Annotated in this window: 46 protein-coding genes (1 of these 46 only partly in view); 30 read left to right on the top strand and 16 right to left on the bottom strand. The window is 65.8% G+C overall.

What is annotated here, in order from left to right; genetic code table 11:
• Positions 1-45: 45 nt before the first annotated feature.
• Both CEJ42_RS21495 and CEJ42_RS21500 read right to left on the bottom strand, forming a co-directional pair.
• Positions 46-348 (bottom strand): 2Fe-2S iron-sulfur cluster-binding protein, encoded by a 303-nt coding sequence (locus CEJ42_RS21495; RefSeq protein WP_079217410.1) that lies wholly within the window; start codon positions 346-348, stop codon positions 46-48.
• A gap of 487 nt (positions 349-835) precedes the next feature.
• Positions 836-1,720, bottom strand: coding sequence for a LysR family transcriptional regulator (locus CEJ42_RS21500; RefSeq protein WP_088752483.1), 885 nt, complete (start codon positions 1,718-1,720; stop codon positions 836-838).
• 323 nt (positions 1,721-2,043) lie between these two features.
• On the opposite strand from CEJ42_RS21500, the gene CEJ42_RS21505 reads away from it, so the two are divergent.
• From CEJ42_RS21505 to CEJ42_RS21570, 14 genes are all read left to right on the top strand, one after another.
• Complete coding sequence (locus CEJ42_RS21505) at positions 2,044-3,555, top strand: CoA-acylating methylmalonate-semialdehyde dehydrogenase (protein ID WP_088752484.1); 1,512 nt, start codon at positions 2,044-2,046, stop codon at positions 3,553-3,555.
• Between the two features lie 166 nt (positions 3,556-3,721).
• Positions 3,722-5,344, top strand: a complete 1,623-nt coding sequence (locus tag CEJ42_RS21510) for a GMC family oxidoreductase (protein ID WP_088752529.1) — start codon at positions 3,722-3,724, stop codon at positions 5,342-5,344.
• Positions 5,345-5,556: 212 nt separating this feature from the next.
• The gene (locus CEJ42_RS21515) at positions 5,557-6,327 is read left to right on the top strand and encodes an ABC transporter ATP-binding protein (RefSeq protein ID WP_079217414.1); all 771 of its coding nucleotides are present in this window, start codon (positions 5,557-5,559) and stop codon (positions 6,325-6,327) included.
• Complete coding sequence (locus CEJ42_RS21520) at positions 6,327-7,082, top strand: ABC transporter ATP-binding protein (protein ID WP_088752485.1); 756 nt, start codon at positions 6,327-6,329, stop codon at positions 7,080-7,082. The genes CEJ42_RS21515 and CEJ42_RS21520 overlap by 1 nt, the downstream gene beginning before the upstream one ends.
• 196 nt (positions 7,083-7,278) lie before the next feature.
• The gene (locus CEJ42_RS21525) at positions 7,279-8,487 is read left to right on the top strand and encodes an ABC transporter substrate-binding protein (protein ID WP_079217416.1); all 1,209 of its coding nucleotides are present in this window, start codon (positions 7,279-7,281) and stop codon (positions 8,485-8,487) included.
• 145 nt (positions 8,488-8,632) lie between these two features.
• Positions 8,633-9,517, top strand: a complete 885-nt coding sequence (locus CEJ42_RS21530; RefSeq protein WP_079217417.1) for a branched-chain amino acid ABC transporter permease — start codon at positions 8,633-8,635, stop codon at positions 9,515-9,517.
• A 13-nt stretch (positions 9,518-9,530) separates the two neighbouring features.
• Positions 9,531-10,511: a branched-chain amino acid ABC transporter permease gene (locus CEJ42_RS21535; RefSeq protein WP_088752486.1), complete on the top strand. Its 981-nt coding sequence runs from the start codon at positions 9,531-9,533 to the stop codon at positions 10,509-10,511.
• Positions 10,512-10,786: 275 nt separating this feature from the next.
• Positions 10,787-11,548, top strand: a complete 762-nt coding sequence (locus tag CEJ42_RS21540) for a sulfite exporter TauE/SafE family protein (protein ID WP_088752487.1) — start codon at positions 10,787-10,789, stop codon at positions 11,546-11,548.
• Between the two features lie 387 nt (positions 11,549-11,935).
• Complete coding sequence (mnmG, locus tag CEJ42_RS21545) at positions 11,936-13,867, top strand: tRNA uridine-5-carboxymethylaminomethyl(34) synthesis enzyme MnmG (RefSeq protein WP_088752488.1); 1,932 nt, start codon at positions 11,936-11,938, stop codon at positions 13,865-13,867.
• Positions 13,868-13,902: 35 nt separating this feature from the next.
• Positions 13,903-14,565, top strand: coding sequence for a 16S rRNA (guanine(527)-N(7))-methyltransferase RsmG (gene rsmG / locus CEJ42_RS21550; RefSeq protein WP_088752489.1), 663 nt, complete (start codon positions 13,903-13,905; stop codon positions 14,563-14,565).
• On the top strand, positions 14,565-15,101 hold the full coding sequence (locus CEJ42_RS21555) for a lipocalin family protein (RefSeq protein WP_079217422.1): 537 nt from the start codon (positions 14,565-14,567) through the stop codon (positions 15,099-15,101). Before rsmG ends, CEJ42_RS21555 begins: the two co-directional genes overlap by 1 nt.
• A 94-nt stretch (positions 15,102-15,195) precedes the next feature.
• On the top strand, positions 15,196-15,828 hold the full coding sequence (leuE, locus tag CEJ42_RS21560; RefSeq protein ID WP_088752490.1) for a leucine efflux protein LeuE: 633 nt from the start codon (positions 15,196-15,198) through the stop codon (positions 15,826-15,828).
• Between the two features lie 18 nt (positions 15,829-15,846).
• Positions 15,847-16,617 (top strand): ParA family protein, encoded by a 771-nt coding sequence (locus CEJ42_RS21565; protein WP_079217424.1) that lies wholly within the window; start codon positions 15,847-15,849, stop codon positions 16,615-16,617.
• Between the two features lie 35 nt (positions 16,618-16,652).
• Positions 16,653-17,570: a ParB/RepB/Spo0J family partition protein gene (locus CEJ42_RS21570; RefSeq protein ID WP_079217425.1), complete on the top strand. Its 918-nt coding sequence runs from the start codon at positions 16,653-16,655 to the stop codon at positions 17,568-17,570.
• A 243-nt stretch (positions 17,571-17,813) separates the two neighbouring features.
• Here the strand turns inward: CEJ42_RS21570 and CEJ42_RS21575 are convergent, their stop codons facing one another.
• Positions 17,814-19,373, bottom strand: a complete 1,560-nt coding sequence (locus tag CEJ42_RS21575; protein WP_079219249.1) for a glucan biosynthesis protein G — start codon at positions 19,371-19,373, stop codon at positions 17,814-17,816.
• A 244-nt stretch (positions 19,374-19,617) separates the two neighbouring features.
• Here CEJ42_RS21575 and bglX point away from each other — a divergent pair, with 244 nt between their 5' ends.
• Complete coding sequence (gene bglX, locus CEJ42_RS21580; protein ID WP_088752491.1) at positions 19,618-21,969, top strand: beta-glucosidase BglX; 2,352 nt, start codon at positions 19,618-19,620, stop codon at positions 21,967-21,969.
• A gap of 129 nt (positions 21,970-22,098) precedes the next feature.
• On the opposite strand, the gene CEJ42_RS21585 is transcribed toward bglX, so the two are convergent.
• From CEJ42_RS21585 to CEJ42_RS21605, 5 genes are all read right to left on the bottom strand, one after another.
• The gene (locus CEJ42_RS21585; protein WP_088752492.1) at positions 22,099-23,430 is read right to left on the bottom strand and encodes an MFS transporter; all 1,332 of its coding nucleotides are present in this window, start codon (positions 23,428-23,430) and stop codon (positions 22,099-22,101) included.
• A gap of 100 nt (positions 23,431-23,530) precedes the next feature.
• Positions 23,531-24,472, bottom strand: coding sequence for a hydroxymethylglutaryl-CoA lyase (locus CEJ42_RS21590; protein ID WP_088752493.1), 942 nt, complete (start codon positions 24,470-24,472; stop codon positions 23,531-23,533).
• Positions 24,469-25,662 carry a CaiB/BaiF CoA transferase family protein gene (locus CEJ42_RS21595; protein ID WP_088752494.1) on the bottom strand — a complete coding sequence of 398 codons (1,194 nt, stop codon included), beginning with the start codon at positions 25,660-25,662 and terminating at the stop codon, positions 24,469-24,471. Before CEJ42_RS21595 ends, CEJ42_RS21590 begins: the two co-directional genes overlap by 4 nt.
• Positions 25,663-25,770: 108 nt before the next feature.
• The gene (locus tag CEJ42_RS21600) at positions 25,771-26,724 is read right to left on the bottom strand and encodes a LysR substrate-binding domain-containing protein (RefSeq protein WP_079217433.1); all 954 of its coding nucleotides are present in this window, start codon (positions 26,722-26,724) and stop codon (positions 25,771-25,773) included.
• 37 nt (positions 26,725-26,761) lie between these two features.
• The gene (locus CEJ42_RS21605; RefSeq protein WP_088752495.1) at positions 26,762-27,751 is read right to left on the bottom strand and encodes a GlxA family transcriptional regulator; all 990 of its coding nucleotides are present in this window, start codon (positions 27,749-27,751) and stop codon (positions 26,762-26,764) included.
• A 178-nt stretch (positions 27,752-27,929) separates the two neighbouring features.
• Here CEJ42_RS21605 and CEJ42_RS21610 point away from each other — a divergent pair, with 178 nt between their 5' ends.
• Positions 27,930-28,634: a M24 family metallopeptidase gene (locus CEJ42_RS21610; RefSeq protein ID WP_088752531.1), complete on the top strand. Its 705-nt coding sequence runs from the start codon at positions 27,930-27,932 to the stop codon at positions 28,632-28,634.
• A 775-nt stretch (positions 28,635-29,409) separates the two neighbouring features.
• Here CEJ42_RS21610 and CEJ42_RS21615 read toward each other — a convergent pair.
• A complete protein-coding gene (locus CEJ42_RS21615) occupies positions 29,410-31,269 on the bottom strand; it encodes an ABC transporter ATP-binding protein (protein WP_079217435.1) in 1,860 nt (619 codons plus the stop codon).
• Positions 31,270-31,734: 465 nt separating this feature from the next.
• Between CEJ42_RS21615 and CEJ42_RS21620 the strand changes: the two genes are divergently transcribed.
• Both CEJ42_RS21620 and CEJ42_RS21625 read left to right on the top strand, forming a co-directional pair.
• Positions 31,735-32,391: an HD domain-containing protein gene (locus CEJ42_RS21620; protein ID WP_088752496.1), complete on the top strand. Its 657-nt coding sequence runs from the start codon at positions 31,735-31,737 to the stop codon at positions 32,389-32,391.
• A gap of 170 nt (positions 32,392-32,561) precedes the next feature.
• Positions 32,562-33,260 (top strand): outer membrane protein, encoded by a 699-nt coding sequence (locus CEJ42_RS21625; protein ID WP_088752497.1) that lies wholly within the window; start codon positions 32,562-32,564, stop codon positions 33,258-33,260.
• 6 nt (positions 33,261-33,266) lie between these two features.
• Here the strand turns inward: CEJ42_RS21625 and CEJ42_RS21630 are convergent, their stop codons facing one another.
• Together CEJ42_RS21630 and CEJ42_RS21635 are read right to left on the bottom strand one after the other, a co-directional pair.
• Positions 33,267-35,090, bottom strand: a complete 1,824-nt coding sequence (locus CEJ42_RS21630) for a sensor domain-containing phosphodiesterase (protein ID WP_088752498.1) — start codon at positions 35,088-35,090, stop codon at positions 33,267-33,269.
• On the bottom strand, positions 35,083-36,795 hold the full coding sequence (locus tag CEJ42_RS21635; RefSeq protein ID WP_088752499.1) for a methyl-accepting chemotaxis protein: 1,713 nt from the start codon (positions 36,793-36,795) through the stop codon (positions 35,083-35,085). The genes CEJ42_RS21630 and CEJ42_RS21635 overlap by 8 nt, the downstream gene beginning before the upstream one ends.
• A gap of 376 nt (positions 36,796-37,171) precedes the next feature.
• Here CEJ42_RS21635 and CEJ42_RS21640 point away from each other — a divergent pair, with 376 nt between their 5' ends.
• The 3 genes from CEJ42_RS21640 to CEJ42_RS21650 all read left to right on the top strand — a co-directional run bounded on the left by CEJ42_RS21640 (position 37,172) and on the right by CEJ42_RS21650 (position 40,466).
• On the top strand, positions 37,172-38,953 hold the full coding sequence (locus CEJ42_RS21640) for an ABC transporter ATP-binding protein/permease (RefSeq protein ID WP_088752500.1): 1,782 nt from the start codon (positions 37,172-37,174) through the stop codon (positions 38,951-38,953).
• A gap of 177 nt (positions 38,954-39,130) precedes the next feature.
• Positions 39,131-39,979 (top strand): D-amino acid aminotransferase, encoded by an 849-nt coding sequence (locus CEJ42_RS21645; RefSeq protein WP_088752501.1) that lies wholly within the window; start codon positions 39,131-39,133, stop codon positions 39,977-39,979.
• 205 nt (positions 39,980-40,184) lie between these two features.
• Positions 40,185-40,466, top strand: a complete 282-nt coding sequence (locus CEJ42_RS21650; RefSeq protein WP_088752502.1) for an HP0495 family protein — start codon at positions 40,185-40,187, stop codon at positions 40,464-40,466.
• An 86-nt stretch (positions 40,467-40,552) separates the two neighbouring features.
• Here CEJ42_RS21650 and gcvA read toward each other — a convergent pair whose 3' ends face one another.
• Entirely contained in the window at positions 40,553-41,473 is a 921-nt protein-coding gene (gene gcvA / locus CEJ42_RS21655) for a transcriptional regulator GcvA (protein WP_079217443.1), read from the bottom strand.
• Between the two features lie 185 nt (positions 41,474-41,658).
• Here gcvA and CEJ42_RS21660 point away from each other — a divergent pair, with 185 nt between their 5' ends.
• From CEJ42_RS21660 to CEJ42_RS21690, 7 genes are all read left to right on the top strand, one after another.
• A complete protein-coding gene (locus tag CEJ42_RS21660; RefSeq protein ID WP_088752503.1) occupies positions 41,659-42,060 on the top strand; it encodes a DUF2917 domain-containing protein in 402 nt (133 codons plus the stop codon).
• A gap of 121 nt (positions 42,061-42,181) precedes the next feature.
• The gene (gene lipB, locus CEJ42_RS21665) at positions 42,182-42,910 is read left to right on the top strand and encodes a lipoyl(octanoyl) transferase LipB (protein WP_420840791.1); all 729 of its coding nucleotides are present in this window, start codon (positions 42,182-42,184) and stop codon (positions 42,908-42,910) included.
• A 32-nt stretch (positions 42,911-42,942) separates the two neighbouring features.
• Positions 42,943-43,935: a lipoyl synthase gene (lipA, locus tag CEJ42_RS21670; protein WP_088752504.1), complete on the top strand. Its 993-nt coding sequence runs from the start codon at positions 42,943-42,945 to the stop codon at positions 43,933-43,935.
• 199 nt (positions 43,936-44,134) lie between these two features.
• Positions 44,135-44,818 carry a GTP cyclohydrolase II gene (gene ribA, locus CEJ42_RS21675; protein ID WP_088752505.1) on the top strand — a complete coding sequence of 228 codons (684 nt, stop codon included), beginning with the start codon at positions 44,135-44,137 and terminating at the stop codon, positions 44,816-44,818.
• Positions 44,819-44,943: 125 nt separating this feature from the next.
• The gene (locus CEJ42_RS21680; RefSeq protein WP_088752533.1) at positions 44,944-46,107 is read left to right on the top strand and encodes a CobW family GTP-binding protein; all 1,164 of its coding nucleotides are present in this window, start codon (positions 44,944-44,946) and stop codon (positions 46,105-46,107) included.
• A gap of 184 nt (positions 46,108-46,291) precedes the next feature.
• Positions 46,292-49,132: a bifunctional diguanylate cyclase/phosphodiesterase gene (locus CEJ42_RS21685; RefSeq protein WP_088752506.1), complete on the top strand. Its 2,841-nt coding sequence runs from the start codon at positions 46,292-46,294 to the stop codon at positions 49,130-49,132.
• A 211-nt stretch (positions 49,133-49,343) separates the two neighbouring features.
• A complete protein-coding gene (locus tag CEJ42_RS21690; RefSeq protein WP_129587815.1) occupies positions 49,344-50,930 on the top strand; it encodes an EAL domain-containing protein in 1,587 nt (528 codons plus the stop codon).
• On the opposite strand, the gene CEJ42_RS21695 is transcribed toward CEJ42_RS21690, so the two are convergent.
• The gene (locus CEJ42_RS21695) at positions 50,917-51,852 is read right to left on the bottom strand and encodes an AEC family transporter (RefSeq protein WP_088752508.1); all 936 of its coding nucleotides are present in this window, start codon (positions 51,850-51,852) and stop codon (positions 50,917-50,919) included. The genes CEJ42_RS21690 and CEJ42_RS21695 overlap by 14 nt on opposite strands.
• Positions 51,853-51,945: 93 nt before the next feature.
• On the bottom strand, positions 51,946-52,650 hold the full coding sequence (locus CEJ42_RS21700; protein WP_079217452.1) for a GntR family transcriptional regulator: 705 nt from the start codon (positions 52,648-52,650) through the stop codon (positions 51,946-51,948).
• A 207-nt stretch (positions 52,651-52,857) separates the two neighbouring features.
• Here CEJ42_RS21700 and mnmC1 point away from each other — a divergent pair, with 207 nt between their 5' ends.
• Positions 52,858-54,831: an FAD-dependent 5-carboxymethylaminomethyl-2-thiouridine(34) oxidoreductase MnmC1 gene (gene mnmC1 / locus CEJ42_RS21705; RefSeq protein WP_088752509.1), complete on the top strand. Its 1,974-nt coding sequence runs from the start codon at positions 52,858-52,860 to the stop codon at positions 54,829-54,831.
• A 395-nt stretch (positions 54,832-55,226) separates the two neighbouring features.
• Here the strand turns inward: mnmC1 and CEJ42_RS21710 are convergent, their stop codons facing one another.
• On the bottom strand, positions 55,227-55,568 hold the full coding sequence (locus CEJ42_RS21710) for a YXWGXW repeat-containing protein (protein ID WP_079217454.1): 342 nt from the start codon (positions 55,566-55,568) through the stop codon (positions 55,227-55,229).
• A 379-nt stretch (positions 55,569-55,947) separates the two neighbouring features.
• Here CEJ42_RS21710 and CEJ42_RS21715 point away from each other — a divergent pair, with 379 nt between their 5' ends.
• Positions 55,948-57,165, top strand: coding sequence for a low temperature requirement protein A (locus tag CEJ42_RS21715; protein WP_079217455.1), 1,218 nt, complete (start codon positions 55,948-55,950; stop codon positions 57,163-57,165).
• A gap of 32 nt (positions 57,166-57,197) precedes the next feature.
• Here the strand turns inward: CEJ42_RS21715 and CEJ42_RS21720 are convergent, their stop codons facing one another.
• Positions 57,198-57,671 carry the end of a fimbrial protein gene (locus CEJ42_RS21720; protein ID WP_088752510.1) on the bottom strand. Its footprint extends 585 nt past the window's final position, so only the last 474 of its 1,059 coding nucleotides appear in the window; the start codon falls outside the window, past its right edge; the stop codon is at positions 57,198-57,200.

Consider the following 57,671-nt stretch of genomic DNA (forward strand, 5'->3'; position numbering starts at 1 on the left):
CACCGCCGATGGCGGCCAAGGCCCGCCAAGGCATCAAAACGGCCCTCAGCCCTTCAAGTCGACGGCGTCCGGGACCTCCAGCACCAGATCCGACTCGGCCTGCGCTACGCAGGGCAGGATCCATCCTTCGGCTTTTTCCTCCCTGGTCAAACCCGGCCATTCGATCTGGTAACTGATTTGTCCACTGCCGAGCTTGCACATGCAGGTCCGGCAGGTGCCGTTGCGGCAGGAATTGGGCAGGCGGATCGACTGCGCCAGCGCCGATTGCAGCAAGGACAGCTTGTTTTGTTGCTCGAATTGCATGCCCGAAGGCTGGAGTTGGATGAGATGCGGTCGATCGGGACTCATGGCGCGTCAACAAGCCTTTTTATTTGGTCTTTTTACCGATTTTTGGGCGGCCTGTGGATAAGTCTTTGCATATCAGGCGCATGGATTGGGTATATCTAGGCAAAGTTATCCAGTGCCGAAATTTTGTCCAAGATCTGTTCCTCGACAATCCCAAAGCTTACCAAGCGTTTATCAAGGACGTAAACGACTGATTCTTTTCATGTAAACCAAGTTATCCACAGAAAAATCCGACGTTAACCATTACTACTATCCTTATATATATCCTTTTAACTTAAAGAACAGAAACCAGGGAACAGCGTGGACAACTCAACTTCCACGTGAAAAACAGGAAACCCGAACCGCTCAAGGCCTTGACCAGCACGGTGTTGCAACGAAGGTCCTTTGGGTTCGGCAACAAAGACGATGAAACCTGGCAAGCAGTCTGCTCCAGCACTGCAGGCTGGATGCGACGTCCCGATGTCCGTCAGATCGAGCTGGGTTGAGCAGTTCAGTGCTTCCAGACTTCCTGCAATACCTGGAACACCGCCTTGACGGTGTCGTTGTTCTTTTGTCTATCCAGGGAAATGAAGCTGAGCTCTGTGGACAATTCAACCGCGTCCGCAATGACCAACCCGTGGGCATGCGCCTGGCTCAGGGCGATCGACTCGCGCGCCAGCGACAGGCCGACCCCGGATTTCACCAGGTCCAGCATCGAAGACTCCTGGTCGACCAGGGCGACGGTGTCGGGTTTGACCTTGTGTTCGGCAAATACCTTGGACAGCAGCCGGTGGTGCGCGGACTCGGGCGGGGTCCAGATCCAGGGCAGGCGCGACAATTCCTTCCAGCCTTTGCCGGCGACCCGGCTTTTCCAGCCGGCCGGGGCGATCACGTTGTAGGTGAAGGGCGTCAAGGTCATGGCGTGAAAGCCCTTGCCCGGATCGCCGAGGAAAAAGCCGACATCGAGCCGGCCTTCGCGGATTTCATTCAAGACCGAACCCGACATGTGGTGCGACAGCTTGGTCGAGAGTTGCGGATGGCGTTCGACCAGCAGTTTGAGGAAGGCGCCCAGCCGGATGAACTCCGGGTCGAGGATGGTGCCGATGGCAAGCGAGCCGGCGATATTGGTCCCGCTTGCCTGCAGTGCCGCCGCGTGGCGGCGCAACTCCTGAAGATCGGCCAGTACCCGCTCTGCCAGCGGCAACAGTTTGTTGCCTTCGACCGTCAACACCATGCCGCCGGCGCTGCGCGTGAACAATTGAAGTCCCAGGTGTTCTTGCAGGGATTTGATCTGCAGGCTGACCGCGGGTTGGGTTACGTGCAGCTTCTCAGCGGCGCGGGTCAGGGTGCCTTCACGTGCGACGCTGATAAATGCACGTAATTGAATGATATCCATCGCTAAGTTCTGCCAATTGCAATAAATAGAGGTTTAACAAGTCTGTGGATAAACAGTGGAAAGTCCATGTATATCTCGTGCATATCCTCTGTATAAGCCCGGTATATCCCGGTGGATAGCATGTGGGCAAGTCGCCGGATCCAGGCAAATCAATTATAAGTATTTTTTATGTTGTTGCTGATAATTACTCATTGGATAGGATGGCGTTGCAGCGCTATTCTTGCTCCGACCGATTGACAGTCATTGCCCGCATCCATCGCCGGGCCACCGGATCAGGAGACGGATCCGGCTCGGTTCTACGGAAAATAACCAAAGGAATACTTATGAGCTTCCCGCACATCGACCATTTCATCAACGGCCAGCTGTCGCGCTCCGAAAGCGGACGCAGCCAGGACGTGTTCAACCCGGCCACCGGCAGCCCGACCGCCAAGGTGTCGCTGGCGTCGGTGGCCGAGGTCAATGCGGCCGTGGCGGCCGCTTCGGCCGCGGCGCCTGCCTGGGCCGAGACCGCGCCTTTGAAGCGCGCCCGCGTGCTGTTCAAGTTCAAGGAGCTGATCGAGCAGAACCACGACGCGCTGGCCAAGGCGATCACGCTGGAGCACGGCAAGGTGTTTTCAGATGCGAAAGGGGAGGTGACGCGCGGGCTGGAGATCGTGGAATTCGCCACCGGCATCCCGCAGCTGCTGAAGACCCAGTTCACCGACAACATCGGCGGCGGCATCGACAACTGGAACCTGCGCCAGCCGCTGGGCGTCACCGCCGGCATCACGCCGTTCAACTTCCCGGTGATGGTGCCGCTGTGGATGGCGCCGGTGGCCATCGCCACCGGCAATACCTTCGTACTGAAGCCCTCCGAGCGCGATCCTTCGCCCTCGCTGATGCTGGCCGAGCTGTTCAAGCGCGCCGGTCTGCCCGACGGCGTATTCAACGTGGTGCAGGGCGACAAGGTGGCGGTCGACGCGCTGCTGGAGCACCCCGAGGTGCAGGCGGTGTCCTTTGTCGGATCCACGCCGATCGCCGAATACATCTATCGCAAATCGACCGAACGCGCCGGCACCTTCCCGCTGCGTGCGCAGGCCCTGGGCGGCGCCAAGAACCACCTGGTGGTGATGCCGGACGCCAACCTCGACCAGGCCGTGGATGCGCTGATCGGCGCGGCCTACGGCTCGGCCGGCGAGCGCTGCATGGCGATCTCGGTGGCGGTGGCCGTGGGCAGCGTGGCCGACAAGCTGGTGGAGGCGCTGATCCCGCGCGTGAAGGCGCTGAAGGTCAAGAACGGCATGGAAGACGACGCCGAGATGGGCCCGCTGGTGACCGGCGCGCACAAGGCCAAGGTCGAAGGCTACATCCAGAGCGGCGTGGACGCCGGCGCCAAGCTGCTGGTCGACGGCCGCGGGCTGAAGGTGCCGGGCCACGAGAACGGTTTCTTCATCGGCGGCACGCTGTTCGACAACGTCACCACCGACATGAAGATCTACCAGGAAGAAATCTTCGGCCCGGTGCTGTGCGTGGTGCGCGTGCCGGACTTCGCCGAGGCTGTGAAGCTGATCAATGCGCACGAGTACGGCAATGGCGTGTCGCTGTTTACCGCCGACGGCAATACCGCGCATGAATTCTCGCGCCGCATCCAGGTCGGCATGGTGGGCATCAACGTGCCGATTCCGGTGCCGATGGCCTGGCATTCCTTCGGCGGCTGGAAGCGCTCGCTGTTCGGCGATACGCATGCGTACGGCGAAGAGGGCGTGCGTTTCTACACGCGCTACAAGTCCATCATGCAGCGCTGGTCGGCGACCATCGGCAAGGGCGCGGAGTTTACGATGCCGGTGGCGAAGTAAGTACAAGGATGTGTCGTCCTGACGAAGGTCAGGGCCCAGTGTCGTTCGTCGTTCGGCAGCCGTCGAGCCACGATGAACGACACTGGATCCCGGCCTGCGCCGGGATGACGATGAATGGATGGCGACCAGCGCCGACAATAACAACGACAATAACACCGGAGACACCATGCAATCGGCAGGGCAATACGACTACATCATCATCGGCGCCGGCACGGCCGGCTGCGTGCTGGCCAACCGGCTTTCCAAACAGCCCGGCGTGAAGGTGCTGCTGCTGGAAGCGGGCGCCAAGGACGACTACATCTGGATCCACATCCCGGTCGGCTATCTCTATTGCATCAACAATCCGCGCACCGACTGGCTGTTCCGCACCGAGGCCGATCCGGGGTTGAACGGACGCAGCCTGATCTACCCGCGCGGCAAGGTGCTGGGCGGCAGCTCCTCGATCAACGGCATGATCTACATGCGCGGCCAGGCGCGCGACTACAACGAGTGGGCGCAGCTGACCGGCGACGACAGCTGGCGCTGGGAGAACGTGCTGCCGCTGTTCAGGAAGAGCGAGGACTACTACGGCGGCAGCGGCGAATTCCACGGCGCCGGCGGCGAATGGCGAGTGGAGAAGCAGCGCCTGCGCTGGGACATCCTCGACGCCTTCCGCGAGGCGGCGGCCGAAACCGGCATTCCCAAGATCGACGACTTCAACCGCGGCGACAACGAGGGTTGCGGCTACTTCGACGTCAACCAGAAACGCGGCGTGCGCTGGAACGCGTCGAAGGCTTTCCTGCGCCCGGCAATGAAGAGCGGCAACCTCGACATCATGACCGGTTCGCACGTGAAGAAGCTGCGCTTCTCCCAGGGCGAGAACGGCCCGGTGTGCACCGGCGTGGAGTTCACCGGCGGCGGCGGCGAGTGGTTCGCCGAATCGAAGAAGGAGACCATCCTCTCGGCCGGCGCGATCGGCTCGCCGCATATCCTGCAGATGTCGGGCATCGGCGCGCCGGAGCTGCTGGCCAGGCACCAGGTGCCGGTGGTGCACGCGCTGGCGGGCGTGGGCGAGAACCTGCAGGATCACCTGCAGATCCGCACCGCCTTCAAGGTCAGCGGCGCCAAGACGCTCAACGCGATGGCGTCCAGCCTGGTGGGCAAGATGATGATCGGGCTTGAATACATGTTCAGGCAGAGCGGACCGATGTCGATGGCGCCGTCGCAGCTGGGCGCCTTCGCCAAGTCCGATCCGTCGCAGGCGACGGCCAACCTCGAGTACCACGTGCAGCCGTTGTCGCTGGAGAAGTTCGGCGATCCGCTGCATGCTTTCCCGGCCTTTACCGCCAGCGTATGCAACCTGCGGCCGACCTCGCGCGGCCATGTGCGGCTCGCATCCGTGGACCATGCGCTGGCGCCGAAGATCACCACCAATTATCTCGCCACGCAGGAAGATCTGAAGGTCGCGGCCGACTCGCTGCGCCTGACGCGACGCATCGCCGCGGCGCCCGCGCTGGCCAGGTACAAACCTGAAGAATTCAAGCCGGGCCTGCATTACGAGACCGAAGAGGATCTGCATCGCGCCGCCGGCGAAGTGGGCACGACGATATTCCATCCCGTGGGCACTTGCCGCATGGGACGGGACGACGACGCGCTGGCCGTGGTGGACTCGCAATGCCGTGTGCGCGGGGTGGCAGGACTGCGTGTGGCAGACGCTTCCGTGATGCCTTCCATCACGTCCGGTAATACCAACTCGCCGACGGTGATGATCGCCGAGAAAGTCGCTTCCCATCTGCTTTCCGGGCGCTGAAACTAAATTTTGCGAGGGCTGACCAATACGGTACTTATACGTATTGTAGGAATGGTACGACTCGGCTACTATGCGCCAAATATTAAAACGAGCTTCTCGAATCGCCAGATAAGAACGGCGGTCCCTTATGCCAAAAGCGTCAGGAGATCCGCGGAAGGGCAGGCCTTGACGACCGGATCACCGGCGCGGGCATCAAAGGGAAAGATGAGACTATGACAGACGTCATTCTGGAGACACGGAACCTGACGAAGGAATTCAAGGGTTTCACGGCAGTAAGCGCGGTCAACCTCAAAATTGAGCGCGGCCACATTCATGCATTGATCGGCCCCAACGGCGCCGGCAAGACTACCTGTTTCAACCTGCTGACCAAGTTCCTGGTGCCGACCTCGGGCCAGATCCTGTTCAACGGCAAAGACATCACCATGGATGCTCCCGCGCAGATCGCGCGCCAGGGCATCATCCGTTCGTTCCAGATCTCGGCGGTGTTCCCGCACATGAGCGTGCTGGAGAACGTGCGTATCGGACTGCAGCGCAAGCTCGGCACTTCCTTCCATTTCTGGAAGAACGGCGAGAGCCTGAAGCAGCTCGACGAGCGCGCGATGGCCTTGCTCGACGAGGTCGACCTGACCAGCTTCGCGCACACCACCACGGTGGACCTTCCCTACGGCCGCAAGCGCGCCCTGGAGATCGCCACCACGCTGGCCATGGAGCCCGAGCTGATGCTGCTGGACGAACCCACCCAGGGCATGGGCCACGAAGACGTGGACCGCGTCACCGCGCTGATCAAGAAGGTCTCGGCCGGCCGCACCATCCTGATGGTGGAGCACAACATGAGCGTGATCGCAGGCATCTGCGACCGCATCAGCGTACTGCAGCGCGGCGCCTTGCTGGCTGAAGGCACCTACGCCGAAGTCTCGCGCAACCCGCAGGTGATGGAAGCCTACATGGGCACCGCCGCCACCGAACTGCAGGGAGCGCACTGATGTCGACCGCAACCATGAATGCCACCGTGAGCACCTCCACTTCCAATGCCCCCCTGGCGCTGCAGATCAGCGACCTGCAATCCTGGTACGGCGAGTCGCACATCCTGCACAACGTCAACCTCAACGTCCACCAGGGCGAAGTGGTGACGCTCCTGGGCCGCAACGGCGCCGGCCGCACCACCACGCTGCGTTCCATCATGGGCCTGGTCGGTACCCGCCGTGGCTCGATCAAGATCAACGGCCAGGAAACCATCAGCCAGGCCACCCACAAGATCGCCCACCACGGCGTGGGCTACTGCCCGGAAGAGCGTGGCATCTTCTCTTCGCTGTCGGCGGAAGAAAACCTGCTGCTGCCGCCTTTCGTCTCCAAGACGGACAAGGGCATGTCGATCGACGAGATCTACGACATGTTCCCCAACCTGAAGGAGCGCCGCAACAGCCAGGGCACACGCCTGTCGGGTGGCGAGCAGCAGATGCTGGCCGTCGCCCGCATCCTGCGCACCGGCGCGCGCCTGCTGCTGCTGGACGAGATCTCCGAAGGCCTGGCGCCGGTCATCGTGCAGGCGCTGGCGCGCATGATCACCACGCTGAAGTCCAAGGGCTACACCATCGTGATGGTGGAGCAGAACTTCCGCTTCGCCGCGCCGCTGGCCGACCGCTTCTACGTGATGGAGCACGGCCAGATCGTCGAGTCCTTCGAGTCTTCGCAGCTGGAAGCGAAGATGCAGACGCTCAACGAACTGCTGGGCGTGTAAGCCCGCCTCGTCAGCGCGGTCGCACCGGCATTTGCGCGCGGTCGCGCAAGAGATCCACACCACAAGAACAGCTGCACCACCATAAGAAGAAGTACATAACCAAAGTACGTCAGCGGGGGAGCGATCCTCTCTCGCCCATAAAAAGTTGTCTCGCATCAAAACCCATTTAGCGGGCTTCATAACTGAGGAGATGAAAATGAAACTTAAGGCAATGGCACTCGCCGTCACCGCTGCAGCTGCAGCATTCTCGATGGCGCCGGCATCGGCGCAGATCTCGGGCGACGTGATCAAGATCGGTTTCATCACCGATATTTCCGGCGTGTATTCGGACATCGACGGCCAGGGCGGCGCCGAGGCCATCAAGATGGCGATCGCCGACATGGGCGGCTCCATCAACGGCAAGAAGATCGAACTGGTCGTGGCCGACCACCAGAACAAGGCTGACGTCGCCGCCAGCAAGGCGCGCGAATGGTTCGACCAGCAGGGCGTGGACATGCTGATCGGCGGCACCAACTCCGGCACCGCGCTGGCTTCGGCCAAGGTCGCGGCGGAGAAGAAGAAGGTCTACATGCAGATCGGCGCCGGCTCCGCGCGCCTGACCAATGAAGAATGCTCGCCTTACACCGTGCACTATGCCTACGACACCGTCGCGCTGGCCAAGGGCACCGGTTCGGCCGTGGTGAAGCAGGGCGGCAAGAGCTGGTTCTTCCTGACCGCCGACTACGCCTTCGGTCACTCGCTGGAAGCCGACACCGCCACCGTCGTGAAGGCCTCGGGCGGCACCGTGGTGGGTTCCGTGAAGCATCCGCTGGGCGCATCCGACTTCTCGTCGTTCCTGCTGCAGGCGCAAAGCTCCAAGGCCCAGATCGTCGGCCTGGCCAACGCCGGCGGCGACTTCATCAATGCGGTGAAGGCGGCCAATGAATTCGGCATCACCAAGACCGCCAAGCTGGCCGGCCTGCTGGTGTTCATCAACGACGTGCACTCGCTGACCCTGAAGACCACCGAAGGCCTGTACCTGACCGACAGCTGGTACTGGGACGCCAACGACGAGACCCGCGCATGGGCCAAGCGTTACTTCGCCGTGCGCAAGAAAATGCCGTCCTCCCTGCAAGCCGCCGACTACTCGGCAGCACTGCAGTACCTGAAGGTGGTCAAGGAAATCGGCACCGACGATTCGGACAAGGTCATGGCCGCGCTGCGCAAGGCCAAGTTCACCGACGTCTATCAGAAGAACGGCTACCTGCGCGCCGACGGCCGCGTGATGCACGACATGTACCTGTACCAGGTCAAGGCGCAGTCCGAGTCGAAGTATCCGTGGGACTACTACAAGCTGGTGCAGACCATCCCGGCCGAGCAGGCATGGACCACCAAGGCAGAGTCCAAGTGCGCGCTGTGGAAGTAAGGATTCAACGGCAGTAAAGGCAATCCGCAAAATCTGTCATTTCTGTGCAACCGGGAATGGCAGATTTTTGCTGTAGGAAGCGGCCCTCGGAGGAGGGCGGTTTCCGGCGATTGCGTTCTTCACCCATCTGGATGAACGGGTTTTTATGGATATATTCGGCATTCCCCTGCAAGCCTTGTTGAGCCAGCTGCTGCTGGGCCTGGTCAACGGCTCCTTCTACGCCATGCTGTCGCTGGGCCTGGCGGTGATCTTCGGCTTGCTTAACGTGATCAACTTTGCGCACGGCACGCTCTACATGCTGGGCGCTTTCCTGGCGTGGATGGGTTTGAGCTATTTCGAGCTCAACTACTGGGTGATGCTGGCCCTGGCGCCCGTCATCGTGGGCATCTTCGGCATCATCATCGAAAAGACCATGCTGCGCTGGCTCTACAAGCTGGACCACCTGTACGGCCTGCTGCTGACCTTCGGCATCACGCTGATGATCGAGGGCATCTTCCGCTCCATCTACGGCGTGTCGGGCCAGCCCTATTCGGTGCCCGACCTGCTGCAAGGCGCGACCAACCTCGGCTTCATGGTGCTGCCTAACTACCGCGCATGGGTGGTGGTGGCCTCGCTGGTGGTCTGCTTCGCCACCTGGTTCGTGATCGAGAAGACCCGCCTGGGCGCCTACCTGCGCGCCGGCACCGAGAACCCGAAACTGGTGGAAGCCTTCGGCATCAACGTGCCGTTGATGGTGACGCTGACCTACGGCTTCGGCGTGGCGCTGGCGGCGTTCGCCGGCGTGCTGGCCGCGCCGGTGATCCAGGTCTCGCCGCTGATGGGTTCCAACCTGATCATCACGGTGTTCGCGGTGGTGGTGATCGGCGGCATGGGCTCCATCCTCGGCTCCATCATCACCGGCCTGGTGCTCGGCCTGATCGAGGGCCTGACCCGCGTGTTCTACCCGGAGCTGTCGGCGACCGTGGTGTTCATCGTCATGGCCATCGTGCTGATGGTTCGTCCGGCCGGCCTGTTCGGCAAAGAGAAATGAGAGTGAGACCGGCATGAACAAGAAACTGATTGTTGTCATTATGTTAATACTGGCGCTGGCTGCCCCGTTCGGCATCTATCCGGTGTTCCTGATGAAGATGCTGTGCTTCGCACTGTTCGCCTGCGCCTTCAACCTGCTGATCGGTTATACCGGCCTGCTGTCCTTCGGCCATGCGGCCTTCCTCGGTTGGGCCGGCTATATGTGCGGCCAGGCGCTGAAGGTATGGGGCCTGCCGACCGAGCTGGGCCTGGTGGTGGGCACGGCGACCGCGGCGCTGATCGGCCTGGTGATGGGCTTGCTGGCGATCCGCCGGCAGGGTATTTACTTCACCATGATCACGCTGGCGTTGGCGCAGATGCTGTACTTCGTGGCCCTGCAGGCGCCGTTCACCGGCGGCGAGGACGGCCTGCAAGGCGTTCCGCGCGGCAAGATCCTGGGCTTCATCGATCTGGGCAACGACCTGACTCTGTACTACGTGGTGCTGGTCATCGCCATCTTCGGCTTCTCGCTGATCGTGCGCACCATCAACTCGCCCTTCGGCCAGGTGCTCAAGGCGATCAAGGAGAACGAGCCGCGCGCCATCTCGCTGGGCTATGACGTCTCCCGCTACAAGCTGCTGGCCTTCGTGCTGTCGGCGGCGTTGTCGGGACTGGCCGGTTCGACCAAGACCCTGGTGCTGGGCTTCGAGACCCTGACCGACGTGCACTGGAGCATGTCCGGCCTGGTGGTGCTGATGACGCTGGTCGGCGGCCTGGGCACCATCGTCGGCCCGATCGTCGGCGCGGTGATCATCATCATGCTGGAGAACAAGCTGGGCGATATCGGCAACTGGCTGGCCAACGTGACCCACATCGACTGGTTCAACACCCTGGGCGATTCGGTCACCATCGTCACCGGCTTCATCTTCATCGTCTGCGTGCTGCTGTTCCGCAAGGGCATCGTCGGCGAGATCCTGGCGCTCACCCGCAAGGGGCAGGCAAGTCAGAGCCACTGAGTTCGACAGAGACCATGCCATCGGCGACGATGGCATCCTGGCCGCCGGCAGGTCACCGCAAGGTGATTTCCCGGCGGTAATTTTTTGTCCACAGCATTTGCCGGCCATAACAGATGGCCCTGTTGCGCAACAGCCTGGCCCGGTCTTGATCTGTTGCCAATGCGCGAAGGGAGGGCGGGGTAGAATATCGCTCCCGCAGCCGGGTGGGACCGGCCGCGTTTCCTAGCGTGAAAGTCTTGTAATGCAATCTCGTTTTTTCGACCGGGTGATCGGCCATGCTTGATTACCTGATCCTGTGCGCCGGCGCCTTTGTCGCCGGACTGATCGATGCAGTGGTGGGCGGGGGAGGGCTGGTGCTGGTGCCGACCTTGTTCTCGGTATTTCCTAATACGGCGCCGGCCACGCTCCTGGGCACCAACAAGGTGGCCGGGGTGATGGGCACCAGCGCCGCGGCGATCAACTTCGCGCGCAAGGTGGCGGTGCGCTGGAGCACGGTGACGCCGGCCGCCATTGCCGCCCTCGCGCTGTCCTTCTTCGGCGCCTATGTCGTGACCCACGTCCCCACCGACCTGATCCGCAAGGCCTTGCCCTTCGTGCTGATCGCGGTGGCGCTGTACACGCTGAAGAAGAAGGACTTCGGCACTACCCATGCGCCCACGCTGAGCGGTACCCGGGAAATGGTCTTCGCCGCGCTGATCGGCGCCGGTGTCGGTTTCTACGACGGCGTGTTCGGCCCGGGGACCGGGAGCTTCCTGGTGTTTCTGTTTGTGCGGGTATTCAGCTACGACTTCCTGTCGGCCTCGGCCGTCTCCAAGTTCGTCAACATCGCGACCAACCTGGCGGCGCTGTGCTGGTTCGGCTACAGCGGCCACGTGATCTGGCAGCTGGGTTTGCTGATGGCGATCTTCAATATCGGCGGCTCGCTGGTCGGTACCCGGCTGGCCATGAAGCACGGCAGTGTGTTCGTCCGCAAACTCTTCCTCGTCGTGGTGAGCGCCTTGATCGTGAAGAGTGCTTACGACGCCTTCCTGAAATAGCGAAATGTCTGGCCGGATGTTTCACGTGAAACATCCGGCCAATATGTCAGTAGTTTGAAAACGGAGCCTCGGCTCCGTTTTTGTTTGTCGAAAATTGAACGTGTTTTTGGCCTATACCCAGGTATAGGCCAAAAACATCGCAAAATTAATCGTCGATGTTTCACGTGAAACAGCTCGTGGGAATGTTTCATTGATCAGCTATGGCTATGGACGAGAGAAACCGATAGCGTCAAACGGGGGGAGGGCAGGGCGGCAGGGTGAGGTAAACCAGCATCATCCGGCCCGATATTTCATCGGATACGACCCGGCTCCCGACCCCCTCCGGCAAAAGACTTTATAATCTCGCCTCTGCTCCCACCTGTATCTACCTCTCTTGAGGCGCGCATCATGCTATTCCCCACACAATTTGACGTCATCGTCGTCGGCGGCGGACACGCCGGCACCGAAGCCGCACTGGCCGCGGCACGCATGGGCCAGAAGACCCTGCTGCTGACGCACAACATCGAAACCCTGGGCCAGATGTCCTGCAATCCGTCCATCGGCGGCATCGGCAAGGGCCACCTGGTCAAGGAAGTCGATGCGATGGGTGGGGCGATGGCGATCGCCACCGACGAAGCCGGCATCCAGTTTCGCATCCTGAACTCCTCCAAAGGCCCGGCCGTGCGCGCTACCCGCGCCCAGGCCGACCGCGTGCTGTACAAGGCGTCAATCCGCTCGCGCCTGGAGAACCAGCCCAACCTGTGGCTGTTCCAGCAGGCCGTGGACGACCTGATGGTCGAAGGCGATCGTGTCATCGGTGCCGTGACCCAGACCGGAATCCGCTTCCAGGGCAGGGCGGTGGTGCTGACCGCCGGCACTTTCCTGGACGGGAAGATCCACGTCGGTCTGAACAACTACTCCGGCGGCCGTGCCGGCGACCCCCCTGCGGTCTCGCTGTCGGCCCGCCTGAAGGAGTTGAAGCTGCCGCAGGGGCGCCTCAAGACCGGCACGCCGCCGCGTATCGACGGCCGCAGCATCAACCTGGCGATCCTCGAAGAGCAGCCGGGCGACCTGGATCCGGTGCCGGTGTTTTCCGTCATGGGCAACGCCGGGATGCATCCGCGCCAGATGCCGTGCTGGATCACCCATACCAACAGCCGCACCCATGACATCATCCGCGGCGGCCTGGACCGCAGCCCGATGTACACCGGCGTGATCGAAGGCGTGGGCCCGCGCTACTGCCCGTCCATCGAAGACAAGATCCATCGCTTCTCGGGCAAGGATTCGCACCAGATCTACCTGGAACCCGAGGGCCTGACCACCCACGAGTTCTACCCCAACGGCATCTCCACCAGCCTGCCGTTCGACGTGCAGCTGGAGCTGGTGCGCTCGATGAAGGGCCTGGAAAACGCCCACATCCTGCGTCCCGGCTATGCCATCGAATACGATTATTTCGACCCGCGCGGCCTGAAGTCCTCGCTGGAAACCCGCCAGATCGCCGGCCTGTTCTTCGCCGGCCAGATCAACGGCACCACCGGCTACGAGGAAGCCGCCGCCCAGGGCATGCTGGCCGGCATCAACGCCGCGCTGCAGACCCAGGGGCGTGAAGCCTGGACGCCGCGCCGCGACGAAGCCTACCTCGGCGTGCTCGTCGACGACCTGGTCACGCAAGGCGTGCAGGAGCCGTACCGCATGTTCACCAGCCGCGCCGAGTACCGCCTGTCGCTGCGCGAAGACAACGCCGACCTGCGCCTGACCGAGATCGGCCGCGAGCTCGGCTGCGTGGGTGACGCCCAGTGGGCCGCCTTCGACAAGAAGCGCGAAGCCGTTGCACGTGAAATGGAACGCCTCAAGACCACCTGGGTGAACCCGCGCATCCTGCAGGCGGCCGAAGCCGAGCGCGTGCTGGGCAAGGCCATCGAGCGCGAATACAACCTGATCGACCTGCTGCGCCGTCCCACCGTCACCTATGACAGCCTGATGAGCCTCACCGGCGCCGAAGGCCAGCCGCTGGCCGGCCCCGGCATCGAAGACGGCCCGGTGCGCGAGCAGGTCGAGATCCAGGTCAAGTACGCCGGCTACATCGCCCGCCAGGCCAGCGAGATCAGCCGCCAGGACCACAATGAAAACCTGAAGCTGCCGGCCGACCTCGACTACATGGACGTCAAGGCCCTGTCCATCGAGGTGCGCCAGAAGCTGAACAAGCACAAGCCCGAAACCCTGGGCCAGGCTTCCCGCATTTCCGGCGTGACGCCGGCGGCGCTGTCGCTGCTGCTGGTGCACCTGAAGAAGGGCGGCCTGAAGAACGCCACGCAGAACGCCGCCAACGAAGCGGCCTGAACAACCCAACAGCACAAGAACAAGACGGACCACGGATGAGCATCACGGCAGACCAAAGCACCCTGACCCAAACGCTGAAGAACGGCGCCGCCGCACTCGGGCTGGACCTCAACGAGCGCCAGCTCGCGCGCCTGATGGCCTACCAGGCCCTGATGCTGAAGTGGAACAAGGTGTACAACCTGACCGCGTTGCGCGACCCGGCCCAGGTCGTGAGCCACCACCTGCTCGACTCGCTGGCCGCGGTGCCGGCCTTCGCCGGCGCGCGGCGCGTGCTCGACGTGGGCGCCGGCGGCGGCTTGCCGGGCATCGTGCTGGCCATCTGGGCGGCCGATGCCGAGCCGGAAATGCAGATCAACCTGGTCGACACGGTGCAGAAGAAGACCGCCTTCCTGACCCAGGTGAAGGCCGAGTTGCAATTAAGCAACGTATCGGTCTTCCACGCCCGGGTGGAAGAGTTGTCCACAGAGCAACTCTACGACGTCATCACCTCGCGCGCCTTCGCGGAACTCAACGACTTCATCGACTGGTCGAACCATCTGTTGCAGCAGGGCGGCAGGTACATCGCCCTCAAAGGCGTCATGCCGCAACAGGAAATCGACCGGTTGCCGCCGGGCTGGAAAGTGCAGAAGGTACAGCCCTTGCATGTGCCGGGACTGGATGCCGAACGGCATCTCATCTTTATCGAAAGAGCGTCCTGATGAAACTCCTCGCCCGGGCCGTCGCGGCCACACTGATGTCGTTTGCCGTCACCGCCGCCGCCTGTGCGCAGGAAGTGAAGACCGTCCCCGCGGTCGACCTGAAGCGGTACGCCGGCAAATGGTATGAGATCGCCAAGATCCCCAACGGCTTCCAGAAGAAGTGCGTCTCCGGCACCACCGCCGAATACCGCGCGCTGGAGGGTGGCGAGATCGGCGTCACCAACCGCTGCAAGACCGCCGACGGCAGCGACGAGGCGCAAGGCGTGGCGCGCGTCGTCCCCGGCAGCAACAACAGCAAGTTGCAGGTGCGCTTCGCGCCGTCCTGGCTGGGCTGGTTGCCGATGGTGTGGGGTGACTACTGGATCATGGCGCTGGACGAGCAGTACACGCTGGCCACCGTCGGCAGCCCCACGCGTGAATATCTCTGGATACTGTCGCGCACGCCCACCATCAGCGACGAGCAATACGAGAACGCCGTCAACGACGCCACCAAGCAGGGCTTCGACACCTCGCGGCTGGTGAAGAGCAAGCAGTAAGAGCAAAGAGTAAGAGCAAGCCAGCACGCAACAGGCAATACGCAACACGTGCGTCACGCACGGCACAGACCAACAACATCAGGGAGGCGGCACCATGCAGGCACTGTTTCATTCCATCGGCATCACCGACGTCTGGCAGCTCATCGCCGCCACCATGGTGTTCCTGCTGCTGCCCGGCCCCGGCACCTTCTGCGTGCTGACCTGCTCGGCCAAGCACGGCGTGCGCGGCGGCTTTGCCGCCATCGCCGGACTGATGCTGGGCGACATCGTGCTGATGTTCCTGGCCGCCATCGGCGTGGCCGCGCTGCTGCACGCCAATCCGCTGCTGTTCCGCGGCCTGCAGTACCTGGGCGCGGTGTATCTGGCCTACCTCGGATTGCGCCTGCTGTTTGCAAGAGGCGAGGGCGGTGGTACAGTCGTACCCTTTTCCAACGCAGCGGATTTCCGGCGCGGCTTTCTGGTGACGCTGATCAACCCGAAAGCCATCGTGTTCTACATGGCGTTCTTCCCGCTGTTCCTGGATCCCGCCACGCAACAGGGCGCGCTCACTTTCGTCACGATGGGCGCGGTGATCTGCTGCTGCACCGCCTTCTACGGCAGCCTCCTGGTCCTGGTCGGCAACATGGCGGCGCGGCGCCTGGCGCGTAACCGCACCATCGCCAACCTGGCTTCGCGCGCGGCAGGCATTTTCCTGATCGGCTTCGGCATCAAGTTGACGACACAATAAGCGAGTAATCAAAACAACATGGCTAAAATTTTTTGCGTCGCCAACCAGAAGGGCGGCGTCGGTAAGACCACTACCGCAGTCAACCTCGCCGCCGGCCTGGCCCAGCACAACCAGCGCGTCCTGCTGGCCGACCTCGATCCGCAGGGCAACGCCACCATGGGCGCCGGCATCAACAAGGCCACGCTGGAAGGCTCGATCTACGAAGTGCTGCTGGGCATGTCCGACATCCGCAGCGTGCGCAAGACGTCCGAGGCCGGCAAGTTCGACGTGCTGCCCGCCAACCGCGAACTGGCCGGCGCCGAAGTCGAGATGGTCGAACTGGAGCAGCGCGAGGCGCGCCTGAAGAACGCCTTCGCCCAGGTCGCCGACGACTACGACTTCATCCTGATCGACTGCCCGCCGGCGCTGTCGATGCTCACGCTCAACGGCCTGTGCTCGGCGCACGGCGTGATCATCCCGATGCAGTGCGAGTACTACGCGCTGGAAGGCCTGTCCGACCTGGTCAACACCATCAAGAAGGTGCACGCCAAGCTGAACCCGGAGCTGAAGGTGATCGGCCTCTTGCGCGTGATGTTCGACCCGCGCATGACGCTGTCGCAGCAGGTCTCCGACCAGCTCGAGCAGCACTTCGGCGACAAGGTCTTCAAGACCGTGATCCCGCGCAACGTGCGCCTGGCCGAAGCGCCGTCCTACGGCGTGCCGGGCGTGAACTTCGATCCCAATTCCAAGGGTGCGCAGGCCTATATCGCGTTCGGCGCGGAAATGGTCGATCGCATCAAGACGCTGTAATTTATCCACAGCGTCGTTTTTCATCAGGCAATCCAATGGCAACATCACTGAAAAAATCCAAGGGCCTGGGACGCGGCTTAGACGCGCTCCTCGGCGGCTCCTCCGACATCACCGAAGAGGCGCAAGCCCAGGCCGCACAGGCCGGCCTGCCCAGCGTGATGGCCGTCACCGAACTGCAGGCCGGCAAGTACCAGCCGCGCAGCCGCATGGACGAGGGCGCGCTGAACGAACTGGCGGCCTCCATCAAGGAGCAGGGTCTCTTGCAGCCCATCCTGATCCGCGCCATCGGCAACAAGAACGGTAAGGACGTCTACGAGATCATCGCCGGCGAACGCCGCTTCCGCGCCGCCAAGATCGCCGGGCTGACCGAGGTGCCGGTGCTGGTCAAGAACGTCGACGACCAGACCACCGCCGCCATGGCGCTGATCGAAAACATGCAGCGCGAGGACCTGAACCCGCTGGAAGAAGCGCAGGGCATCCATCGCCTGATCACCGACTTCGCCTTCACGCACGAACAGGCCGCGGTCGCCGTGGGCCGTTCGCGCAGCGCCGTGTCCAACCTGCTGCGCCTGCTGAACCTGGCCAAGCCGGTGCAGACCATGCTCATGGCCGGCGACATCGACATGGGCCATGCCCGCGCGCTGCTGGTGGTGGACGCCGCCACCCAGATCCAGCTGGCCAACCAGATCGTCGCCAAGCGCATGTCGGTGCGCGACGCCGAGAAGCTGGTCACCCGCGCCTCGGCCGAGCAGGCCGCCGCCAAGCCGCGCGAAGGCCGCGAAAAATCGCGCGACATCGCGCGCCTGGAAGAAGAACTGTCCGACCTGCTGGCCACGCAAGTGAGCATCAAGACCGGCGCCCGCAACAAGGGGCAACTGATCATCAACTTCAGCGACCTCGATGCGCTGGATGGGGTGATCACGCGCTTGCGCGGGGAGTCGGTGGAGTCCTGACGCGGTTCTTTCGCGATCGACAAGAACGCCGTCCGGTTTGCGCCGGACGGCGTTTTTGTTTGTGCGTCGACGGTGCGCGACGCACGACACACAGTGGATGGGCTCGAACCACCGAGGGTTCAAGTTTTCTCCGTCATGTCGTCACGGCGCAGGCCGGGATCCAGCGTCGTTGACCGACCTCAAAAAGAAAGAGGGCCGCCCCACCGGAGCAGCCCTAAAATAATGATATAAATAATTTACGAATCAGAACGAGCGCTGCACATCCGACCTCGGCGGCAGCTGGTAGCTCCAGGTCTCGGTCAGCACCTTGGGGCCGGCAATCAGCGCCGCGCGCAGTTCGGTGGCCTGCGCCACGTTCCTGATCTTCACGCGCAGCGTCAGGCGCCAGCCGTTGATGGCGGGATTGGGCTGCAGCTGGGCGTCGATCAGTTCGCCGTTGTTGGACACGCTCACCTGCGGCTGCACCTGGGTGCCGGCCGGCAGCTTGGCCAGCGCCGGGCCGGTGAAGTCGACCAGCAGGGCGGTGGTGCCGTCGAAGGCGCGGATCAGGTTGGCCTGCGTCAGTTCGCCGTCGGTATGGAAGGTCTGCTTCACCCAGCCCACTTCATCCTTCAGGATCGCCGCTTCATCCATGGTCCAGTGGATGCGATAGTCCACCGACAAGGGCGTGCCCTTGGCCGGCAGTTGCGCCGGCAGCCAGTAGGCCACGATGTTGTCGTTGGTCTCGTCGGCGGTGGGGATCTCCACCAGCTGCACCGAGCCACGGCCCCAGTCTCCCCTGGGCTCGATCCATGCGCTCGGGCGCAGGTCGTAGCGGTCCTTCAGGTCCTGGAAGTTGGCGAACTCGCGGCCGCGCTGCAGCAGGCCGAAGCCCCTGGGATTGGTCACCTCGAAGGAGCTGACTTCCACGTTCTGCGGATCGTTCAGCGGGCGCCACAGCCACTCGCCGTTGCCGGTGTGGATGGCCAGGCCGTTGGAGTCGTGGATCGCCGGACGGAAGTTGCGGCGCGACGATTGCTGGTTGGGGCCGAACAGGAACATGCTGGTCAGCGGCGCCACGCCCAGGCGTCCCACCTCGCCGCGCAGGAACACGCGCGCCTGCACATCCAGCAGCGAATCCTGGCCGGGCGTGAGCGTGAACTTGTAGGCGCCGGTGGCGCGCGGCGAGTCGAGCAGGGCGTAGAAGGTCAGCTGCTTCTCGCCGGGTTTGGGACGCTGGATCCAGAACTCGCGGAAGTTGGGAAACTCCTCGCCGCTCATCATCGCCGTGTCGATCGCCAGCCCGCGCGCCGACAGGCCATAGACCTGGCCTTTGCCGATCACGCGGAAGTAGCTCGCGCCCAGCACGCTCATGACCTCATCTTCCTTGTCGGCGCGGTTGACCGGATACACCACGCGAAAGCCTGCATAACCCAGGCGCGAGGTGCTTTCCTTGTCGAAATGCAGGTCGCCGAAATCGAAGCGGTCGGTGCTGTAGCCGACTTCCTGCACGCGGCCGTCGATGATCTCGTGGATCAGCACCGGCGCGTTGAACTGCATGCCCTGGTGATAGAAGGCCAGCTTGAACGGCGTCTTCTGGTCGCGCCATTCGAACTTCTCGCTCCTGGGCTGGATCTTCATGTAGTCGGCGAACTGCATGCCCGAAAACACCGGCGGCAGGTTGCTGGCCGGCTTCTGGTACGGCTGGTCGGCCAGGGCCTTGGCGCGCGCCGTGGCCTGTTCCAGCGAGAAACTCTGCTGCGCCTGGGCCGATGCCGCCAGCAGGGCGGCCGTCAGCAGCAGGGCGCTGCGCAAAGGGGACATCTTCAGCATGTTGGCAATCACTCATCTCTCCACATAGTCGCGGCGCCCACAGGCGCCGCAAGCCGCTTGCCATGCCGGCAAGCATCAAAACAGAATAATATAGCGAACCGTAAAGGCACCGGCGCGTCATAGAACAAGCATCAATCGCGCCACGCATTGCGCCGCCGCCCACAGGCGCCACCGGCCGCCGCTTTCTTTATGAGGGCGTGCCGCCGCCAAAGTTTAGAAAAAGAGAGGAATTTACGTGTCCAACAAGCCCACCGAAAGGCCGGCCGCCCGCGCGCGCCGCCAACGACCGCGTCATGCCCTGGCCCTGAGCGCGCTGGCGTGCGCCGCCGCCTTGCTGGCGCCGCCCGCGTGGTCACAGGCCAATGCGGCCTTGCTCGGCGACAAGACCGCCTTCATCGACGACCTGATGCGCCAGATGACGGTCGACGAAAAAATCGGCCAGCTGCGCCTGGTCAGCATCGGCCCCGACATGCCGGCCAAGAAGCTGGCCGAGGAGTTCGCCGCCGGCCGCGTCGGCGGCACCTTCAATTCGGTCACCCGCAAGGACAATCGCCCGCTGCAGGAAGGCGCCATGCGCTCGCGCCTGAAGATCCCGGTGTTCTTCGCCTACGACATCATCCACGGCCATCGCACCACCTTCCCGATCGGCCTGGGCCTGGCCTCGAGCTGGGACCTGGACGTGGTCGCCCGGGCCATGCGCGTGTCGGCCAAGGAAGCCGCCGCTGACGGCATCGACATGACCTTCGCGCCGATGGTCGACATCAGCCGCGACCCGCGCTGGGGCCGCACCTCCGAAGGCTTCGGCGAAGATCCCTACCTGGTCTCGCGCATCGCCGAGGTCTCGGTGCGCGCGTTGCAGGGCGAGACCAAGCCGATCGCCGCCGACCGTGTGATGGCCAGCGTCAAGCACTTCGCGCTGTATGGCGCCGTTGAAGGCGGGCGCGACTACAACGTGGTCAACATGGACCCGCAGCGCATGTACAACGACTACCTGCCGCCGTATCGCGCCGCCATCGACGCCGGCGCCGGCGCGGTGATGGTGGCGCTGAACTCCATCAACGGCGCACCCGCCACCTCCAACACCTGGCTGCTGCAGGACCTGTTGCGCAAGGAGTGGGGCTTCAAGGGCCTGACCGTGAGCGACCACGGCGCCATCACCGAGCTGGTGAATCACGGCGTGGCGCAAAACGAAAGCGAAGCCGCACGCCTGTCGATCAAGGCCGGCACCGACATGAGCATGGCCGACCAGGTCTACATCAGCCAGCTGCCCGGGCTGCTGAAGTCGGGCAAGGTCTCGCAGCAGGAACTGGACAACGCGGTGCGCGAGATCCTCGGCGCCAAGTACGACCTGGGCCTGTTCAAGGATCCCTACGCGCGCATCGGCCACGAGTCGGGTGATCCTGCGGATGTGAACGCCGAGAGCCGCCTGCATCGCACCGATGCGCGCGCGGTGGCGCAGCAGTCCATGGTGCTGCTGGAGAACCGCAACGGCGCGCTGCCGCTGAAGAAGAACGCGCGCATCGCGCTGGTCGGTCCGCTGGCCGATTCGCACCTCGACATGCTGGGCAGCTGGTCCGGCGCCGGCGTGAACAAGCAGACCGTCACCGTGAAGCAGGGCCTGGAGCAGGCGCTGCAAGGCGGCAAGCTGAGCTACGCGCGCGGCGCCAACATCACCGAAGACAAGCACATCGTCGACTACCTCAACTTCCTCAACTGGGACGACCCGGAGGTGGTGCAGGACAAGCGCAGCCCGCAAGCCATGATCGACGAGGCGGTCAAGGCCGCGCGCAATGCCGACGTGGTGGTGGCCGCGGTGGGCGAGTCGCGCGGCATGTCGCATGAGTCCTCCAGCCGCACCCAGCTGACGCTGCCTGAGAGCCAGCAGGCGCTGCTGAAGGCCTTGAAGGCCACCGGCAAGCCGCTGGTGCTGGTGCTGATGAACGGTCGTCCGCTGGACCTGAACTGGGCGCGCGAGAACGCTTCCGCGATCCTGGAGACCTGGTACACCGGCACCGAAGGCGGCCATGCGATTGCCGACATCCTGTTCGGCGAGGTCAACCCGTCCGGCAAGCTGCCGATTACCTTCCCGCGTTCGGTGGGGCAGATCCCGGCCTACTACAACCATGCGCGCCTGGGCCGTCCGTTCACCGAAGGCAAGCCCGGCAACTACACCTCGCAGTACTTTGAAGAACCCAACGGCCCGCTGTACCCGTTCGGCTATGGCCTCAGCTACACCGAGTTCAGCCTGTCGGACGTGACGGTCTCGCAGCCGACGATGAAGGCCGACGGCCGCGTCGACGCCACCGTGACGGTGAAGAACACCGGCCGCCGCGCCGGCGCCACCGTAGTGCAGCTTTATATCCGTGACCAGGCCGCTTCCGTCGTGCGTCCGGTCAAGGAACTCAAGGACTTCCGCAAGGTGATGCTGCAGCCGGGCGAGCAGAAGGAAGTGCGCTTCACCATCGACCGCCGCGCACTGAGCTTCTACAACGCCAAGCTGGAGTACGTGGCCGAGCCGGGCGAGTTCCAGGTGCAGGTGGGACTGGATTCCAAGGATGTGAAGACGGCGTCGTTCACGCTGGAGTGAGAGGGGATTGCCGGCGTCGTTCAGCGCGATCCGCCGGAATAAGAAAGGGCGCACCGCACGGTGCGCCCTTTATTTTTATCCACTGCAAAAATTGTATAAACAATTATTCACGCAAGATCTCCCGCGCCTTCACTCCTTCTCGCGCAAGCTCGCCGGCATCGCGAACATCAGCAACAGCATGCACAGGATGGTCATGCCGCCGATCGCATACAACGCCGGCGTGGTGCTGCCGGTGACGTCGCGGATGCGGCCCACCATCACCGGGCTGACGATGCCGCCCAGCTGACCCAGCGTGTTGATCAGCGCGATGCCGGCCGCCGCGCCGGCGCCCGTCACCAGCTTGGGCGGCAGCGCCCAGAACGCCGGGATCGAAGCGACCACGCCCGCGCCCATCACGCCCAGCGCCGCGATCAGCAGCGCGGTCTGCTTCTCGAATATGCCGGCGGCGAAGAAGCCGATGGTGGCCAGCGCCAGCAGGCCGATGACGAAGCGGCGGCGCTCGCCGCGCGCATCCGACAGGCGGCCCACCACGATCATGGCGATGGCACCGCAGATGTAGGGCACCGCGGTCAGCAGGCCGATGATGGTCGGGTTCTGGGTGCCGGCGGTGCGGATCAGGTGCGGCGCCCAGAAGTTCAGCCCGTAGGACGCGACCTGGATCAGGAAGTACACCAGGCCCAGCATCAGGAAGCCTGGCGTTTTGATCGCCGACAGCAGCGAGTGGCCGCGCTCATGGCGCGCCGGCGAAGAGACATGCGCCGACAGCGTCTGCTGCTCGGCCGGCGAAAGCCAGTGCGCGTCCTCGATGCGGTCCTTCAGCTGGCGCAGCACCACCAGGCCCAGCAGGATGCAGGGCAGGCCGCCCAGCATGAACAGCCAGTGCCAGCCGCGGATGCCCATCACACCTTCCAGGTGGCCCAGGATCATGCCCGAGACCGGCGCGCCGATCAGGCCGGCGAAGGCCGAGGCCAGGAACAGCATGGAGGTGATGCGGCCGCGATGGCTGTTGGGGAACCACAGCGTCAGGTAGTACAGCACGCCGGGCGCGAAGCCGGCCTCCATGGCGCCGATGATGAAGCGCAATCCGTAGAACTGCCACTCGCTGGTGACGAACACCATGGCCGCCGTCGCCAGCCCCCAGGAGATCATGATGCGCGCGATCCAGCGGCGCGCGCCGACCTTGTAGAGGAACATGTTGCTGGGCACTTCGAACAGCACATAGCCCACCACGAACAGGCTCGCGCCCAGGCCGTAGGCGGTGTCGGACAGGCCGAGGTCGCCCTGCAGCTGGAACTTGGCGAAGCTGATGTTGATGCGGTCGAAGAAGGCGAACAGGTAGCAGATCATGATCAGCGGCATGATGTGCCAGGTGGCGCGGCGCACGATGGCGCCGACGTCCGAGGACGGCGCTTGTGCGGCGGTGGATTGGCGCGGCAGATCCGCGGCGGCGTGGGTGCTCATCTTGCTTGTCTCCTTGTTGAAATTGACGGCGTAAGGACGGCTTGCCGGCGCGCGCTGGGCGCGGCCGGTGATCTTCTCTTCTTGTTGTGATGCGTGGCTGTCAGGCGGCCTGCAACGCGGCCGGGACGGGATGCAGGTCGCAGTTGCGCCCCGCCTTCGCCACCTGGCCCGGCACTTCATGTCCCAGCAATGCCGGCAGCCGGCGCGACATGGCGATCAGGTGTGGCAGGTCGATGCCGGTGTCGATGCCGACCTCGTCGCACAGGTTCACCAGGTCCTCGGTGCAGATGTTGCCGGAGGCGCCGGGCGCGAACGGGCAGCCGCCCAGTCCGCCCAGCGCGGCGTCGAAGCGGCGCGCGCCGGCCTCATACGCGGCCAGCACGTTGACCAGTCCCAGCCCGCGCGTATTGTGGAAATGCAGCGTGAGGGCACAGGCCGGCAGCAGCGCGAGCGCGCGCGTGACGATGCGCCTGACCTGCACCGGGTTGGCCATGCCGGTGGTGTCGGCCAGCGTCACGTTGGGAATGCCCAGCGCGAGGTAATGCGCGACGATCTCCAGCACGCGGTCTTCATCTATCCTGCCCTCGAACGGACACCCGAAGGTGGTAGCCACCGTGGCATTGAGCGAGACCGGATGCTGCGCGGCGAAGGCGACGATCTCGCCGAAGCCCGCCAGCGAAGCCTCGCAGCTCATGCGCATGTTGGCGCGATTGTGGGTCTGGCTGGCCGACATCACCAGGTTGATCTCATCGGCGCCGGCGGCAATGGCGCGCTGCGCGCCTTTCAGGTTGGGAACCAGCGCGACGTAGGTCACGCCCACGCGGCGGGCGATGCCGCGAAACACGTCCTCGCCGTCGCGCAGCGCCGGGATGGCCTTGGGCGAGACGAAGGAGCCGGCTTCGATGCGCGTGAAGCCGGCTTGCGACAAGCCGTCCACTAGCGCTATCTTGTCGGTCGTCGCGACCCAGGTCGGTTCGATCTGCAGGCCGTCGCGCGGTGCGACCTCCTGCACGATCAGGCGATCGGAATGGCTGGCGTTCATTGCACCACCCCCTGTTCGCGCAGGCGTGCGATCTCGTTGTCGTCAAAGCCCAGTCCGGCCAGGATCTCGCCGGTGTGCTGGCCCAGCGGCGGGCCTTGCCAGCGCACTTCGCCCGGCGTGTCGGAGAGCTTGGGCACGATGCCCGGCATCTTCACTTCCACGCCGTCGGGCAGGCGCGCCGCGAGGATCATGTCGCGCGCCTGGTAGTGCGGATCGGCCACGATGTCGGCCACCGAATAGATGCGACCGGACGGCACGCCGGCCTGCTCCAGCGCATCGAGCACCTCGGCGATGGTGTGCGCCGAGGTCCAGCCGGCAATCGCCGCGTCCAGCAGCGCCACCTGTTGCACGCGGCCGTCGTTGTGCTCCAGCGCCGGATCGTCGGCCAGGTCGGCGCGGCCGATGGTGTGCATCAGGCGCTTGAAGATGGGGTTGCTGTTGCCGGCGATGACGACGAAGCTGCCGTCGCGCGTCGGATAGGTATTGGAGGGCGCGATGCCGGGCAGGGCGCCGCCGCTGCGCTCGCGCACGTGGCCCAGCAGGTCGTATTCGGGCACGGTGCTTTCCATCAGGTTGAACACACTCTCCACCAGCGAAACGTCGACCACCTGGCCTTCGCCCTGGCCGGTCTTCACGCGCAACAGCGACATCAGCGCACCGATCACGCCGTGCAGCGAGGCCAGCGAGTCGCCCAGGCTCACGCCGGCGCGCGCCGGCACGCCGTCGGGCTCGCCGGTGGTGTAGCGCATGCCGCCCATGGCCTCGCCGATGGCGCCAAAGCCGGGTCGATCCTTGTACGGGCCGGTCTGGCCGTAACCCGAGATGCGCACCAGCGTCAGCTTCGGGTTCAGCGCATGCAGCACGTCCCAGCCCAGGCCGATGTTTTCCAGCGCGCCGGGTTTCATGTTCTCGATCAGCACATCGGCTTCGGCCGCGAGGCGGCCGATCAGGGCGATGCCCTCGGCCGACTTCAGGTTCACCGACAGCGATTTCTTGTTGCGCGACTGCAGGTACCACCACAGCGAGGTGCCCTCGTGCAGCTTGCGCCATTTGCGGATGGGATCCCCGTGCACCGGGGCTTCGATCTTGATCACTTCCGCGCCGAACTCGGCCATCATGCGCGCGGCGAACGGCGCGGCGATGAGGGTGCCGATTTCGATGACGCGGATGCCTTTGAGAGGTCCACTCATCTTTGTCTCCTTCTTCCTGTCACGGCAGGATAGAAAAAGACGGCGGAGAACGTCCAACCGCATTTCGGCAAGCAGCGTTCGCGGTTGGCGAACGCTCGCATGCTGCCGCTATTTGCGGGCGCGGGGTTTGCGCGCGGAGGGCGCCGGCGTGGCGCGCTCTTCGGCGCCGCGCAGGAAATCGAACAGCGCGCGCGACACCGGCGAGAGCGCGTCGGCATGGCGCACCACGATGCGCAGCTCGCGGTGCGCCCAGGGCTCGTCGATGGCCACCGCCGCCAGGCCGAGCGGCCGGCCGATCGCCTCGAACACCCCGGCCGGGATCACGCCCAGCCCCATGCCGGCCTGCGCCATGCGGCACACGGCGTCGAAGCCGGGCACGTGGATGCGCATCTTCAGCGGCTTGCCCGAGCTGCGCGCGGCGAGATGGGTGCGCTGGTTGATGGAGCTGTCGGCATGCAGGCCGACGTGGTCGTAATCCAGCGACTCTTCGAAGGACACATGCTTCCTGCGCGCCAGCGGATGCGATGCGCCCATCACCAGCACCACATGGTCGCGCCGGTAGAGTTCGGTCTGCAGGTCGCCGGTGTCGGCCTCGCCGGAGCAGATGCCCAGGTCCGCCCAACCGTCGGCCACGCCCTTGACCACGCTGCCGCTGGGGCGCTCTTCGAGGTCGAGCTTGACCTGCTCGTGCAGGCGCGAGAACAGCATCAGGTCTTCCGGCAGGAACTCCACGATGGCCGACAGGTTGGCCACCATGCGCACGTAGCCGCGCACGCCCTGCGCATGCTCGGCCAGCTCGTGGCCGATCGCATCCACCGACAGCAGCACGCGCCGCGCGTGCGAGAACAGCGTCTCGCCGGCGGCGGTCAGTTCCATGCCGCGCGCGTGGCGCACGAACAGCGGCATGCCGATCGCCTCTTCCAGCTCCACCAGCCGCTTGCTGGCGGCCGAGACCGCGATCGCCTCGCGCGCCGCCGCGCGGGTGAGCGTGCCTTCCTCCTGCACCGCGGCGAACAGGCGCAGCGTGGTCAGGTCGAGCTTGCGGGCGAGGTTGTTGAGCATGGTGATGTATGCCGTGGTGTCGGGTGGGCCTAGCTTATCAGGATGAGGGCTCGGACGGCGCGGCGCAGAAGCTGTCGCGGTATTGCTGCGCGCTGGTACCCAGTCGTTTCTGGAACACCTGGCGCAGGTGGCCGGCGTCGCGAAAACCGCAGCGCATGGCCACGCTCTTGAGCGGCAGCGCGGAGCGTTCCAGCATGGAGCGCGCGGCGTCGACGCGGGCGCGCTCGATGAACTCGGCCGGCGTCATCTGCGCATTGCGGGCGAACACGCGCGCGAAGTTGCGCGGACTGGTCGCCGTCAGCTGCGCCAGCGTGTCCACCGTCAGCCGCTCGTCGAGATGCGCCAGCACGTATTGCTGCACGCGGCCCACCAGCGAGGTCTCTTCCGCGTAGGGTGTGAGGTAGGGGCTGAATTGCGACTGCCCGCCGCTGCGCTGCATGAACACCACCAGCCGCTTGGCCACGTTGAGCGCGACTTCCTGGCCCGCGTCCTGCGCCAGCAGTGCCAGCGACAGGTCGATGCCGGCGGTCACGCCGGCCGAGGTCCAGAGCTTGCCGTCGCGCAGCCAGATGCGGTCGGCCTCCAGCCTGATATGCGGAAATTGCTGCGCCAGCGCGGCGGCGTCATCCCAATGCGTGGTGACGCGCTTGCCGTCCAGCAGCCCCGCGCGCGCCAGCAGGAAGGCGCCGTTGCAGATCGAGCCGAAGCGCACCGAGGCCGCGGCCTGGCGCTGCAGCCACGCGCCCAGCGCAGCGTCCGGCGCCTGCTTGACCAGCACCGGGCCGCCGGCCACCAGCAGCAGGTCGGCCGCGTCTTCGGTTTGGCTGAAATGACGGTGCGCGGTGATGAGCATGCCGTTGGAACAGGCGAGGGCGCCGTTCTCCCCGGGCGCGCCCGCACCGATCACCTGCAGGCGGTAATGCGCCTGCGGCAGCAGGAAGCGGTTGGCTTCGGCGAACACGTCGAGGGGGCCGGACACGTCCAGCGATTGCACGCCGGGAAAGGCCAGCAGAGATACCGTGGGCATGGTGGGCGAGGACTCCGGGAGGCATGCGATGGCGCAGATCATACGCTTCCTGGGCGCGCCTGCCGGGGCTGGCAGGATTCGGCTTCACGCTGGCAGGAATCGTCTCCATGCGGCGCTGGCCGGCGTGCGCGCGGCTTCCGATAATGACGGCATCCCTTCAACGATCCAGGAGCCCGTCATGCAAGGCGCACCCGCCAGCCGGCAACAGCAACTCGAACAGGCCGAACGCGTCGGCCCCGCCTTTTCCGTGGACGGCATGCTGGCCGCACGCAACGGCACGCGCCGCGCGATTGCCGAGATCGCCGCGCGGGTGCGGCCGGGCATGGTGGAAGAAGACGCGGTGGAAATGGCCAAGGGCGTATTGCGCGACGCCGGGCTTGCTCTGTCGTGGCATCCGACGCGGGTGCGCTTCGGGCGCAATACGGTCAAGCCCATGCGCCTGGCGTCGGAGCCCGGGATCGTGCTGGGCGAGAACGATATCTTCTTCATCGACATCGCGCCGCGCATGGATGCGTTCGAAGGCGATGGCGGGGCGTCGTTCGTGGTGGGCAAGCACGATGAGTATGAACGGTGCGCGGCCGATGCCGAGGCCTTGTTCCATGAGTTGCGCGGGATCTGGGCGCGCGACGGCTTGACCGGGCGCCAGCTCTACGAGCATGGCAAGCAGTGGGCGCTGGCGCGGGGCTGGGTGTTGAATTTCGATTTGCCGGGGCATCGGGTTTCTGACTTTCCGCATGCGGCGATTCATACAGGATCGCTGGCTGAGTTTGATGGTGCGCCGTTGCCGGTGCGATGGATATTGGAGATTCATTTGCGGCATCCTTCGGAGGCGTTTGGGGCGTTTTTTGAGGATATGTTGCTGGGGGATTCTTTCTTTGGTTGAGGGGTGATGTTGGTTGTTGTTGGTGGTGGTGGTGGTGGTGGTGGGTAGTCTGGTCTTGCTGCGTGTCGGTGTACCGGCTCTGTGCTTATCTTTCTCCGGTCGGAAGGGAGCGCCGGGGGCGGCCCGGCAGCCGCTCACTTTTCTTGCTCCGCCAAGAAAAGTAAGCAAAAGAAGGCGGCCCCTAAGATCCAGCCCCTGCGGGGTTCCCGCCGGAGCGCGCTGAAAAATGGGCAAGACAGAGTCGCTTCGCTCGACTGTCTTGCTGATCCATTTTTCAGCGCGCTCCGGCGGCTGGCTCCCAAGGGGAAATCGTTACCGGCTCGCCTGCGGCATCGCGGGGCTTGCTGCTCGCCTTCGGCTTCGGGGGCGTGGGGCGCTGTTTTTCGTTTCTTCTTCTTCTTCTTCTTCTTCTTCTTCTTCTCGTCTATTGCACATGGACGCGTACGCACCGTCTTCATCACTCCGCCGATTGCCGATCTCATCCGCGAGGTTGCGCCCCACTGCGATATCGATGCGCAGGCTCGCTATCCAATTTAATCCGTCATCCCGGCGAAGGCCGGGATCCAGTGTCGTTCGTCGCGTCCCACGGAAGCCGTTCGGACTGAGTCGCCGCAACGCGGCGTATCGAAGTCGGCGCGCATGCCGCCGCATCGGACAAATCTGTCCACAGCCCCCGGCAAGACGAACCCCGAAACCTTCTCTTATCCACACCCATTCACGCGCGCAAAAAAAAGCCCCGTCAACCGACGGGGCTCTTCTGCCAACCACTCAACGCTCAGGCCACAGCCTCGGCCGGCTCATCATCTTCCTCGCCCAGGAACCCGCCGCTCTGGTGTGCCCAAAGGCGCGCGTACAGGCCGTTGGCGGCCAGCAGTTCGCTGTGCGTGCCTTGTTCGATGATGCGGCCCTGGTCGAGCACGATCAGGCGGTCCATCGCGGCGATGGTGGAGAGGCGGTGCGCGATGGCCACGACCGTCTTGCCTTCCATCAGCTTGTACAGGCTGGTCTGGATCGCGGCTTCGACTTCCGAGTCCAGCGCGCTGGTGGCTTCGTCCAGCAGCAGGATGGGCGCGTCCTTCAACATCACGCGGGCAATCGCGATGCGCTGGCGCTGGCCGCCGGAGAGCTTCACGCCGCGTTCGCCGACGTGGGCGTCGTAGCCGGTGCGGCCCTTGGCGTCGGCCAGGCTGCCGATGAAGCCGTGCGCTTCGGCGCGTTCGGCGGCGTGGACCATCTCGGCGTCGCCGGCGTCGGGACGGCCGTAGAGGATGTTGTCGCGCACCGAGCGGTGCAGCAGCGACGTGTCCTGCGTGACCATGCCGATCTGCGCGCGCAGGCTGTCCTGCGTGACGTGGGCGATGTCCTGGCCGTCGATCAGGATGCGGCCGCCCTCGATGTCGTAGAAGCGCAGCAGCAGGTTGACGATGGTCGACTTGCCGGCGCCGGAGCGGCCCACCAGGCCGATCTTCTCGCCGGGACGCATCACCAGGTTCAACTTGTCCACCACCGGGCGCGGCGAGGCGCCGCCGTAGCTGAAGCTGACGTTCTCGAAACGCAGCTCGCCGTCCTTCACCTTCAGCGGCTGCGCGTCGTCGGCGTCCTTCACGTCGTGCGCGCGCGAGAGCGTGTTGATGCCGTCCTGCACCGTGCCCACGTGTTCGAACAGCGCCGACATTTCCCACATCACCCAGTGCGCGATGCCGTTCAGGCGCAGCGCCATGGCGGTGCCGGCGGCGACCGCGCCGATGCCCACGCGGCCCTCGGTCCACAGGTACAGCGACACGCCGGTGGTGCCGATGATCAGGATCATGTTCAGCGCGTGGTTGACGATCTCGAAGCCCGACACCAGGCGCATCTGGCGGTTCACCGTGGTGAGGAATTCGCGCATGGCGCTGCGCGCATAGTCGGCCTCGCGGCCGGCGTGCGAGAACAGCTTCACGGTGGCGATGTTGGTGTAGGCGTCGGTGATGCGGCCGGTCATCAGCGAGCGCGCGTCGGCCTGGTTGCGCGCCACCTTGGACAGGCGCGGCACGAAGTAGCGCATGGCCAGCGCGAAGGCGCCCAGCCAGACGAAGAAGGGCACCAGCATCAGGACGTCGAAGCCGCCCACCACGCCGATCAGCGTGATGAAGTAGATGCCGATGAAGACCAGGATGTCGCCCACGATCATGCAGAAGTCGCGCACCGCCAATGCGGTCTGCATCACCTTGGTGGCGACCCGGCCGGCGAACTCGTTCTGGTAGAAGCTCATGCTCTGGCTGAGCATCAGCCGATGGAAATTCCAGCGCAGCAGCATGGGGAAATTGCCGGCCAGGGTCTGGTGCTTGTACAGCGTCTGCAGCGCGATCAGCAGCGGGCTGCCGGCCAGCACCAGCGTCAGCCACAGCAACGTATGGCCTTCCTGCGACCACAGCTGCGACGGTTCGACCTTGGCCAGCCAGTCGACGATGCGGCCCATCATGGCGAACAACAGCGCCTCGAACACGCCGATGATGGCCGTCATCAGCGTCATGGCGGCAATGTAGGGGCGCACGCCCTTGGTACAGGACCAGATGAAGTGCGCGAAGCCGCGCGGCGGCGGCATCGGGTGCGATTCCGGATAGGGGTGAACCAGTTTTTCAAACCAGGCGAACATGCAAACTCCACAAAAAACCGGCGGCGACGGGGGCGCCGATGCCCGTGCGGGAACGGGACAGTCGGCGGCGGGGCCGCGCGGGCGTCAGTTTCTATCGTGCGCGCCGGAGGACTGAGCCGGACGGGATGACCGGTGCGCGTATTCATGATGCGGCCGGCGGACCGGTGCGATTAGGAGATCGCTATCATGGTCCATGGGCCTGGCCGGCAACGAAGCAAAAGCTCTTCTTGTACCCCGGCCGGCGCTTGCCGTGCCGAAGGCGTGATGAAGAGGAGATGAAGCAGAATCATCTCATATCGGGCGCTGTCCTGTGTGCCGGGCGGCTGAAAAACACTTGTCGGCAAATCCGAATTGTCGGGCTGGCATCATGTCGGCCGGCGCAATCGTCATACGCCCGGCGCGCCATCGTATCCAATCGCCGGCGCGGGTTTGCGGCATACTGCCGTGCCTGTTACCGGATCGCCCATGGACATCTCCCGCCACCTCGCCGCCTTCTCCCCCTTCGAAGCGCTCGCCGCCGAACTGCTGCCGCACGTCATGGACGACGCCGGCGACGGTTCGCACGACATCTCGCACCTGGTGCGCGTGTGGAACAACGTGCGCCGCCTGCAGGCGCAGGAGGGCGGCGACCTGCGCCTGCTGCTGGCGGCGGTCCTGTTGCACGATTGCGTCCGGGTGGAAAAGAATTCGCCGCTGCGCAGCCAGGCCTCGACGCTCTCCGGGCGACAGGCGGCCGGCATATTGCAGGCATTGGGGTGGAGCGCGGAACAGGCCGCCGAGGTCGCCCACGCGGTCGAGGCGCACAGCTTCTCGGCGGCGATTGCGCCGCGTTCGCCGGAGGCGAAAATCCTGCAGGACGCCGACCGCCTGGATGCCATCGGCGCCATCGGCGTGGCGCGCTGCTTCTACACCGCGGGGCGCATGGGTTCGTCGCTGTACGACGCGGCCGACCCGCAAGCCGCCGGTCGCGCGCTGGATGACCGCCGCTACGCGCTCGATCATTTCCCGGCCAAGCTGTTCAGGTTGTCAGAGGGATTCCAGACCGCCGCCGGCGCGGCGATGGCCCGGGCGAGGGAAGAGACGATGCGGCGCTTCGTCAGCGAGATGCTCGGCGAGCTCTAAGCCGTTTCTCGCAATTGAGGGAGGGCGCGCTCCATTGTTGTTTGGGTCGCCTTGCTTCAATCGTCGATTTTTTTCTGAATCTGCCGAGAGTCGCCGTCACGCCAGTTTATTCACACCGCCACCGGCCAATAATTCCTGCCTTCGATTTTCCCCACCAAGAAAGGCAGAACATGAAACACATCGGTCCGGTCGCGCTGGCGATCTTCTTCATCGCCGGCGCCGCAGGCGCGCAGGAGACGTCGAACGATTATTACGTCGCGGCGCGCATGCAGAACGCGCATCAGGAAATCTCCGGCCAGCAGCGCTATAGTCCGCGCGCGCAGGGCATCACGCGCGATCCCGACAGCACCGACAGGCTCAGCGGATCGCTGGCCCTGGGCCGGCAACTGCCCGGCGGCTGGCGCCTGGAGGCGGAATATGCGGCGCCGGTGAATTCCAGCTTCGACACCCAGTGGCGCTTCCGGAACCCGGCCAACGGCTTCGTCGGCGCCAGCCGCAACGTGATCGAAACGCGCTCGCAGCGCCTCATGTTCAACGTCTACAAGGACTTCGCGCTGAGCCAGCGCTTCAGCCTCTATGGCGGCCTGGGCCTGGGCTGGTCGCGCATCGAGGCCGAAGGCTATCAGAATGCGACCACCCGCCGCTTCGGCAGCGAGAGCCGCAACAACCTGGCCTGGAGCGCCACCGCCGGCGTCGACTACCGGCTCGACAAGACATTCACGCTGGGCATGGGTTACCGCTACGTGGACCTGGGCCAATACCGGACCGGCCGCAACAATTTCACCAACGCCGCCAACCAGCGCGATGAGCAGCATGGCGGCCGCCTGAAGGAGCAGAACCTGTTCGCCGAACTGCGCGCAGGCTTCTGAGGCGCGTTACTGCAGCATCGTGGTCGCCGCGCTGCGCACATGGCTGGCGAAGGCGGCGGGAGCCAGCGGGCGGGCCAGGTAATAACCCTGGGCTTCGTCCACGCCCCAGTCGCGGATCATCTGCAGCGTCTGCGCGGTTTCCACGCCCTCGGCCACGATGCGGTAGTCCAGCTCCTTGGCCAGCGCGATCAACGACTGCACGATGCGGCGGTCGCGCGGGCTGACGTCGAGGTTGCGGATCAGCGACTGGTCGATCTTGACCACCGACGCCGGCACTTGCTGCAGGTAGGCGAAGTTGCTGTAGCCGGTGCCGAAGTCGTCCAGCGCCAGGCCCATGCCCAGCGCGCGGATCTCGTGCAGCATCTTCAGCACCGCCGGGCTTTGCATCCACAGCCCTTCGGTGCATTCGATCTCCACCATGGCCGGCGCGATGTCGGCCTCGATGCAGGCGCGTTCCAGGCGTTTGACGATGTCGCCTTCCTCGAAGTTGGGCGCCGACAGGTTGATCGCCAGCTTCAGGTGCATGCCTTCGCCGCGCCACGCGGCCATCTGTTTCAGCGCCGCCGTGATCACCCAGTCCGACACCGGACGGATCAGCGCGGTGCGCTCCACCAGCGGGATGAACTCGGCCGGCGAGATCGCGCCGAGCTCGCGGTGCTGCCAGCGCAGCAGCGCTTCGGCGCCGTGGTAGGCGTCGGTCTTGAGGTCCAGTTTTGGCTGGTAGGCCAGCTGGAAACCGTGCTCCGATTGGATCGCCTCCGGGATGTCGTTGAGCAGGCGGAAGCTGCGCTGGTGGCGCACGTCGGCATCGGCGTCATAGTCGGCCCAGCGGCGCTGCCGCGTGAAGGCTTCGTGCAAGGCCGCCACGGCCTTGCGCGGCGCGTCCAGCAGGGCTTCGCGCTGCGCTTCCACGCGTACGATGCCGCCGTAGCTGGGCAGGTTCAGCGGCAGCGTCATGCTGTGCACCGGCTGTTCCAGCGCCGGCGTCAGCTCGCGCAGCTGCTGCGCGAAATCGCGCTCATGCCCTTCATGCGAGAGCAGCGCGAAACGCGCATCGGTGACGTGATAGACGTCGGCGCGGCCGGCCGTCATCTGCTGCAGCCGCGCACCGACGTTGCGCACCAGGTCGTCGTAGACGCGCATGCCCAGCACGCTGGCGATCTCGAAGGCGGTGTTGGCGTCCGGCATGTCGATGTAGGCCAGCGTGCGCGGACCGGGCGTGGCCGCGGTATCGTCGTCCGCCGCGCGCAGGCGCGCCAGCGCCTCCAGGTCTTCCTGCAGCTGGTATTTGTTGGGCATGCCGGTCAGCGCGTCGACGCGGCCCACCGCGCGCCGCAGCAGCATCTGCGACATCGCCAGCGCGGCCAGTTGCTGCAGTTGCCTGCGCTGGGCCGGGGTGAAGCTGCGCGCTTCGGTGGCCGTGACGCACAGCGCGCCGATGGCGTGGCCGTCCGGCGTGATCAGCGGCGCGCCGGCGTAGAAGCGGATGTGCGGCGCGCCGGTCACCATCGGGTTGTCGGCGAAACGCGGGTCGGCGGCCGCGTCTTCCACCACCATCACCGCGCGCTGGGCCACGGTGTAGTGACAGAACGACTGCTCGCGCGAAGGCGCACACATGTCGGGGCCGCTTTGCGACTTGACCCACTGGCGCTCGGCATCGATCAGCGACACATACGCGCCGGTGACGCCGAAGATGCCGGCGCACAGGCGGGTGATGTTGTCCAGGTCTTCCGAGGCGCCGCTGTCGAGCAGGTGCAGGGAATGCAGCGCCGCCAGGCGCTGCAGTTCTTCTTCCGGTACGGCGAGGGCGTGTGCGTTCGCCTCAGCCATATGCGCGCTCCCTGGCGCTCACACCCAGGGCCGGCGCCGGATTGACGTCGACACTGCGCAGCGGCAGCACGTTGGATGGCGCGGCGGCCATCGGCGCAAGGGCCGAGGGCGGCTCCAGCTGGAACACGCCCACCGCGTGGTTCAGGTTGACCGCCTGGTCCTGCAGCGTAGCCACGGCGGCGCTGGCCTGTTCCACCAGCGCGGCGTTGTGCTGGGTGACCTGGTCCATCAGCGCGATCGCCTTGTGCACTTCCTCGATGCCCAGGCTCTGCTCGTGGCTGGCGGCGGAGATCTCGCCCATCACGTCGGTCACGTGCTGCACGCTGGTGACGATCTGCTGCATGGTGCTGCCGGCCTGCTCGACCAGCTTGGTGCCGTTCTCGACGTTGTCCACCGAGGTGTCGATGAGCTGTTTCACTTCCTTGGCGGCGGCTGAGCTGCGCTGCGCGAGGTTGCGCACTTCGGTGGCGACCACGGCGAAGCCGCGGCCCTGTTCGCCGGCGCGCGCCGCCTCCACCGCCGCGTTCAGCGCCAGAATATTGGTCTGGAAGGCGATGCCGTCGATCACGCTGATGATGTCCACGATCTTGCGCGACGAGTCGTTGATGGCGGCCATGGTGTCGACCACCTCGGCCACGATGGCGCCGCCCTGCTTGGCGATGTCGGAGGCGTTGTGCGCCAGCTGGTTGGCCTGGCGCGCGTTGGCGTCGTTCTGCTTGACGGTGGCGGTGAGCTGCTCCATGGCCGAGGCGGTTTCTTCCAGCGAGGCGGCCTGGTCTTCGGTGCGGGCCGACAGGTCGGTGTTGCCGGCGGCGATCTGGGCGCTGATGGTGGCCACGCCGGCGGCGGCGTCGCGCACTTCGGTGACGGTGGCGCGCAGGTTGCCGCTCATCTCGGAGAGCGCGGCCATGATGCTCACGCGCTCGCCGCCGTCGTTCCTGCGCAGCGCCACCTCGTGGTACAGCTCGCCGCGGTCGACCGCCAACGCCAGCTGCTTGACGTCGTCAGGCTCGGCGCCCAGCGCGCGGCGAATCGAGCGGGTGATCAGCGTGGCCAGCACGACGCCGGCCACCAGCGCGGCGGCCAGCAGCGCCAGCATGAAGGCCTGGAAGCCGTGCGCCACCGCGCGCGCCTTGGCCGACTCGGCCTGGCTCATGCTCTCCTGCAGGTCGATGAACTGGTTGATCGCGGCCAGCCACTCGGTGAAGGCGGGCTTGGCCTGGGTGAGCATCATCTGGCGCGCGCCGTCGATGTCGCCGGCGTTGCGGGCGGCGATGATCCTGGCCGCCAGCGGCATGGCGCGCGCTTCGATGGCCTTGATCCGTTCCAGGTCGGCGCGTTCTTCGGCGCGCACCTGCTTGCCGCGTTCGCCGGCGAAGATCGCGTCCAGCGGCTTGGCCGATTGCTGGTAGTCGGCATCGAGCTTGTTGATCTGGGCCAGTACGTCCTTCACCTCGGCGTCGCCCACCAGGGTCAGGTCGCGCAGGGCGATGGCGCGGTCGTGCACGCTGCCGCGGAAGTTGATGGCGTAGCGCTGCTTGACGTTGTTGTCTTCGCTGACGGTAGTCAGGCTGCCTTCGATGGAATTGACCTTGGAGATGCTGAGCACCGTCAGCACCAGCATCATCGCCAACACCAGCGCGAAACTCAGCGCCAGCCTGGCCGCCACGCTCAATGTGGCGCGTTGTTCGGTTACGGCATTCATGTTCTTGTGCTCCCTGAAGTGATTGGTCTGCCGTTGCCGGCGTATATCGCTGGTGAAAATATGTCGCTGGTGAAACCGGGTGTCGGTGCCGCCGATTATTGCCGCCGCCATCAGGGCCGCCAACTATACGGAGGTATTACCCGCACTCGCTTTCGGATGAATTGATGAGCTGCAACAACGCGCAGATGAGGTACGGAGTTCCCGAAGCCAATGGGCGACGGCGATTGAATGTTTTGATCGCCGCGATAGACGGGACCGGTACAGCGGCTCGCTTCTTGCCGCGCGCGAAAGCCGGGGCCCGGGCGCGCCGCCCGTTAAGTCTGGCTTAAGTCTGCGGCGGCAAGCTGGACGGCAAACAACATCGCAGGACTACGCCATGAAAGCCGTCAGCACTTCGTCAGCCACCGCGCCGCCAGCCGTGCAGGCCAGCCGCGCCGAGATCTGGGGCCTGATCAGGCCGTTCTGGTTTTCCGAGCAGAAGTGGAAGGCGCTGGCGCTCCTGGCGGCGATCCTCGCGCTCAACCTCGGCATGGTCTACATCAACGTGCGGCTGAACTCCTGGAACCGCGACCTGTACGACGTGCTCCAGGCGCGCAACTATCCGCAGTTCAAGTCGCTGCTGTGGCAGTTCTCCGGGCTGGCCTTCGTCTTCATCGCGGTGGCCATCTACCGCGTCTACCTGACGCAGGCGCTGCAGATCCGCTGGCGCTACTGGATGAGCGAGCGCTACATGGACAAGTGGCTCGCGCACCGCGCCTACTACCGCATCGAACAGGGCCAGCAGGGGCGGCTGTCGGACAACCCCGACCAGCGCATCGCCGAAGACCTGCATTCGCTCACCTCCGACACCTTGTCGCTGGTGCTGGGCTTCATCTCCAGCAGCGTCACGCTGTTCTCCTTCGTGCATATCCTGTGGGCGGTCAGCGGACCGCTGTCGTTCGCCGCGCTCGGCCAGTCGTGGACCATCCCCGGCTACATGGTGTGGTTCGCCGTGGTGTACGCGGCGGTGGGCTCGGGCATCGTGTGGTGGATCGGCAAGCCGCTGGTGGGCCTGAACTTCAACCAGGAGCGTTTCGAGGCCAACTACCGGTTCGGCCTGATCCGCGTGCGCGAGCACTCGGAGGCGGTGGCGCTGTATCGCGGCGAGGCGCAGGAGCGTGCGCAGCTGGGCGCGCGCCTGGACGACATCCGCGCCAACTGGTGGGACATCATGCGCCTGACCAAGAAGCTCAACATCGCCGTCAATTTCTACGGCCAGTTCGCGATCATCTTCCCGATGCTGGTGTCGGCGCCGCGCTATTTTTCGGGCGCCATCACGCTGGGCGTGATGATGCAGATCGCCGACGCCTTCGGCCAGGAGCAGGATTCGCTGTCGTGGTTCATCAACGCCTTTTCCACCCTGGCCGGATGGAAGGCCAGCATCAACCGCCTGGCCGGTTTCAACGCCGACGTCGAGCGCGCCGCCGGCATGGCGCGCACCATCGAGGTCAGGCGCCACGCCGGCAGCGCCCTGACCATCGAGGGCCTGCAGCTGTCGCTGCCGGACGGCGCGCTGATGCTGCGCGGGCTCGATGCGCGGGTGGAGTCGGGCGAGCAGGTGCTGATCAGCGGCCCGTCCGGCAGCGGCAAGTCGACGCTGATCCGCGCCATCGCCGACGTCTGGCCGTACGGACGCGGCAGCATCGGCCTGCCGGAAGGGGCGCCGGCGATGTTCCTGCCGCAGCGCAGCTACCTGCCCATCGGCACGCTGCGCGCCGCGCTGTCGTACCCGGCCGCCGAAGGCAGCTTCGATGACGCCGCGATCGCGCGCTATCTCGCGCTGTGCCGCCTGCCGCAACTGGCGGACCGGCTGGATGTGGCGGCCAACTGGAGCCAGGCGCTGTCGCCGGGCGAGCAGCAGCGGCTGGCCTTCGTGCGGGTGTTCCTGAACCGGCCGCAATGGCTGTTCCTGGACGAGGCCAGCAGCGCCATGGACGGCGAGACCGAGGAAGCGCTCTACGCCGCCTTGCCGCGCGAGCTGCCGGGCGTGACGGTGATCAGCATCGCCCACCGCGAGACGCTGGCGCGCTTCCACGGCGTGCGCTGGAAGTTCGTGCCGGTCGCCGACGGCGAGGGCTGCCGCGTGGAGGCGTCCTCCCTGCGGGCGGTGACGGCATAGCACGCGCCTTCCGCTCTTTGGCCGGCGGCGGGATAATGGGAGTGGATTGAACCGCGCAAGCGCACAGGCGCAATACCGTTTTTGCATAACCTCGCGTCTGCGCGCATGTGAGAATCTTTGAGTGGCGGCAAGAGATCCGCTCCGTTTTCCCCATTCCCGCAACCTGGAAAAACCACCATGAACGATCCCATCGTCTACCTGAACGGCGAACTCACGCCCCTGTCCGAAGCCCGCGTGCCGGTGCTGGACCGGGGTTTCATCTTCGGTGACGGCATCTACGAAGTGATCCCGATGTATGGCCGCAAGGCCTTCCGCGGCGCGCAGCACCTGGCGCGACTGTTCCGCAGCCTCGCCAGCATCGGTATTCCAAATCCGCATAACGAGGGCGGGTGGCTGGCCCTGATCGACCGCGTGGTGCAGGCCAACGGCCTGGACGACCAGATGATCTACCTGCAGGTCACCCGCGGCGTGGCCAAGCGCGCCCACGCCTTCCCCAAGGAAGTGGTGCCGACCGTGCTGATCATGACCAATCCGATGGTGCTGCCGCCGGCCTCGGCCATCGAGAACGGCGTGCCCTGCGTGACGCTGGAAGACCGCCGCTGGCTGAACTGCCAGATCAAGTCGACTTCGCTGCTGGGCAACGTGCTGGCGGCGCAGTTCGCGGCCGAGCACAACGTCACCGAAGCGATCCAGTTCCGCGACGGCCTGCTGTCGGAAGCCTCGTCTTCCAACGTGTGGGTGGTCAAGGACGGCAAGATCTCGGCGCCGCCCAAGGACAACCTGATCCTGGAAGGCATCCGCTACGGCCTGATGGAAGAGCTGTGCGCCGAGCAGGGCATCGCCTTCGAGGCGCGCCGCATCCCGCGCGAGGAAGTGTTCGCCGCCGACGAGCTGATCATCTCCTCGGCCAGCAAGGAAGTGCTGCCGGTGGTGACGCTGGACGACAAGCCGGTCGGCAACGGTCGTCCCGGCCCGGTGTTCGCCAAGGTCTACGCCGCCTACCAGGCCGCCAAGGCGCGCCTGTAAGCCTGGTCCGGCTGTCTGGCAAGCTGTCCGTGCATGGGCCGCCGGGTGCGGCCCATGTGCGTTTTTGGCCGCTGCGCGGGCGGCTTGGCGTACAATGCGCTATCCCCCAACCGCACAACCCCATCCGCTTGAAGCCGGCCGTTTCATCCCCATCTGGGTGCATTGAAAACGGAGCGACCGGCGGATAACGCCATCGCCTATTGCCATGTCCATGCCTACTATCTCCGCCGAAGAATCCCTCATCGAGTATCCGAGCGACTTCCCGATCAAGGTGGTCGGGATCATGCGCGATGAATTCGCCCAGACCATCGTCGAGCTGGTGGTCGAGCACGACCCGGAATTCCACGCCGGCAAGATCGAGATGCGCCCGTCCTCGCAGGGCAAGTACCTGTCGCTGACGCTGACCATCCGCGCCACCAGCCGCACCCAGCTGGACAACCTGTACCGCGCGCTGTCTTCGCACGAGCTGGTGAAGTTCGTGCTCTGATCTTCGCCGCCCAAAAGAAACCCGGCGCAGCCGCAAGGCGCGCCGGGTTTTTGTTTGCCCGGACGAAACGCCGGCTCCGGCCCGGCTTAGCCCGGCCAGCCCGAAGTCTCGCGAAACAGCTTCATTTCCTTGAAGATCCATTTCCTGAACGCTGCGATGGCCGGCTTTTCCTGGCCCTCCGGCAGGGTCACGAAGTAATAGGCCTCGTCGGCCTTCAGCGCCACGTCGAACAGGCGCACCAGCTCGCCGGCGGCGATCTCCTGCGAGGCGATCATGTGCCGCGACAGCGCGACGCCGGCGCCGTCGGCAGCCTGGCGCAGGGTCAGCGAGGAATCCTCGATCACCAGGCCGCCGCTGGGTTCGGCCAGTTCCAGCCCGGCCAGCTTCAGCCACGGCTGCCAGGATTCGCGCTGGTCCATGCGCAGCAGCGTGCATTGCGCCAGGTCGGCGGGTTTGGAGAGTTTCTTGCCGCGCTGGCCGCGGTAGGCGGGGGCGGCCACCGGGTAGTAGTAGTCGTCGGTCAGCTTTTCGGTGACCACGCCGCTGTAGTTGCCGCGCCCGAAGCGCAGGCCGACATCGACGCCGTCCAGCCGCAGGTCGGACAGGTGGCTGCCCGATTGCAGCACTACCTCGACGTCGGGATGGGCATCGATGAACTTCCACAGCCGCGGCGCCAGCCAGCGTGAGGCGAACGAGGGCGTGCTCGAGATCACCAGCCGCTGCTGCCGGTTCAGGCTGCGCAGGTGCTCGGCCGCCAGCGCGATCTCGCTGAGCGACTTGCGGATGGTGGCGGCGAAGCGCTGCCCGGTCTCGGTCACCGAGATGCGCTTGCCGTGGCGGATGAACAGCTGCAGGCCCAGCTCCTCCTCCAGCGCGCGCACCTGGTGGCTGATGGCGCCGGGCGTGACGTGGATCTCTTCGGCCGCGCGCGAGAAGCATTCATAGCGGGCGGCGGCGTCGAAGGCGCGCAATGCGGCCAGGTTGGGCAGCTTTCTGAGGTCGGCCATGGCGTGCTCCTTGTGAATTCCATTCGCAAAGAAACCGAATATATATCGTTTTGTCGCCGGTGTGGTCCTGCCTACAATGGCTCCAATCCAACGAATTTCCGTGCAATCCCTTCCAAAAGCCGCGCCGGCACCGGCATCGCGGCAGGGGAGCGGCTTGCCCGGCGCAACAGGAAAAGGAGCCTGCCATGCAAATTCCATTATCAAATGAACCAGAACCGCTGAGCCTGGAGAGCGGCCAGACCCTGGCCCGCCGGCTGCAATCCCCGGTGCGCGTGCGGGTGCGCTGCGGGCTGGTGTGGCTGACGGTGGAGGAGGGCGGCGCCGACGTCTGGCTCAGCCCGGGCCGGGATTTCGTGTTTCACGGGCGCGGGCTGGCGGTATTCGAGGCGGTCCGGGGCTGCGCCGAGTTCGAGATCCTGCCGCTGCCGGGTTTCTGGGCGCGCCTGGCGGGCGCCCTGGCGCGCCGCGCAAAGCGCCCGGCGCCTGCCGCACCGCCGGCCTGCTGCGCCGCCGCCCGGGATGCCGGCGCGCTGGAGCCGGTGCGCATTACCCGCCTGCTGCCGCGCGGGCTGATCCGCTGGTTCTGAGCCACGGGTCCTGACCCGCTTGGCGCCGATCCAACGAAAAGTGTTTCCGCCAGGGCAAGTTTTCGCCCCAAAACCGCTGCCGCGCCGACGGCGCCGGCGGAAGTTCGCTACACTGGCGGACATGCAGACAGCAATACAAACCGCCAGCGAGCAGGCCGCGCCAGCCATTGCCGCCGTCCTGCCCGGCCAGGGCGCCAGGCCGGGCCTGCCGCAGGTCATGCAGCGCGGCGTCGAGCCCTACGAGGCCAGCTTCGCCGCCATGCGCGCCTACACCGACGCGCGCACCGCCGATACCCCCGACCAGCTGTGGATCGTCGAACACCCTCCGGTCTACACGCTTGGCCTGGGCGCGGACCGCGCCCACGTATTGAATCCCCATGACATCCCGGTGGTGCAGACCGACCGCGGCGGCGAAGTCACCTTCCACGGCCCCGGCCAGGTGGTGATCTACCTGCTGATGGACCTGCGCCGCCACCGCAGCGGCGCGCGCCTGTTCGCGCGCGAATTCGTGCACAACATCGAGCAGGCGGTGATCGACGTGCTGGCGGCGTATAATCTCGCCGGTGAACGCAAGCAGGGCGCGCCGGGCATCTATGCCGCCGACGGGCCGTGGCAGGGCGCCAAGGTAGCCGCGCTGGGCTTGAAAATCCGCGGCAACGGGTGCACCTACCATGGGGTGTCGCTCAACGTCGACATGGATTTGGCGCCGTTTTCCTGGATCAACCCCTGTGGCTATGAAGGCCTGGCCACGGTCGACATGAAGACCCTGGGCGCCGCGAATGCCCGCCTGGCAGACGTTCAGGCGCTGCTTGCCGAGAAACTGATCGCCCGCTTCGCGGGCATGGCTTGAGCCCGCAGATGTACCGGGCCGGAAATACCGAGATGACTACCGAAACCACTCCAGCAGCAGATCCTTCCAGCAACGCCGCCAATGCCGCGCGCGTCAATCCGCTCGACAAGCAGAAGGGCGCCGGCAAGACGGCCTGGATCCCGATCAAGATCGTCGCCGCCGAGAAGCTGAAGAAGCCGGACTGGATCCGCGTCAAGGCCGGCTCGCCGACCACGCGCTTCTACGAGATCAAGGACATCCTGCGCGCCAATAACCTGGTGACGGTGTGCGAGGAAGCCTCCTGCCCCAACATCGGCGAATGCTTCGGCAAGGGCACCGCGACCTTCATGATCATGGGCGACAAGTGCACCCGCCGTTGCCCGTTCTGCGACGTCGGCCACGGCCGTCCCGATCCGCTTGACGTCAACGAGCCGGAAAACCTGGCCAAGACCATCGCCCAGCTCAAGCTGTCCTACGTGGTGATTACCAGCGTCGACCGCGACGACCTGCGCGACGGCGGCGCCGGCCACTTCGCCGAGTGCATCCGCCGCGTGCGCGAGCTGTCGCCGGAAACCCGCATCGAAGTGCTGGTGCCCGACTTCCGCGGCCGCATGGACCGCGCGCTGGAAATCCTGAAGATGGCGCCGCCGGACGTGATGAACCACAACCTGGAAACCGCGCCGCGCCTGTACAAGGAAGCGCGCCCCGGCTCCGACTATCTGTACTCCCTGAGCCTGCTCAAGCGCTTCAAGGAGCTGCATCCCGAGGTGCCGACCAAGTCCGGCATCATGGTCGGCCTGGGCGAGACCGACGAGGAAGTGCTGCAGGTCATGCGCGACATGCGTGAGCACAACGTCGACATGCTGACCATCGGCCAGTACCTGAGCCCCAGCGGCGACCACTTGCCGGTGCGCCGTTACGTGCACCCCGACACCTTCAAGATGTATGAGGAAGAGGCCTACAAGATGGGCTTCGTGCACGCCGCCGTGGGCGCGATGGTGCGTTCCAGCTATCACGCGGACCAGCAGGCGCATGGATTGGTGTAATCCGTTTTTCGCCTGAATCGCCCGTTCAGCCCCGCCCATGGCGGGGCTGAGTCGTTTCTGGCCGTGCCCGCCGGGGCCGGGCCGGCTTGCAAAGCGCATAGTCGCCATCATCTGCAGGTCCTGAAATAAACCCGGCCGCAAGGTAAGATACGCGGTTCACCGCATCCGCTCACCGAATACGTACTGAAAGCAGGTTGTCATGTCGTCACCGATCCAGCCCGGCGCCGTTCCGGAAGAAAAACTCGAATTCGTCAGCTCGTGCAAGCTGCCCATGCCGTGGGCGACGTTCGAGCTGCATGCCTTCTATGACGAAGTTTCCGGCAAGGAACACCTGGCCCTGACGCTGGGCGACGTCGGCAACGGCGAGCCGGTGCTGGGGCGCGTGCATTCGGAGTGCCTGACCGGCGACGCGCTGTTCTCGCAGCGCTGCGACTGCGGCGCCCAGCTGGAAGCGGCGCTCAAGAAGATCGCCAAGGAAGGCCGCGGCGTGCTGTTCTACCTGCGCCAGGAAGGGCGCGGCATCGGCCTGCTGAACAAGATCCGCGCCTATCACCTGCAGGACCAGGGCGCCGACACGGTAGAGGCCAACGAGCGCCTGGGTTTCCCGGCCGACATGCGCCGCTACACCATCGTGCTGCCGATGCTGGCGCACCTGAAGATCACCAGCCTGCGCCTGATGACCAACAACCCGCGCAAGGTGAAGGCGCTGGAAGACAACGGCATCCCGGTGGCCGAGCGCCTGCCGCTGATCGCCAACCACAATCCGTTCAACATCGGCTACCTCGGCACCAAGGCGCGCAAGCTGGGCCACCTGCTGCCGGGCATGGGCAAGGCCGAAGAGACCCCGGCCAAGGTGCCGCTGGACGCCCACGACAACGAGTGAGCGAGCAAGAATTCCCGAGACGGACCCCGCGCGGTCCGTTTTTTCATGGTGCGCGGCCCTCTTGACGCATGCGGTAGCATGGAGGCGACGCACCTTATCCATCCCCGAATTCCCGAGCATTGACCATGAACCCATCCGTACCCGCCGGCGATGCGCCGATTCCCGTTTCGCTGCTGACCGGCTTCCTCGGCAGCGGCAAGACCACGCTGCTGAACCACCTGATCGCCCAGCCCGAGATGAAGGACACGCTGGTCATCATCAACGAGTTCGGCGAGATCGGCCTGGACCACCTGCTGGTGGCGCACAGCCAGGAAGACACCGTGGTCGAGATGAGCAGCGGCTGCCTGTGCTGCACCATCCGCGGCGACCTGAAGAAGACCCTGAAGGACATCACCTGGCGTTTCGCCGAAGGCGGCCAGCGCCGCTTCAACCGCGTGGTCATCGAGACCACCGGCCTGGCTTCGCCGGTGCCCATCCTGCATACGCTGATGACCGACGCCTTCATCGCCTCGCGCTATCGCCTGGATGGCGTGATCGTCACGGTCGACGCCGTCAACGGCATGTCCACGCTGGACAACCACGTCGAGGCCGTACAGCAGGCCGCGGTGGCGGACCGCCTGCTGCTGACCAAGACCGACCTGGCCGACGCCGCCGGCCTAGAGGCGTTGCAGCAGCGCCTGCGCGCGCTCAATCCGACGGCGCGCCAGCTGCAACCGCAACACGGCAAGATCTCGCCGGCCGAGCTGCTGGACGCGGGTTTGTTCAAGCCGGGCGAGAAGATGCCGGACGTGGCGCGCTGGCTCAACGAAGAGGCCTTCGCGGAGAAAGAGGCACACGCCCATCATCATCACGGCCATGACCACCATCACCACGATCACGGACATGGACACGGGCACCACCACGACGACCACGCGCACGACGTCAACCGTCACGACGACCATATCCGCGCCTTCTGCTTCAGCTTCGACGAGCCCATCGACCCGGTGCTGTTCGACGAATGGCTGAGCCTGCTGGTGGGCTTCAAGGGTCCCAACATCCTGCGCATCAAGGGCATCCTCAACCTCAAGGGCGAGGACAAGCCGACCGTGATCCACGGCGTGCAGCACATCTTCCACCCCACCGTGACGCTGCCGGAATGGCCGTCCGAGGATCGCCGCAGCCGCATCGTGTTCATCACCCGCGACATCGAGCAGGCCACCATCGCGCGCTCCTTCGATGCGTTCATGCAAGCGCAGACGATAGAGCGCGAAGCGCGCGAAAAACAACAGTCCTCCCCCTACGGCTATTGAGGCAGGCGCCGCGCCCCCGTCGCGCGGCCCGCTTGGCTGGCTCACGGGAATTTCCCTGTGGAAAATTCCCGTGCGGCCGGAAGCCCCCGATTTGTTGTCTGGACAATAAAAATAAATCGAAGCTTTTCGATAAATAGGCATCCGGCAGATTATTATCAGGGGGTATACAGATAACGAATCGGTTATGCAGCGTGTGATCAACAAGCTGGGGGCAACGTTGTCGGCATCACTCACGCTGATGTTGGGACTGTGCGCAACCACGGCAGTCTTTGTCGCCACCAGCCACCTGGAAGATGATGCGGTCAACCTGGACTTCGAGCGCCGGGCGGCCTTGCGCGCCTTCACGATCCAGCGCGGGCTGGAAGAGGCGGTCCAGGTGCTGTCTGTCATCAACCATTTCCACGCCACCGTAGGCGACCCCTCGCGCGAGCAGTTCCGCGCCTTCACCCGGCCGCTGCTGGAACGTTATCCCTACGTGCGCGCCTTCGGCGTGCAGCGTTTCGTCTCCGATGAAGACCGCCTGGTCTTCGAAGCCCTGCGCCAGGGCGCCGTCCCCGATTTTCAGATCACCGCCTTCGTCGACGGCAAGCTGCAGCGCGCGCCGCAGCAGCCGTCCTACCTGGTGGTCGACTACGTGGAGCCGGTCAAGGGCAATGAAGCCGCGCTCGGGCTGGACCAGACCGGCAACCCCATCGTCATGAAGACGCTGGACATCGCCTTGAGCACCGGCCGCCCGGCCTCCACCATGCCGATGCGCCTGGCCCAGGCCGGCCCCGACGAGCGCGGCCTGCTGGTGCTGCAGCCGGTGTACCGCGGCGGCGAGCAGCCGGCCAGCCTGGAAGAGCGGCGCGCCGCCCTGGTGGGCGACACCTCGGCCGTGCTGCAGGCCACCGAACTGGTGCAGAAGATCCTGGAAGGCGCCGGCCTGCTGGAAGACCGCGAGATCGGCGTGCGCATCTTCGTCGGCCCGCAGGCCGACGACAGCAACCTGGTCTACCTCCACGAGAGCGCCCCGAACGCGGGCCACTGGCTGGACCAGCTGCTGGCGCTGGGCAGCCTGTTCCAGCGGCCGTCCAACACCATGACCAGCTTCGACATCGCCGGCCAGACCTGGCACATGGAAATCAGCATCCCGCCGCGCTCGGTGTTCGCCGACCACTACGGTTCGCTGCTGATCCTGCTGGTGGGCGTGATCGCCTCGCTGCTGGGCGCGGCCTACATGCGCGCGCTGTCGATGCGCTCGCACCGCGTGCAGCAGCTGGTGGAAGACAAGACCGCCGAGCTGCGCCACACCAATGCGCTGCTGTCCGACGACATCAAGGCGCGCCGCCTGGCCGAGAGCGCGCTGCAATTGCGCCACCAGGCCATCGAGGCCAGCGCCAACGCCATCCTGATCCTCTCGGCCCAGGCGCCCGAATACGCCATCGAGTACGTCAACCCCGCCTTCGCCCGCATCACCGGCTACAGCCCGTCGGAGGCGGTGGGCAAGAGCATCCGCTTCCTCGAAGGCCGCGACAGCGACCTGGAAGGCTTCGAGACCGTGTGGATCGCCATGCGCGAGAAGCGCGAGCACAACGTCATCCTGCGCAACTACCACAAGGACGGCTCGGAGCTGTGGAACGACTTCTACATCGCGCCGGTGAAGGATGACGCCGGCGCGGTGACGCACTACGTGGCCGCGCTCTACGACATCACCTCGATGAAGCGCTACGAGGCCGAACTGGAGTTCCAGGCCAGCCGCGACACCCTGACCGGCCTGATCAACCGCCACATGCTGCGGCACCACCTGGAGCAGGCCATCGGCGCGGCCGAACGCCAGAAGCAGGCGCTGTGGGTGGTGTTCGTCGACCTCGACCGCTTCAAGTTCGTCAACGACACGCTGGGCCACAAGGCCGGCGACACCCTGCTGCGCACGGTGGCCGGCCGCCTGCGCGCGGCGGTGCGCGAGGCCGACACGGTGGCGCGCCTGGGCGGCGACGAATTCATCATGATCCTGCCCGAGCAGGACGAACTGACGCTGGACACCCGCAGCCTGCAGCGCATCATGGATGCCGTGGCCGCGCCGATCACGCTGGGCGGGCACACGCTGTTCATGACCTGCAGCGTGGGCGTGGCCTGCTATCCGGCCGACGGCACCGACGGCGAGACCCTGATCAAGCATGCCGACATCGCGATGTACCGCGGCAAGCAGACCGGCCGCAACAATTTCCAGTTCTACACCCCGGCCATGAACGAGCAGGCGCTGGAGCGCCTGCGCATCGAAGGCGACCTGCGCAGCGCGCTGGACAACGGCGAGTTCCTGCTGCACTACCAGCCCAAGGTGGACCTGGCCAGCGGCGAAGTGGTGGGCTGCGAGGCGCTGATCCGCTGGCAGCATCCGCAGCTGGGCATGGTGTCGCCGGCGCGCTTCATCGGCCTGGCCGAAGAGACCGGCCTGATCCTGCCCATCGGCGCCTGGGTGCTGCGCACGGCCTGCACGCAATGCCGCCAGTGGCAACTGGCCGGGCATGAAGACATCAGCGTCTCGGTCAACCTCTCGGTGGGCCAGTTCCTGCAGAAGGATCTGGTCTCCTCGATCGCCGACGCGCTGGAAGACACCGGCCTGCCGCCCGCTTCGCTGGAGCTGGAACTGACCGAAAGCCTGATGATGACCGACGTCGAGCACGCCATCGGCATCCTGGCCGGCCTCAAGGAGCTGGGCGTGCGGCTGTCGATCGACGACTTCGGCACCGGTTATTCCTCGCTGGCCTACCTGAAGCGTTTCCCCATCGACGTGCTCAAGATCGACCGTTCCTTCGTGCGCGACATCACCATCGACGCCGACGACGCCGCCATCACCGCCTCCATCATCTCGCTGGCGCGCCACCTGAAGCTGCGCGTGATCGCCGAAGGCGTGGAGACCGACGAGCAGCTCGACTACCTGCGCCACTACGGCTGCGACGAGATCCAGGGCTACCTCTTCAGCCCGCCGGTGCCGGCCGAGAAGTTCGAGCAGATCCTGAAGCAGGAGCGCGTCTCGATCTGAGCCGCAAAGCCCGGTCAGGGCGCAATATTGCCATCTGATCAATGCACCGGCGCCATGCCGCCGGGCAAATAATGGGTTTCCTGCCGGAACTCAAGTGCCAGGGCTGATCCCCCGCCATCCCTCCACGTCCGCCTGCCGTGCGCGCCTGCCATGTCTCCATGGCGGCGCGTGGCCGCCCGACGAGTCCGGAGCCCATGCCGGAGGTGAAACCGTGATCAAGGCCCGCTACATCCCCATCGCCGCGGCCGCCGCGCTCGGCGTCGCCGCGTTGCTGCTGCCGGTCTGGATCGGCTGGAGCTGGTCCTGGCAGCGCACCCTGTCCGAGGAGCGCGGGGAGCTCAACCGGGTCGGCGCCCAGGTCGCCTACCAGGGCCACGCCATCCTGCGCCAGGCGGCCGAGACCCTGCGCTACTTCCAGCAGCTGCGCCTGCCGCCCTGTTCCGACGCCCATATCGCGCGCATGCGCGCCAGCACCATCGGCACGCGCATGGTCGACGAGATCGGCTACTACCGCGACGGCCGGCTGGCCTGCAACACCTGGGGCCGGGTCGGCGAGACGGTGATGCTGGAGGCCGCCTTCACCCTGGTCGAACCCAACCTGCAGCTGCGCGCCGCCAGCTTCTCGCTGGCCAGCCCGGCCGAGCGCATGATCGGGCTGTATTCGCGCGGGCACTATGTCTATATCGAGCCCGGGCGCTTCGTCGACGTGCCGCTGGAGGGCGATGTGCAGGTGGCCGTCTTCAGCGTCGCGGGCGACCCCATCGTCGGGCGCAACGAGCCCGACTGGGCGGCGGCGCGTCGGGTTGCCGGCGGCGCCCGGGCGCACGATGACCAGCGCCTGTTCAGCGCGCTGGCCGATCGCGATTTCAAGATCGTGGTGTCGACGCCGATGGCGCGCGTCCAGGCCAGGCTGCGGCACGAGCGCCTGGCCCTGCTGCCGTTGTCGCTGCTGGCCTGGGCGCTGGCCCTGGCGGCGATTGCGACGTGGCTGGGGCGCCGGCTGTCGCTGGTGGGGGAGTTGCGCACGGCCCTGGCGCGCGGCGACCTCGCCGTGCACTACCAGCCCATCGTCGAACTGCACACCGGGCGCTGCCGCGGCGCCGAGGCGCTGGTGCGCTGGCGCCATCCTTCCGGGCGCTGGATCGCGCCTGAAGAGTTCATCCCGCTGGCCGAGCGCCACGGCATGGCCGGGCGCATCACCCGTCACGTGCTGCGCACGGTGCTGGCCGACATGGGCGCAATGCTGCGCGCCGACGCCCAGCTGCATATCGCGCTCAACCTGAGCCCGCAGGACATGCGTGACGGCGTGGCGCTGGACACCCTGTCCGCGACCCTGGTCGGCACCGGCGTCGCATGCCGGCAGATCTGGCTGGAGGCGACCGAGCGCGGCTTCATGGACGTCGACGCGGCGCGACTGGCGATGGCGCGTGCGCGCCAGCGCGGGCATGTGGTGGCGATCGACGATTTCGGCACCGGCTATTCCAGCCTGTCCTATCTGCAGGCCTTGCCGCTGGATGTGCTCAAGATCGACAAGTCCTTCGTCGACAAGATCGGCACCGACTCGGCCTCCAGCACGGTGATCAACCACATCATCGAGATGGCGCGCTCGCTGCGCCTGATGATGGTGGCCGAAGGCATAGAGACGCAGGAGCAGGCCGACTGGCTGCGGCGCCATGAGGTCGGCTTGGGGCAGGGATGGCTGTTCGCCCGCGCCATGCCGGCGCAGGACTTCATCGCCTTTTTGCGCGAGCGCGAATACGCCGGCCTGCAGCCTGAGGCCGCGCTCAGCGGTGGCTGATCCAGGCCAGGATCAGCGCGATGGTAGGCAAGGACAAGGTGGTCGAGATCAGGATGGCGCGCGACATGCCCGCCACCTCGCGCTGGTACAGCTCGGCCAGCATGAAGGGGCCGGTGCCGATCGGCATGGCCGCCAGCAGCACCGCGCTGTCGGCCCACAGGCGCGGCAGCGGGAAGATCCAGTACGCCAGCAGCGCCGTCACCGCCGGCTGCAAGAGCAGCTTGAAGGCCACCAGCAGCGACACCGAGGCGCCTTCGCCGTGCTTGACCGGCTGCGCCAGGAACAGCCCCAGCGAAACCAGCGCGCAGGGGCTGGCCGCGCCGCCCAGGATCTTGAACAGCTGCTGCACGCCGCTGGGGATCTGCAGGCCCGTGAGCGCCACCGCGATGCCGGCCACCGGCGCGATCATGATCGGGTTGCGCAGCAGCGAGCGGCCCACCTTGGAGACCGTGCGTCCCAGCCCGGCGTGGGCGTGGATGCAGGTCTCCAGCAGCACGATGGCCACCGCGAACAACAGGCAGGCCGTCATCACCATGGCGATCACCGAGGGCGGCAGGCCGTCATGGCCGAAGGCCAGGTAGCACAGCGGAATGCCGATGAAGCCGACGTTGGCGTAGGAGGTGCCCAGGCTGTCGATGATCACGTCGGGCGCGGCGGCCTTCTGGCGCATGCGGATCCAGGTGGTCAGCAGGAACACGATGGCCACGCCGGCGGCGAACACGCCGATGAAGCGCAGGTTGGCGAAGTCCGACGGCGTGAGCCGCGACATCGAATCGAACAGCAGCGCCGGCAGCCCCAGCCAGATCACGAAGCGGTTCAGTTCGCTGGCCGCGCCCGCGGAGAGGATGTTGCGCTTGCGGCAGATCCAGCCGAGGAAGATCAGCGAGAAGATCGGGAAGACGATATTGAAGATGGCGAGCATGGCAGCGCGCAGCCGGGCTGCGCCAAGGGTGAGGCAAAAATGGGGAAGCGCGCCGGCGCACCGGCACACCGGCGCAGCGCAGGTGGGGGCGGGTCAGGCCTGCTTTCTCTTGCCGGCGTATTCCTCGCCGGTGAGCACATGCGCCAGGTGTTCGGCGGCGCTCTCGGCGTGCTGGCGCGCCAGCTTGTCGGCCACCGCCGGCTTGCCGTCGATGATGGCCTGCAGGATGGCTTCGTGCTCGTCCCACACCGCGATGTGCGAACGCACGTCGGAGGACAGGATGGCGCCCATGGCGCGCCGGATGTGGTGCCAGTGCAGGGCGGTGGTTTCGCCCACCATGGGGTTGCCGCAGCTGCGGTAGATGAACTGGTGGAAGTTCATGTCGGCCACGATGCGCGCCGAAAGATCCTTCATGTCGGTGGCGTCGCGCCCGGCCTGGATCAGGGCGCGGCCTTCGCGTTCGCCGGCGGCGTGCAGTTCGCGGTCCTGCTTCCAGCGCTCGGCGGTCTCGCGCGCGGCCAGGCCGTCCAGCACCGAGCGCACCTGGTAGAGCTGCATCAGTCGGCGCGGGTCGAGCGCGGTCACCATCACGCCCTTGCGCCCGGCCTCTTCGATGAAGCCCTGGCGCTTGAGCAGCTGGAAAGCCTGCAGGATGGGCTGGCGCGACACGCCCAGCTGTTCGGCCAGTCCCTCCTGGGTGATTTTTTCGTTGGGGGCCAGCGTGCCCGAGCAGATCGCATCCAGGATGGCGTTGTAGACCTGCTCGATCAGCTGTGCCGGCGCGTCGATTTTGTACATGGTGCCGCCGCTGCGGATAAGGTGTGGATCGGTGCGAAACGACTATCGCGAAGGCGGCCCGGCTGGCGGGAAATCCCCCTGGATCATCGTTTTCGTGTTCTGTATGCAGATTATTGCTGCGCCGCAGCTTTGTCAAGCCGCAAAGCCCCGCGGCGGGGCGCGGCGTAGAATGGCGGCCTCTACACCGTACCGATCATAGCCGCACCGATGCCAGCCCGTCCCCTCATTCCCGCTTCCGAAGAACTGCTGGCCCTGTGGCGCGCCGACCCGGCCGCGCATGACGCCGACTTCGTCGCGCGCCTGCTGGAGGCGCCCCAAACCGGCCTGCAGGCCAGCCTGCAAACGCAGGACGCGGTGACCGTGCTGGACCTGCATTTCGGCGCCGGGCTGGGCTTTTTGCAGACCTGGCGCTGCTTCGACCGGCTGCGCGGGCAGGGCGCGGCGCGGCTGCATTACGTCACCATCCAGCCGCATCCCTGCACGCCCGACCAGCTGGCCGCGCTGCACGCCGACTGGCCCGGGCTGGCGACGCCCGCGCGCCGGCTGCGCGAGGCCTGGCCGCAGCTGCTGCCGGGCACGCACCGCCTGCTGCTGGACGATGGCCGCGTGACGCTGACGCTGGTGTTCGGCGCGCTCGACGAAGAGCTGGCGCGGCTGGAAGCGCCGGCCGACCTGTTTTACCTGCACGGCCGGCAGCAGGCGTTCGACCCGGCCGCCTCCGACTGGAATGCGCATGCCTGCAAACGGCTGGCGCGCCTGGCCTGGACCGGCGCGCGCGCGCTGGTGTTCGAGGGCGGGCAGGCGGCCGCCGCGATGCGCCAGGTCGGGTTTGCCGGCGACGTCGTGGAAGGCGCGCTGGCCATGGGCTATGCGCCCGGCTGGGGCCGTCCGCCCTCGCACGTGGCCGCGGCCGACACGCCGCTGCTGCGCCGTCCTCCGCATGCACGCCATGCGCTGGTGATCGGCGCCGGGCTGGCCGGCGCCGCCGCTGCGGAGCGCCTGGCCGCACGCGGCTGGCGCATCGACCTCATCGACGCCGGCCCCGAGGTCGCCACCCGCGCCTCGGGCAATCACGGCGGCCTCTTCATGCCGGCGCTGGCGCGCGACGACAGCCCGCTGGCGCGGCTGACCCGCGCGGCATTCCTGTTCGCCGCCGACCGCCTGCGCCAGCTGGGCGGCGTCGGCACGCACGAGGGCGCGGCGATCGCCGGCGAGGCCTGCGGCATCCTGCAGTTCGGCCGCGACGCCAAGCAGGCCCTGTCCTTCGAGCAGGGCGCGGCGCAATGGAACTACCCGGCCCGCTATGCGCGCTGGATGAGCGCCGACGACACCCGCGCGCTGCTGAGCATGCCGACCATGGGCGGCGGTTATTTCTTCCCGGAAGCGGGCTGGCTCAACCCGCCCTCGGTGTGCCGGCGCCTGCTGGCGGCGGCGCGCGAACAGGCCGAGGTGACGACGCACTTCGGCCGCACCGTGGCGGCGTTGCGGCGTGAAGAGGGACATTGGCTGGCCCTGGATGAACAGGGCGAGGTGATCGCGCAGGCGCCGGTGGCGATCCTGGCCGCAGGCGCGCAGGCGCGCACGCTGGCGCAGAGCGCGGCCCTGCCGCTGAACGCCGTGCGCGGCCAGGTCACGCATCTGCCGGCGCAGGGCTTTCCCGAGCTGCCGGTGGCGCTGTGCGGCGACGGCTACCTGACCCGGCCCTACGCCGGCCGCATCTGCATGGGCGCCAGCTACGACCGCGACGACGATCCGGCGCTGCGCGCGTCCAGCCACGCGGAGAATCTCGACCGGCTGCAGCACATGCTGCCCGATATCGCCGGGCGTTATGCCATGCCCGAGGTCGCCGATACCGCAGATGCTGCCGCCATGCCGCTGCAAGGTCGCGTAGGCTTTCGCTGCATCGCGCCGGACCGCCTGCCGCTGGTGGGCGCCTTGCCCGACCTGGACGACAGCGCCGCCACGCCGACCCGGCTGGACGCGGTGCCGCGCCATCCCGGCCTGTATGGCTTGCTGGGCTACGCCTCGCGCGGCCTGATCTGGGCGCCGCTGATGGCTGAACTGCTGGCCGCCTCGCTGGAACGCGAACCGCTGCCGCTGCCGCGCGATCTGCTGGCGGCGCTTGACCCGGGGCGGTTCGCGCTCAAGGGCGCGGCGACCGGCGTTGCGTCGGAAGAGTAAATTCAGGCGCCCGCATTTTCCTGCCACCTGTCATCCCGGCTCAGGCCATGATCCAGCGGCGTTGGTCATGTTTGGGCGGTGCTTGAACGCCGCTGGGTCCTGACTTTCGTCAGGACGACGGGGATGGGGGGATTGAGCCTTCGGTTGTGCGAGTTCGTCCGCTGTCCGTCATCCCGGCGAAGGCAGGGATCCAGTGGCGTTGGTCATGCCTGGACGGTGCTTGAACGCCGCTGGGTCCTGACTTTCGTCAGGACGACGGGGATGGGGGATTGTGCCTTCGGTCGTGCGAGTTCGTCCGCTATCCGACATCCCGGCGAAAGCCGGGATCCAGTGGCGTTCGTTGCGCCCCGGCGAACCGGGTCAACGAACCCTGCCGCTCATGTCGGCCCGCCCGGTCAGCGCGCCCAGTGCCCCGGCACGAAATGCCATCCCCCGCGCGGACCCTGCTGCCAGTGCGCCGGGTCATAGCGCGCATAGCCGCGGCGCATACGTTCCCAGTGGCCGCCGGTCCAGACGTGGCGATGGCCGTCCCAGGCCCAGTAGCCCGGCGCCCAGGCGTATCCGCGGCGCGGCGGGGGCGCGGCTTCGTAGCGTGGCGGCGGCGGTGCGGTGCCGATGCGCACATTGACCGAGCCGACCACCTGGGCCTGGGCCGCGGGCGCCGCGGCCACGGTGGCGCCGACGGCGGTCAGCGCGGTGAGAAAGGCAAAAGCGAGGCGGGTTGTTGTGGTTTTCATGATGGACTCCTGCTGGTCTGTATGGACGGATGACGCATGGATGAATTGCCGCGGTTCAATCAGGAGATGTCGTTTGCATCCCGAATGACCGTGAGACCAATGTAGAAGTCCGTCGAACTTAAATCTGTAATTTTGTGTATCCAGTTGTGTCGCCTTTTCCCGTCGCCGCGCGCGGAGAAAGCGTTGCCGATTAGCCGCACCGGATCACAAAAATCAGTGAAAGCCGCAGCGCCGATATTGTTGGCGCGGGGCCGCGCATGCGACGATATTCCACAGCCTGCAAAGAAATCGAATAAACCAAAAGCCTTTCGTAACAAGCCTCGGCGTACTGTTACTTGCCAGCCTGTCCGCCGCCGCCGTTTTTTCCGGAAACCGCGCCATGAACCGACCCAGCCATCCGCAACACCACCACCGCTCCGCCTCCCTGCTGCGCGTGCGCGACGGCCACGAGGCCCGGGTGTCCTTCGTCGAGCTGTTCTTCGACCTGATCTACGTATTCGCCGTCACCCAGCTCTCGCACAACCTGCTGGAGAAACTGACGCCCGAGGGCGCGATCCAGACCCTGGTGCTGTGGTTCGCCGTCTGGCTGGCGTGGCAGTACACCGCCTGGGTCACCAACTGGTTCGATCCGGAAGCGCTGCCCATCCGCAGCCTGCTGTTCGCCATCATGCTGGTCGGCTTGGTGATGGCGGCCGCCTTGCCCGAGGCCTTCGGCGAGCGCGGCCTGGTGTTCGCCGTCGCCTATGCCGCGATCCAGGTCGGGCGCACGCTGGCGGTGCTGGCCAGCCTGGAGCGCGGCCACGAACTCGCCGCCAACTTCCGTCGCATGCTGGGCTGGCTGTCGATCTCGGCGGTGCTGTGGATCGCCGGCGGCCTGTTGCCGCAATACCGCCTGGGTTTGTGGATCGCCGCCGTGGCCTGCGAATACGTCTCGCCGATGACCGGCTTCTGGCTGCCCGGCCTGGGCCGCTCGCGCACCGACGACTGGACCATCGAAGGCGGCCACCTGGCCGAGCGCTGCCAGCTGTTCGTCATCGTCGCCCTGGGCGAAACCCTGCTGATGACCGGCGCCACGCTGGCGCACGCGCATGAATGGGAGATCCCGGTGTTGATTGCGTTCGCCGTCACCTTCCTGGGCGCGGTGGCGATGTGGTGGATGTACTTCGACACCAGCAGCAAGGACGGCAGCGAAGCCATCGTCGAGGCCGACGACCCCGGCCGCATCGGCGCCTATTTCCACTACGTGCACGTGGCCATCGTGGCCGGCGTGATCCTGTGTGCGGTCGGCAACGAGCTGGTGATCGCCCATCCGGACCAGCGCATCGACGGCCTGCATGCCGCGGTGCTGATCCTCGGCCCCGCCATCTATGTGCTGGGCAACGGCATCTACAAGCAGGTCGTCTACGGCCGCTTCCCGCTGTCGCACGTCGCCGGGCTGGTGCTGCTGGCGATCCTGGCGCCGGCCTCCTTCTTCACCGACCTGCTGATGGTGAGCGGGCTCAGCACCGCCGTGCTGGTCCTGGTAGCGGGATGGGAGGCCTGTTCGCGGCGTGCTGTGCACATGGCCTACCTGGACGAGCACGCTGCGGATTTCTGAGGCGCCTGCGTTTGCGCCGGCGCTCCGGGGGCTTATTGGTAGGAGAACGTCAGCGTGGTGCGCGCGACCACCGGGCCCGGGGTGACGGTGTTGGCGGTCTTCACGTAGCGCGCGGTAAATGCCACGTCGCGCGCGGCGGCGTCGGCCTCGCTGCCGGTGGAGTTGAACAGGCTGATCTGGTTGGCATTGCCCGCCACGGAAGAGTCCGCGCCATAACGGATGATCTGGTCCCCGAAGCTCAATTGCACCCCCACGCCTCTCGCGGCGCCTGCAGTGCCGGCAATGGTCAGTACATCGCTGCGATTGGAGGGCTGGAGCGCGTCGGTGAAGGTGGCGTGTACATTGCCGAGATAGCTGCTGCAATTGAGCCTGACCGAAATCGGCGCGGAGCCGGAGGCGGTCGACCCGACCGCGCCGAACCTGCGGGCTTCGGCATTGCCCAGGCTGATGTTCTGGACCGAGCTGCCCACCAGGGCGCAGGTTCTGTTGGTGACGGTGACGGTGGC

It is taken from the genome of Herbaspirillum robiniae (assembly GCF_002213415.1).
Taxonomy (GTDB): domain Bacteria; phylum Pseudomonadota; class Gammaproteobacteria; order Burkholderiales; family Burkholderiaceae_D; genus Herbaspirillum; species Herbaspirillum robiniae.

Bases quoted from the DNA above. Each gene is read 5' to 3' on its own strand.
- CEJ42_RS21540 (WP_088752487.1), top strand. From the start codon at position 10,787: ATGCTTGATTACCTGATCCTGTGCGCCGGCGCCTTTGTCGCCGGACTG.
- CEJ42_RS21615 (WP_079217435.1), bottom strand. From the start codon at position 31,269: ATGTTCGCCTGGTTTGAAAAACTGGTTCACCCCTATCCGGAATCGCAC.
- CEJ42_RS21715 (WP_079217455.1), top strand. From the start codon at position 55,948: ATGAACCGACCCAGCCATCCGCAACACCACCACCGCTCCGCCTCCCTG.
- CEJ42_RS21500 (WP_088752483.1), bottom strand. From the start codon at position 1,720: ATGGATATCATTCAATTACGTGCATTTATCAGCGTCGCACGTGAAGGC.
- CEJ42_RS21645 (WP_088752501.1), top strand. From the start codon at position 39,131: ATGAACGATCCCATCGTCTACCTGAACGGCGAACTCACGCCCCTGTCC.
- ribA (WP_088752505.1), top strand. From the start codon at position 44,135: ATGTCGTCACCGATCCAGCCCGGCGCCGTTCCGGAAGAAAAACTCGAA.
- CEJ42_RS21660 (WP_088752503.1), top strand. From the start codon at position 41,659: ATGCAAATTCCATTATCAAATGAACCAGAACCGCTGAGCCTGGAGAGC.
- CEJ42_RS21505 (WP_088752484.1), top strand. From the start codon at position 2,044: ATGAGCTTCCCGCACATCGACCATTTCATCAACGGCCAGCTGTCGCGC.
- CEJ42_RS21635 (WP_088752499.1), bottom strand. From the start codon at position 36,795: ATGAATGCCGTAACCGAACAACGCGCCACATTGAGCGTGGCGGCCAGG.
- CEJ42_RS21710 (WP_079217454.1), bottom strand. From the start codon at position 55,568: ATGAAAACCACAACAACCCGCCTCGCTTTTGCCTTTCTCACCGCGCTG.
- CEJ42_RS21600 (WP_079217433.1), bottom strand. From the start codon at position 26,724: ATGCTCAACAACCTCGCCCGCAAGCTCGACCTGACCACGCTGCGCCTG.
- gcvA (WP_079217443.1), bottom strand. From the start codon at position 41,473: ATGGCCGACCTCAGAAAGCTGCCCAACCTGGCCGCATTGCGCGCCTTC.
- CEJ42_RS21685 (WP_088752506.1), top strand. From the start codon at position 46,292: ATGCAGCGTGTGATCAACAAGCTGGGGGCAACGTTGTCGGCATCACTC.
- CEJ42_RS21530 (WP_079217417.1), top strand. From the start codon at position 8,633: ATGGATATATTCGGCATTCCCCTGCAAGCCTTGTTGAGCCAGCTGCTG.
- CEJ42_RS21650 (WP_088752502.1), top strand. From the start codon at position 40,185: ATGTCCATGCCTACTATCTCCGCCGAAGAATCCCTCATCGAGTATCCG.
- CEJ42_RS21495 (WP_079217410.1), bottom strand. From the start codon at position 348: ATGAGTCCCGATCGACCGCATCTCATCCAACTCCAGCCTTCGGGCATG.
- CEJ42_RS21630 (WP_088752498.1), bottom strand. From the start codon at position 35,090: ATGGCTGAGGCGAACGCACACGCCCTCGCCGTACCGGAAGAAGAACTG.
- CEJ42_RS21535 (WP_088752486.1), top strand. From the start codon at position 9,531: ATGAACAAGAAACTGATTGTTGTCATTATGTTAATACTGGCGCTGGCT.
- CEJ42_RS21525 (WP_079217416.1), top strand. From the start codon at position 7,279: ATGAAACTTAAGGCAATGGCACTCGCCGTCACCGCTGCAGCTGCAGCA.
- CEJ42_RS21575 (WP_079219249.1), bottom strand. From the start codon at position 19,373: ATGTCCCCTTTGCGCAGCGCCCTGCTGCTGACGGCCGCCCTGCTGGCG.
- CEJ42_RS21520 (WP_088752485.1), top strand. From the start codon at position 6,327: ATGTCGACCGCAACCATGAATGCCACCGTGAGCACCTCCACTTCCAAT.
- CEJ42_RS21610 (WP_088752531.1), top strand. From the start codon at position 27,930: ATGCAAGGCGCACCCGCCAGCCGGCAACAGCAACTCGAACAGGCCGAA.
- CEJ42_RS21515 (WP_079217414.1), top strand. From the start codon at position 5,557: ATGACAGACGTCATTCTGGAGACACGGAACCTGACGAAGGAATTCAAG.
- leuE (WP_088752490.1), top strand. From the start codon at position 15,196: ATGCAGGCACTGTTTCATTCCATCGGCATCACCGACGTCTGGCAGCTC.
- CEJ42_RS21510 (WP_088752529.1), top strand. From the start codon at position 3,722: ATGCAATCGGCAGGGCAATACGACTACATCATCATCGGCGCCGGCACG.
- rsmG (WP_088752489.1), top strand. From the start codon at position 13,903: ATGAGCATCACGGCAGACCAAAGCACCCTGACCCAAACGCTGAAGAAC.
- CEJ42_RS21695 (WP_088752508.1), bottom strand. From the start codon at position 51,852: ATGCTCGCCATCTTCAATATCGTCTTCCCGATCTTCTCGCTGATCTTC.
- lipB (WP_420840791.1), top strand. From the start codon at position 42,182: ATGCAGACAGCAATACAAACCGCCAGCGAGCAGGCCGCGCCAGCCATT.
- CEJ42_RS21605 (WP_088752495.1), bottom strand. From the start codon at position 27,751: ATGCCCACGGTATCTCTGCTGGCCTTTCCCGGCGTGCAATCGCTGGAC.
- CEJ42_RS21680 (WP_088752533.1), top strand. From the start codon at position 44,944: ATGAACCCATCCGTACCCGCCGGCGATGCGCCGATTCCCGTTTCGCTG.
- CEJ42_RS21620 (WP_088752496.1), top strand. From the start codon at position 31,735: ATGGACATCTCCCGCCACCTCGCCGCCTTCTCCCCCTTCGAAGCGCTC.
- lipA (WP_088752504.1), top strand. From the start codon at position 42,943: ATGACTACCGAAACCACTCCAGCAGCAGATCCTTCCAGCAACGCCGCC.
- mnmC1 (WP_088752509.1), top strand. From the start codon at position 52,858: ATGCCAGCCCGTCCCCTCATTCCCGCTTCCGAAGAACTGCTGGCCCTG.
- CEJ42_RS21640 (WP_088752500.1), top strand. From the start codon at position 37,172: ATGAAAGCCGTCAGCACTTCGTCAGCCACCGCGCCGCCAGCCGTGCAG.
- CEJ42_RS21700 (WP_079217452.1), bottom strand. From the start codon at position 52,650: ATGTACAAAATCGACGCGCCGGCACAGCTGATCGAGCAGGTCTACAAC.
- CEJ42_RS21555 (WP_079217422.1), top strand. From the start codon at position 14,565: ATGAAACTCCTCGCCCGGGCCGTCGCGGCCACACTGATGTCGTTTGCC.
- CEJ42_RS21590 (WP_088752493.1), bottom strand. From the start codon at position 24,472: ATGAACGCCAGCCATTCCGATCGCCTGATCGTGCAGGAGGTCGCACCG.
- CEJ42_RS21565 (WP_079217424.1), top strand. From the start codon at position 15,847: ATGGCTAAAATTTTTTGCGTCGCCAACCAGAAGGGCGGCGTCGGTAAG.
- CEJ42_RS21585 (WP_088752492.1), bottom strand. From the start codon at position 23,430: ATGAGCACCCACGCCGCCGCGGATCTGCCGCGCCAATCCACCGCCGCA.
- mnmG (WP_088752488.1), top strand. From the start codon at position 11,936: ATGCTATTCCCCACACAATTTGACGTCATCGTCGTCGGCGGCGGACAC.
- CEJ42_RS21595 (WP_088752494.1), bottom strand. From the start codon at position 25,662: ATGAGTGGACCTCTCAAAGGCATCCGCGTCATCGAAATCGGCACCCTC.
- CEJ42_RS21570 (WP_079217425.1), top strand. From the start codon at position 16,653: ATGGCAACATCACTGAAAAAATCCAAGGGCCTGGGACGCGGCTTAGAC.
- CEJ42_RS21625 (WP_088752497.1), top strand. From the start codon at position 32,562: ATGAAACACATCGGTCCGGTCGCGCTGGCGATCTTCTTCATCGCCGGC.